Genomic DNA, 55885 nt, shown 5'->3' with positions numbered 1-55885 from the left:
CGCTGGCCCCGCCGCGTACCCCGGCCGCCGCGTCCCTGCCGCCGTCCCCGGCGCCTTCCATGGCCCCGGCCGGCGCGAGCGCCCCGTCCTACGGCGGCAACCAGACGATGGGCGGCTCGCCCGCGCAGTCGTCCGGCCCGTCCTACGGCGGTCAGCAGCAGATGACGCCCGCCATGACCCAGCCGATGGCTCCGGTCCGCCCGCAGGGCCCGTCCCCGATGGGCCAGGCGCCCTCGCCGATGCGCGGTTTCCTGATCGACGAGGACGACAACTGAGCGCCGGCAACGGTGAGTAGTACGCCATAGGCGTCGGCAGCGCTGAGGAAGCGGCCCCGGACATCCGTCCGGGGCCGCTTCCTTTCGGGTGTCCGGTGCGCGAGTTCACGCTCGCCCCCACATGGGGAAGGGCCCGCCCTCCGGTCGGAGGACGGGCCCTTCCTTACGGCCCGGGGGCGCTTACGCCTTCCGCAGCCGGAACGTCAGGCTCAGGCCCTCGTCGGTGAAGGCCTCGCCGTAGCCGTCGTCGCCCTCGCCCTGCCCGAAGTCGGTCGCCAGGACCTCCTCGGCGATGAGTTCGGCGTGCTCGCCGAGCGCCGCGATCACCGCCGGGTCCGTGGACGTCCAGCGCAGGGCGATCCTGTCGGCCACGTCCAGGCCGCTGTTCTTGCGTGCCTCCTGGATGAGCCGGATCGCGTCCCGGGCGAGCCCGGCCTGCCGCAGCTCCTCGGTGATCTCCAGGTCCAGCGCCACGGTCGCACCGGAGTCGGACGCCACCGACCAGCCCTCGCGCGGGGTCTCGGTGATGATCACCTCGTCCGGCGCCAGCGTGATCGTCTCGCCGTCCACCTCCACCGACGCCGTGCCCTGACGCAGCGCCAGCGACAGCGCGGCGGCGTCCGCGGCGGCGATGGCCTTGGCCACCTCCTGCACCCGCTTGCCGAACCGCTTGCCCAGCGCGCGGAAGTTGGCCTTCGCGGTGGTGTCTACCAGGGAGCCGCCCACCTCGGACAGCGACGCCAGCGAGGAGACGTTCAGCTCCTCGGTGATCTGCGCGTGCAGTTCGGGGTGGAGGGTGTCGAAGCCGCTCGCGGCGATCAGCGCGCGGGACAGCGGCTGACGCGTCTTGACGCCGGACTCCGCGCGCGTGGCCCGGCCCAGCTCCACCAGCCGGCGCACCAGGACCATCTGCCGCGACAGCTCCGGGTCGATGGTGTCGAGGTCCGCCTCGGGCCAGGACGCGAGGTGCACCGACTCCGGCGCGCCCGGGGTGACCGGCACGATCAGGTCCTGCCACACCCGCTCGGTGATGAACGGGGTGAGCGGCGCCATCAGCTTGGTGACGGTCTCCAGCACCTCGTGCAGCGTGCGCAGCGCGGCCTTGTCGCCCTGCCAGAAGCGGCGGCGCGAGCGGCGGACGTACCAGTTGGACAGGTCGTCCACGAACGCGGACAGCAGCTTGCCGGCGCGCTGGGTGTCGTACCCCTCCAGGGCCTGCGTCACCTGGTCGGTGAGCGCGTGCAGTTCGGACAGCAGCCAGCGGTCGATCAGCGGGCGCTCGGCCGGGGCCGGGTCGGCCGCGCTCGGCGCCCAGTTCGACGTACGGGCGTACAGCGCCTGGAAGGCGACGGTGTTCCAGTACGTCAGCAGGGTCTTGCGGACGACCTCCTGGATGGTGCCGTGGCCGACCCGGCGGGCCGCCCACGGGGAACCGCCGGCGGCCATGAACCAGCGCACCGCGTCCGCGCCGTGCTGGTCCATCAGCGGGATCGGCTGGAGGATGTTGCCCAGGTGCTTGGACATCTTGCGGCCGTCCTCGGCGAGGATGTGGCCCAGGCAGACGACGTTCTCGTACGACGACTTGTCGAACACCAGGGTGCCGACGGCCATCAGCGTGTAGAACCAGCCGCGGGTCTGGTCGATCGCCTCGGAGATGAACTGCGCCGGGTAGCGGCTCTCGAACAGCTCCTTGTTCTTGTACGGGTAGCCCCACTGCGCGAACGGCATGGAGCCCGAGTCGTACCAGGCGTCGATGACCTCGGGCACGCGCGTGGCCGTCTTGCCGCAGCCCTCCTGCGGGCAGGCGAAGGTGACCGCGTCGATGTACGGGCGGTGCGGGTCGAGCTCCGACTGGTCGGTGCCGGACAGCTCGGACAGCTCCGCGCGGGAGCCGACGCAGGTGAGGTGGTCGTCCTCGCAGCGCCAGATGGGCAGCGGGGTGCCCCAGTAGCGGTTGCGGGACAGCGCCCAGTCGATGTTGTTGTTCAGCCAGTCGCCGAACCGGCCGTGCTTGACCGTGTCGGGGAACCAGTTGGTCTTCTCGTTCTCCTGGATGAGACGGTCCTTGACGGCCGTCGTACGGATGTACCAGGAGGGCTGCGCGTAGTAGAGCAGCGCGGTGTGGCAGCGCCAGCAGTGCGGGTAGCTGTGCTCGTAGGGCAGGTGCCGGAAGAGCAGGCCGCGCTGCTTGAGGTCCTCGGTGAGCTTTTCGTCCGCCTTCTTGAAGAAGACACCGCCGACCAGCGGCACGTCCTCCTCGAAGGTGCCGTCGGGGCGCACCGGGTTGACCACGGGCAGACCGTAGGAGCGGCAGACCTTGAGGTCGTCCTCACCGAAGGCGGGGGACTGGTGGACCAGACCCGTGCCGTCCTCGGTGGTCACGTACTCGGCGTTCACCACGTAGTGCGCGGGCTCGGGGAACTCGACCAGTTCGAAGGGGCGGCGGTAGTTCCAGCGCTCCATCTCGGCACCGGTGAAGGTCTGCCCGGTGGGCTCCCAGCCCTCGCCGAGCGCCTTGGCGAGCAGCGGCTCGGCGACGACGACCTTCTCCTGGCCGTCGGTGGCGACGACGTAGGTGACCTCCGGGTGGGCGGCGACCGCCGTGTTGGAGACCAGGGTCCAGGGGGTCGTCGTCCACACCAGGAGCGCGGCCTCGCCGGCGAGCGGTCCGGAGGTGAGCGGGAAGCGGACGTAGACCGAGGGGTCCACGACCGTCTCGTAGCCCTGCGCCAGCTCGTGGTCGGACAGGCCGGTGCCGCAGCGCGGGCACCAGGGGGCGACGCGGTGGTCCTGGACCAGCAGGCCCTTGCCGAAGATCTCCTTCAGCGACCACCAGACCGACTCCACGTACTCCGGGTCCATGGTCCGGTAGGCGTCGTCCAGGTCGACCCAGTAGCCCATGCGGGTCGTCAGCTCGGCGAAGGCGTCGGTGTGCCGGGTCACGGACTCGCGGCACTTGGCGTTGAACTCGGCGATGCCGTACGCCTCGATGTCCTGCTTGCCGGAGAAGCCCAGCTCCTTCTCGACGGCCAGCTCCACGGGCAGGCCGTGGCAGTCCCAGCCGGCCTTGCGGGCCACGTGGTAGCCGCGCATGGTGCGGAAGCGGGGGAAGACGTCCTTGAAGACGCGCGCCTCGATGTGGTGGGCGCCGGGCATGCCGTTGGCGGTGGGCGGGCCCTCGTAGAACACCCACTCCGGGCGGCCCTCGGACTGCTCCAGGGTCTTGGCGAAGATCTTCTGCTCGCGCCAGAAGTCGAGCACGGCGTGCTCAAGCGCGGGCAGGTCGACCTGTGCGGGCACCTGGCGGTACGTCGGCGCTGTCATCTGCGAGCATCCTCCAACGGACTTGCTGCCTTCCGTCGGAGGGACGAGAGCTTCGTTCACGCCGTGTGCGGCGCGCTCCCGCGGTACCACCCTCCTTGGCCCGCCGCCGCGCCCTGTGCGCCGGTGAGCCCCCTCATTGGGTTCGCGAAACCGGTTCTACTGACCCGGCCCCTCGGGCCGCGGCGTTCTTCCGGTGGCTCCGGGGTGATCTTCACGTCGCGCTCGCCCCCGGGCTTCCACCGTCCCCGGGTCGCTCTGGGCTGCGTACGCCGCTACTCGTCCCCATCCACGCTTCTCGCTCCGCCCAGTGTACGGCGCCGCGCGGACAGCGGCCGACCGCTTTTCGGGGCGGCGGGGGCGGGCGGGCCGGTGAGGGGGCCGGATGCCCCGAATGGCGAGGGTGCGGGCGCGGGCTTGCGGGTACGCCCGGCCCGGCGGATTACCCGGCGGGGAGCTGGGCACAACGGATGCAGGCCCGCGGCGCGGGGGGTGCGGGCGGGCGAATCGGGCGGTGTGCCCCGTTGCCGCGGGACTCAAGTCGATTTATCGTCCCAGCACGATTCGCGCGCAAGATCACCATATGTGAAGGGGCCGCGGCCATGGTGGCGAAGCAGACCGCGAACAAGGCCGTGGCCGGGAAGACGGCGGCGAAGAAGGACACGGCCGAGAAGGCCACGCCGGCGAGGAAGAGCACGGCTGCGAAGACCACGGGGAAGGCCGTCGCGGAGAAGGGAGCCACCGTGAAGCCGTTCCTGGAGCAGTCGGGCGTGGCCGAGGAGGCCGCCGGGCATCCGGTGGCGAAGAAGGCCGCGGCGAAGAAGGCCGCGGCCAAGAAGACGGCAGCCAAGAAGGCCGTGGCGAAGAAGACGGTGGCCAAGAAGGCGGTGGCGAAGAAGACGGCAGCGAAGGAGGCGGTGGCCAAGAAGGCCGTGGCGAAGAAGACGGCAGCCAAGAAGGCGGTGAGTGGGAAAGCGGTGACCAAGAAGGCGGTGGCCGGGAAGGCGACCGCGCAGAAGGGCGCCGAGAGGAGACCGGGGAAGAAGACGGCCGCCGGAAAGAGCGTGGCAAAGGACGTTCCGGCCGAGGACGTCCTCACGAAGGTCTCCCCGGCGAAGGACGACGCCGCGGTCGGCGAGGCCGCCGCGGTGGACAGCATCCCGGTGGACAAGGCCGCCGCCGGGAGAACCGCGAAGGCCGTGGCCCACGAGGCGGCGCCGGACGAGCGGAGCACGGCCGACAAGGCGGGCGCGGCGCGGGCCGCGGAGCAGACGGGAGCCACGACGGTGGTTGCGAAGAAGACCCCTGGCACGGCCACGGCGGAGGACGGCGCCGTACCCAAGGCGCGTGCCGCCGCGGCGGAGCCGGGCGAACTGGCGGTGCGTCCCGGCGAGGACCCCTGGACCGGGGAGGAGGTCGCCGAGGCGCGCGCGGAGCTCCAGTCCGAGATGGAGCGGCTGCGGACGGAGATCAGCTCGTCCGAGGCGTCTCTCGTCGGCCTGATGCGCGACTCCGGGGACGGCGCGGGCGACGACCAGGCCGACACCGGCACCAAGAACATCACCCGCGAGCACGAGCTCGCGCTGGCCGCCAACGCGCGCGAGATGCTGGTGCAGACCGAACGGGCGCTGGAACGGCTGGACGCGGGCACCTACGGACTGTGCGAGAACTGCGGCAAGCCCATCGGCAAGGCCCGGATGCAGGCCTTCCCGCGGGCCACCCTGTGCGTGGAGTGCAAGCAGAAGCAGGAACGCCGCTCCTGAGCGTGTGGCGGCGCAGGGGCGTGCCGTAGTCTCGTCCTCACTCGGGCATCTAGGTTGAGGGACTCACGTGGCAGAGGCGGAGAGCGTCATCGGAACGCCGGACACTTCGGACGACAGCGAGCGGCGGACGCCGGAGCAGACGCGCAGCGGCCGTGGACGACGGATCGCCGTGCTGTTCTCCGTGGCGGCGTTCGCCTACGCGCTCGACCTGATCAGCAAGATGCTGGTGGTGGCCAAGCTGGAGGGCCGGGCGCCGGTCGAGGTCTTCGGGGACCTGCTGGAGCTGCACGCCACCCGCAACCCCGGCGCCGCCTTCGGTTTCGCCCCCGCCTTCACCGTGATCTTCACCGTGATCGCCGCCGCCGTGATCGTGGTGATCATCCGGCTGGCCCGCAAGCTCTACAGCTTCCCCTGGGCGGTCGCGCTCGGCCTGCTGCTCGGCGGTGCGCTCGGCAACCTCACCGACCGGATCTTCCGGGCGCCCGGCCTCTTCAAGGGCGAGGTGGTGGACTTCATCGCGCCCAAGGGCTTCGCGATCTTCAACCTGGCGGACTCGGCGATCGTGTGCGGCGGCATCCTGATCGTGCTGCTGTCCTTCCTCGGCCGGGACCCGGACGGCACCCTCCACACCAACTGACGGCCCGGCCCGGAACGGCGGGCCGGAACCGGTTTTCCACAGGCTCGTGCGGGGGTCGCCCGCCCGTCCGGCATACTCGACGGGTGAGCACGATTCCCGAGATCCGTACCCTGCCCGTGCCCGACGGCCTGGAGGGCGAGCGCGTCGACGCCGCCATCTCCCGCATGTTCGGCTTCTCCCGCACGAAGGCGGCCGAACTGGCCGCGGCCGGCAAGGTGCAGGTCGACGGCGCGGTGGTCGGCAAGTCCGAGCGGGTGCGCGGCGGTGCCTGGCTGGAGGTCGAGATGCCGCAGGCGCCCGCGCCGGTGCAGGTGGTCGCCGAGCCGGTCGAGGGCATGGAGATCGTGCACGACGACGACGACGTGGTGGTGATCGTCAAGCCGGTCGGCGTGGCCGCGCACCCCTCCCCGGGCTGGTCCGGCCCCACCGTCATCGGCGGTCTCGCCGCCGCCGGCTACCGGATCTCCACCTCCGGCGCCGCCGAGCGCCAGGGCATCGTGCACCGCCTCGACGTGGGCACCTCCGGCCTGATGGTGGTCGCCAAGTCGGAGTACGCGTACACCTCGCTCAAGCGCCAGTTCAAGGAGCGCACGGTCGACAAGCGCTACCACACCCTGGTCCAGGGCCACCCGGACCCGACGAGCGGCACCATCGACGCCCCCATCGGCCGCCACCCGAACCACGACTACAAGTGGGCGGTCACCGCCGACGGCAAGCCCTCGGTGACGCACTACGACCTCATCGAGGCGTTCCGTGCCGCCTCCCTGCTCGACGTGAAGCTGGAGACCGGCCGCACCCACCAGATCCGCGTCCACATGGCCGCGCACCGCCACCCGTGCGTCGGCGACCTGACCTACGGCGCCGACCCCACCCTGGCCAAGCGGCTGGGCCTGACCCGCCAGTGGCTGCACGCCGTACGGCTCGGTTTCGAGCACCCGGGGGACGGCCGCTGGGTGGAGTTCGGGTCCGACTACCCCGAGGACCTCCAGCGGGCCCTCGACCAGGTCCGTGAGGAGACGTACGGATGAGCGCGGACCACGGCGCGGAGCAGCACACCCTGCGGATCGCCGAGGACCCCGCCGACCTGGAGGCCTGCTTCGCGGTCCGCAAGGAGGTCTTCGTCCGCGAACAGGGCGTCGACGAAGCCATCGAGTACGACGAGTACGACGCCGTCGCCGTGCATGTGCTGGCCGTCCGCGCGGACGGCGTGCCGCTGGGCACCGGCCGGCTGCTGACCGGTGCGGCGGCCGTCGCCAAGACCGGTGCGGACGCGTCCGTCGGCTCGCTCGGGCGGCTCGCCGTCTCCCGGGAGGCCCGTGGGCTCGGCATCGGCGCCGCCCTGGTGCGGGCCATCGAGGACGCGGCCCGCGCGCGCGGCCTCGCCGCGGTGGACCTGCACGCGCAGACCCAGGCCCTCGGTTTCTACGAGCGGTTGGGCTACGAGGCGTACGGCCCGGAGTTCCCGGACGCGGGCATACCGCACCGCTCGATGCGCCGCGCCCTGTAGCCGTCCCCCGAAGCGGCCGGTGAAAGCGCCGGTGGGCGGGGGTGCGGCGGCCCCCTCGGGGAGAGGTGCCGGGACGGCCGGTGCCCGGGTCGCGTGGCAGGCTTGAAGCCTCTCGTGTGATCGTCGACCCAGGAGCGCCGGCCTTGAATCAGTTGGCTCTGTTGTTTGCCCTGCTGGTCGGGGCCCTGGTGAGCGTTCCGGTGGGGGACCGGCTCAAGCTGCCGGCCCCGGTGCTGATGACGCTGTTCGGCGGGGTCCTGGCGGTCGCCGACTTCGTGCCCAATGTGAACATCCCGCCCGAGCTGATCCTGCCCGGACTGCTGCCGCCGCTGCTGTACGCGGCCGTGCGCCGCACCTCCTGGCGGCAGTTCGCGGCCAACAAGCGCCCGATCCTGACGCTGGCCGTCGCCCTGGTGTTCGTGACCACGGTGTGCGTCGCCTTCGTCGCCAACGCGATCGTGCCCGGCCTGTCGGTCGCCGCCGCCGTGGCGCTCGGCGCGCTGATCGCCCCGCCCGACCCGGTCGCCGCGACCAGCGTCGCCGGGCAACTCGGGCTGCCGCGCCGCCTGGTGTCCATCCTGGAGGGCGAGGGACTGTTCAACGACGTCACGGCGATCGTGCTCTACCACGTGGCGATCGCCGCCGCGGTGAGCGGCACGTTCTCGCCGTGGCACGCCGGACTGGAGCTGGTGCTGTCCGCGGTGGTCGCGGTGGTCGTGGGGCTGCTGCTGGGCTGGGGCGCCAACCGGTTGATGGACCTGCTGGGCGACCCGACCCTGCAGATCGGCATGACCCTGCTGGTGCCGTACGCCTCCTACGTGCTCGCGGAGAAGTTGCAGGGCTCCGGCGTGCTGGCGGTGCTCACCACCGCCCTGTACCTCTCCGAGTACGCCACCGGCGCCGACGACGTGATGACCCGGCTGGCCGGGCACACCTTCTGGGACATCATCGACACCCTCGTCACGGGCGTCGCCTTCGGGCTGATCGGTCTGGAGCTGCACAACGCCATCCGCACGGCCAGCGGCCGCTGGGGCGAGCTGATCGGCTGGGCGGCCGCCGTCGCCGGTGTGGTGATCGTCGTCCGGCTGCTGTGGCTGCTGCCGGCGACCTGGCTGACCAAACGGCTGCACGCCCGCCGCGACCTGGACGAGGAGATCCCGACCAGCTGGCGGGAGACGGTGGTGATGTGGTGGTCCGGGATGCGCGGGGTGGCGTCGGTCGCGCTGGCGCTGGCCATTCCGCTGGAGACCGACGCGGGACGGCCCTTCCCGGACCGGGACGAGATCGTCTTCATCGCCTTCGGGGTGATCGTCGCCACCCTGGTGGTCCAGGGGCTGACCCTGCCGTGGCTGGTCGACCGGCTCGGGGTGCAGGCCGACTCCGAGCGGGAGAAGGAGTACGAGAAGGAGCTGGCGGTGCGCGCGGCGAAGGCGGCCAAGCGCCGGCTGCGGGAGATCGAGCAGGTGGAGGACCTGCCCGAGGAACTGTCCGAGCGGATGCTGCGGCAGGCCTTCGACATCGGCATCCGGATCAGCCCGGACATGGGCGAGGAGGAGCGGCGCGAGGCGCAGCACCAACGGGCCAAGCGGCTGAAGCGGATCCGGCGCATCCAGGGCGAGATGCTCAGCGCGGCCCGGCACGAGGTGCTGGCGGCGCGCAGCGAACCGGGCATGGACCCGGAGATCGTGGACCGCGTCCTGCGCCACCTCGATGTGCGCAGCCTGCGGTAGGGCCGGCTTCCGGGCCCGCGCCCGGGGCCGCTGCCGGGGACGGCGCACCGCGGATCCAGGGCGTCTGTCCACAGCCGGAGCCGCCAGGCGGTCATACGAACATACCGTGATTGTGGATAAACGGAAGCGCGGGCGGCGGCACGCTCCTACGCTCGGATCATGACTCGCAACATCGTGATCAGCGGAGGCGGTACGGGCATCGGGCTGGCGACGGCCCGGGCCTTCGCCGAGGACGGGGACCGGGTGCTGCTCCTCGGGCGGCGCGCCGAGGTACTGGAGAAGGCCGGGGTGCCGGGGGCGCTCACCCACGCGGCGGACCTCACCGAGCCGGCCGACGTGCGGGGCGTCGCCCGCCTCGTCGCCAAGGAGTTCGGCACCGTCGACGTGCTCGTGCACAGCGCGGGCGGCTCCGGGCAGCTGGAGCCCCCGGCCGCCGGCGACGACCCCCTCGACCGGGTGGCCCACGCCTGGACGGTCGCCTTCCAGCTCAACACCCTCACCGCGGCCCTCCTGACCGAGGCCCTGGAGGAGCGGCTGGCCGAACCCGGCGGGCGGGTGCTCTTCCTCAGCTCCATCGCCGCCTACCGGGGCTCGGGCAGTGGCGCCTACGGGGCGTCCAAGGCCGCGCTGCACCCCTACGCCCACGACCTGGCCCGCCGGCTGGGCCACCGGGGCATCACCGTGAACGTGGTGGCGCCCGGCTACATCGAGGACACCGACTTCTTCGGCGACGCCATGGCCGAGGAGCGGCGGGCGCAGCTCATCGCCGAGACCTCCAACGGCCGGGCGGGCCGGCCCGGCGATGTGGCGGCCACCCTGCACTGGCTGGCCTCGCCCGCCGCGGCGCACATCACCTCACAGGTGATCCAGGTGAACGGAGGTGCCGAGCGCGGACACTGAACCGGCCCCGGCTCAGCCCCGGCCGGTGCGCGGGTACTCGTAGGCCTTGCGCAGGGTGCCGCGGTCCGGGGAGGGGACGCGGTAGGGCGGGAGCACCGCGTCCGAGGTGTTGACCCGGGGCAGCGCGTAGGGGTGCTCGGCGGACAGCCAGCTGATCATCTGCTCGCGGACCGCGACCCGCACCGTCCATATGTCGTCGGCGTCCTTCGCGGTCACCAGCGCGCGCACCTGGATGGTGTTCGGCGTCGAGTCGGTCACCACCAGGCCGTAGGCGCGGCCGTCCCAGGCCGGGCACTCGCGCAGGATGTCGCGCAGCTTCTCGCGCATCGCGTCCATCGGGGCGCTGTGGTCGAGGTGCCAGTAGACGATCCCGGTCATCTGCGGGGTGCCCCGCGACCAGTTCTCGAAGGGTTTGGAGGTGAAGTACGACACCGGCATGGTGATCCGGCGCTCGTCCCAGGTCCGTACCGTCAGAAAGGTCAGGGTGATCTCCTCGACCGTGCCCCACTCGCCGTCCACGACGACGGTGTCGCCGAGCCGGACCATGTCGCCGAAGGCGATCTGCAGCCCGGCGAACATGTTCGCCAGCGTCGACTGGGCGGCGACCCCGGCCACGATGCCGAGGACACCGGCCGAGGCCAGCAGGGAGGCACCCGCCGCGCGCATCGCCGGGAAGGTCAGCAGCATCGCGGCCACCGCGACCACCCCGACGATCGCCGAGACCACCCGCATGATCAGCGTCACCTGGGTGCGCACCCGGCGGACCCGCGCGGCGTCGTGGTGGGCGCGCGCGTAGCGGCTGTACGTCGTCTCGACCACGGCCGCCGCGATCCGGATCACCAGCCAGGCCGCCGCCCCGATCAGCACCAGGGTCAGCGTCCGCCCCACGCCGACCTGGTGCTCCTGGAACAGCTTCGCCTGGTCGTAGGAGCCTCTGAGCAGGGCGGCGCAGAGCACCAGCTGGTAGGGCACGCGGGCGCGCCGCAGCCGCCCCCACAGCGGGGTCTCGGGGTGGCCTTCGTCGGCCTTGCGCAGCAGGACGTCCGTGGACCAGCCGATCAGTACGGTCAGGAACACGGACGCGCCGACCACGATCACCGGTCGCAGTACGGTCTCCATGCATTCGAACGTAACCGGCTGCGCGGATCGTGAACCTGTGACTTGAACCGCTGCCGGACCGGGGCGCCCGGCGGCCGGGGCCGCCTCGGGGCCGGGGCGGGCGCTGCCGGCACCCTGGCCGGACGCTGCTGGCACCATGGCCTCATGAACATCATGCTCTTTCACTCGACCTACGGGCTGCGGCCCGCGGTGCGCGACGCCGCGGACCGGCTGCGCACGGCCGGCCACCAGGTGTGGACGCCGGACCTCTTCGCGGGCCGGACGTTCGACACCGTCGAGGAGGGCATGGAGTACAGCGACGGGATCGGCAAGGAGGAGCTGCTGAAGCGGGCCGTGCTGGCGGCGGCGCCGTACTCGGAGCGGGGACTGGTGTACGCCGGGTTCTCGCTGGGCGCCTCGATCGCGCAGACCCTGGCCCTCGGCGACGCCAAGGCGCGCGGGCTGCTGCTTCTGCACGGCACGTCGGACATAGCGGCGAACGCGTACGTGGACGAGCTGCCGGTGCAGCTGCACGTCGCCGAGCCGGACCCGTTCGAGACGGACGACTGGCTCAGCGCCTGGTACCTCCAGATGGGCCGGGCGGGCGCCGACGTGGAGGTCTACCGGTACGCGGGGGCCGGGCACCTGTACACCGACCCCGGGCTGCCGGATTACGACGCGGAGGCCGCCGAGGCCACCTGGCGCGTGGCGCTCGGCTTCCTCGACGGCCTGACGTCCGCGTAGCGGCCCGCGCGGCGCGCTACACCGGGTCGTAGGTCCGCTCGACCCTCTGGGTGCCGCTGCGGGTGCGGTACGAGCGCTGCCAGCCGGCGGTGGCGTTCCGGTCGGTGCGGTCGGACAGGACGTAGTAGTCCATCTGGGCGCGGTCGGCGGTGATGTCGAGCACGCTGAAGCCGTGGCGGTCGGTGTCCACCCAGTGGACGTGCCGGTTGGCGGCCTCGATGAGCGGCGCGGCGACCGCGGTGACCGTGCCCTCGGGCACCTTGACGATGTCGTCGAGGTTGTCGGAGGTCATCGAGGTGATGACGAACTCGGTGGCGGCCGACCTCGACAGCGGGTAGGTGCCCGCGTCCACCGGCACGTCGTTGGCCCAGGACATGTGGATGTCGCCGGTCAGGAAGACGGTGTTGCCGATGTTGTTCGAGGTCAGGTGGTCGAGCAGCTCGCGGCGGTCGTGGGTGTAGCCGTCCCACTGGTCGGTGTTGACGCCGATGCCGCCCTGCGGCAGGTCGAGCAGCTGGGCGAGCGGCCCCAGCAGGTCGGCGGTGAGCGAGCCGACGACGAACGGAGCGATCATCACCGAGTTGCCGACCAGCCGCCATGTGGTGTCGGAGGACTTCAGGCCCGCCTTCAGCCAGTCCAGCTGGGCCCGGCCGGTGATGGTGCGGCCGGCGTCGTCGACCGAACCGCTGGTGCCGGACACCTGCTGGGAGCGGAACGAGCGCAGGTCCAGCAGGGACAGGTCGGCGAGCTTGCCGAAGCGGAGCCGCCGGTAGGTGGTGCCCTCGATCGCCGGGCGCACCGGCATCCACTCGAAGTACGCCTGCTTGGCGGCCGCCTTACGGGCGGTCCAGGTGCCCTCGGCGCCCTCGGTGTGGTTGACCGCGCCGCCCGACCAGGCGTTGTCGGCGAACTCGTGGTCGTCCCAGATGGCGATGACCGGTGCCGTCAGGTGCAGGGTCTGGAGGTCGGGGTCGGTCTTGTACCTGCCGTGCCGGGTGCGGTAGTCGGCGAGCGTGATGATCTCGTTGGCGGGGGCGTGCGGGCGTACGACCTTGCCGCGGGCCGCGTACTCGCCGGACTGGTACTCGTAGATGTAGTCGCCGAGGTGCAGCCAGGCGTCCAGGTCGCCACGGGCGGCGAGGTGGCGGTAGGCGGAGAAGTAGCCGGCCTCCCAGTTGGCGCAGGTGACCACGCCGAAGCGGAGCCCCGAGACGTCTGCGGTCGGGGCCGGGGCGGTGCGGGTGCGGGCCACCGGGGAGGCGGTGCCGCCGCTGGAGAAGCGGAACCAGTAGTCGGTGGCCGGCTCCAGGCCGCGGATGTCGGCCTTCACGGTGTGGTCCGAGGCGGCCGTCGCGGTGGTGGATCCCCTGGCGACGACCTGGGTGAGGGCCCTGTCCCTGGCGACGACCCAGCCGACTTCGGTGTCCGGGCCGACGCCCGAGCCGGGGGTCGCCTCCGGCACGGGGGTCACCCGGGTCCACAGCAGGACGCCGTCGGGCAGCGGGTCGCCGGAGGCGACGCCGTGCAGGAAGGCCGGGGCCTGGTCGGCGGCGCGGGCCGGCAGTGCGGCGGTGAGCGGCCCGGCCAGCACAGCGGTCGCCGCCGCGGCCTTGACGACCGTACGGCGGCTGGGGGAAAGGGTGTTGGGGCCCTGGGAGGCCGGCAGCGATCTGTTTCGACTGGTCACGGCCGAACAGGTTACTGGGCAGTAGAACAAGGGAGCGGGCGAACGTGGAAAGTTCGCCCGCTCTTCACCGCGCGGTCGGTCCCGGTCCGGCCGTCAGCCCTTCATGGCCGCGTCCACCGCCTTGTTGAAGTCGGCCACGGTGGAGATCATGTTGCCGCCGTTGAGCTGCTTGCCGTCCATGACGAAGCCCGGAGTGCCGGTCACCCCGTCCTTGTTGTCGTCGAAGGTCTTCGACATGGCCATCGCCCAGGCGTCGTAGGTGCCCTTCTTGACCGCGTCCTGGAACTTGGCGTTGTTCTTCAGCGCCGGGACGGTGTCGGCGACCTTGATCAGGTAGCTGTCGTCCTTGAACTTGTCGTCGTTCTCGTCCGGGTGCCACTTCGTGGAGTACAGCGCGGTCTTGTAGTCCAGGAACGCCTCGGGGCTGACGTTCAGCGCGGCACCGAGCGCGCTCAGCGCGTTCTTGGAGCCCACGCCGTTGTCGTGCGCGTCGAGGAACGTGGCGCCCACGTACTGGTACTTGAACTTGCCGTCGTCGATGTCCTTGCGCAGGGTCGAGCCGACGGTCTGCTCGAACTGGGCGCACACCGGGCAGCGCGGGTCCTCGTACATCTTGAGCGTCTTCTTGGCGCTCGCCTTGCCGATGACGACCGTCGTGCCCTTCGGGCCCGTGGTGTTGGCGGGCGCGACGACCTTCGCGCTCTTCATCTGCTCCCAGTAGCCGGGCTTGTTGGCCTGGACCACGGCGTAGCCGATGCCGCCGGCCGCGGCCAGCACGACCACGACCGCACCGGCCACGATCGCCTGCCGCCTGGCCTTGTCCCGCTTGGCCTGGCGCTCGCGTTCCTGGCGCAGCCGCTCCCGGGCCGCCGTCTTCGCCGCCTGGCTGTTCCGCTTGCTCATCTCGGTGATCTCCCTGAGGGGACGCGCGCAGCCGTCGTGCGCGCGGGTACGGGTGGAGGGTGCTCGGGGCCGCCGCCGCTCAGTGAGCGGCGAGCGGGGCGGAGCACGGTGGTCCACGCCGTCCCAGGGAGTGCGCGAGGAGCCGGTCGCGGGCGGCCGAGGGGCGCGGGGCCGGGCGCGGCAGCCGGCGGACCGGGGCCGGCCGGACGGCGACCGCGGCCACCGCCAGCAGCAGCGGCCGGAAGGAGACGGCGGCCACCGCGCGCAGCAGCTGCACCAGCGCCCGCTCGCCCCGGCGCAGCCAGGCGGCGGCCAGCAGGCCCACGCTAAGGTGCGCGGCCAGCAGCAGCCAGGCGGTGGCCGGACCGGCGTCGGCGAACAGGGTGCCCGCGTGGCCGCGGCCGACCTGGGCGAGCGGGGTGCCCACGGCGCCGCCCCGGCACAGCAGGTCGAAGCCGAAGGCGTGCAGCGGACCGGCGACCGGGCCGCCCGCCCGGCCGTAACAGGTCTGCTGGCCGGTGGTGAAGACGGTGTCGGCGGCCAGCTCCAGCGGGACCAGCAGGGCCGCGATCCGGCCGAAGCCGCGCTCGCGGCCCGCCAGCGCGTACGCGCCCGCGAAGATCCCGGCGGCGACCGCGGCCACGGTCGCCGCCGGCAGCGGGGCCCGGGACAGCAGCACGTGCGACGCGGTGCCGAGGGTCACGACGAACGCCGTGAACAGCGCCGCGCGCACGGCTCTGAGGTGGGTCCCGGATATGTCCATAGCGAGAGAAGAGTCTGTCACGAAGCGGAGTAAGAGACCCCTAAAGGGGGCCTGTGAGTGCCCGCAGGCTACCGCCTGTGCCCCCGGCCCTACAGCCCCGGGATCCGGCCGTCGCGCAGCAGCTCCACGAAGAGGTGGTGATCCGCGCGGACCCGGGCGCCGTAGGCGAGCGCGAAGTCCGCCAGGAGGGGCGCGAAGCCCTCCTCGTCGGCGGCGATCGCCGCGTCGACGGCCCGCTCGGTGGAGAACGGCACCAGGGACTCGCCCGAGGTGTCGTGCGCCGCCGCGTGCATCGCCGCGGTGGCCCGGCCCAGGTCGGCCACGACCGGTTCGAGCTCCTCCGGGTCGTCCAGGCCGGTCCAGTCCAGGGCGACCGTGTACGGCGAGACCTCGGTGACCAGCCGGCCCGTGCCGTCCAGCTCGGTCCAGCCCAGCCAGGGGTCGGGGTGCGGCTGCAGGGCGCACCGGGAGACCACCGTGCGGTGGCCCTCGTGCTGGAAGTACCCGGCGATGGCCGGATCCGTGACGTGCCGGGCGACGGCCGGGGTGCGGGCCGGTGCGATGCGGATCACGACGTCGTTCTCCAGGGCGTCGCTGTGGCCCTCCAGGAGGATGTCGTAGGACGGCAGCGCCGCGGGGCCGACACCGGTGCCGCGGCGGCCCATGACGTCCTTGACCCGGTAGGACTCCGGGCGGGCCAGGGAGGAGTCCGGCAGGCTCTCCAGATAGCCGTCGAAGGCCGCCAGCACCTTGTAGCGGTCGGCCGCGTCCAGCTCCACCGAGCCGGCGCCCGCCGTGAACCGGCGCTCGAAGTCGCGGACCTCGGTCATCGGCTCCAGCAGCCCGGAGCGGGTGCGCGCGCGGGCCGCCCGCAGCGTGTCGAGCAGCGGACCCCGCGCGGTGTCCAGGGTGAACGGCGGCACCTCGTCGCTCTTGGCGCCCGTGGCCAGCGCGTGGATCCGCTCGCGGTAGGCGCTCGCGTAGGCGGTCACCAGAGCGGCGATCTGCGCGTCGCCGAGCGCCTTGGCGTGGCCGAGGAGCGCGAGCGAGACCGTGAAGCGCTTCAGGTCCCACAGGAACGGGCCGACGTAGGCCTCCTCGAAGCCGTCCGCGCCGAAGACCAGGCGGCCCTCGGCGTCCAGGTGGGCGCCGAAGCGGTCCGTGTGCAGGTCGCCGTGGATCCACACCCGCGAGGTGCGGTCGTCCAGGTACGGGCCGCCCCGCTTCCCGGCGGCCAGGTCGTGGTAGAAGAGGCACGCCGCGCCCCGGTGGAACGCCAGGGCCGAGGCCGCCATCCGCCGGAACGCCGTCCGGGCCGCGGCCGGGTCGGCGGCCAGGAACCTGCCGAAGGCGGTGTCGAGAACGGCGAGGATCTCCTCGCCGCGCTGCTCGGCGCTGAGCTGGGGGACCGACATCGCGGGATGCCTCCTGGTGCGGGAGTGGTGCGTCACTGTGCGCTCGTCGTCACGACGGCGCCTCCGCCGTGTCCAACGGCCGACGCCACGCGGGAGTGCCCGGTTCCCGCACGGGGTCCGCCGGGACGGCCCACGGCGCCCGGCGGCGGGGCATAGACTTCGACGCTGTCCCCCCAGAACCGTCCGTCACTCGTCACCCAGCGTTCCCCGTGGAGGCCATACCGTGTCAAAGCCGCCGTTCACGCACCTGCACGTCCACACCCAGTACTCGCTGCTGGACGGTGCCGCGCGGCTGAAGGACATGTTCAACGCCTGCAACGAGATGGGCATGACGCACATCGCCATGTCCGACCACGGCAACCTGCACGGCGCGTACGACTTCTTCCATTCCGCGAAGAAGGCCGGGATCACCCCGATCATCGGGATCGAGGCGTATGTCGCCCCCGAGTCCCGGCGCAACAAGCGCAAGATCCAGTGGGGCCAGCCGCACCAGAAGCGCGACGACGTCTCCGGTTCCGGCGGTTACACCCACAAGACGATGTGGGCGGTGAACAAGACCGGTCTGCACAACCTCTTCCGGCTCTCCTCCGACGCCTACGCCGAGGGCTGGCTCCAGAAGTGGCCGCGGATGGACAAGGAGACCATCGCGCAGTGGTCCGAGGGGATCGTCGCCTCCACCGGCTGCCCCTCCGGCGAGGTGCAGACCCGGCTGCGTCTCGGCCAGTTCGACGAGGCCCTCAAGGCGGCCAGCGAGTACCAGGACATCTTCGGCAAGGACAAGTACTTCCTGGAGCTGATGGACCACGGCATCGACATCGAGCACCGGGTCCGCGACGGGCTGCTGGAGATCGGCCGGAAGCTCGGCATCCCCCCGCTGGTCACCAACGACTCGCACTACACCTACGCCCACGAGGCGGGCGCCCACGACGCGCTGCTGTGCATCCAGACCGGCAAGAACCTCTCCGACCCCGACCGCTTCAAGTTCGACGGCACCGGCTACTACCTGAAGTCCACGGACGAGATGTACGCCATCGACTCCTCGGACGCCTGGCAGCAGGGCTGCGCCAACACGCTCCTCGTGGCCGAGATGGTGGACACCACCGGCATGTTCGAGAAGCGCGACCTCATGCCCAAGTTCGACATCCCCGAGGGCTACACCGAGGTCACCTGGTTCAAGGAGGAGGTCCGCCGCGGCATGGAGCGCCGCTTCCCGGGCGGCATCCCCGAGGACCGCCAGAAGCAGGCGGACTACGAGATGGACGTCATCATCTCGATGGGCTTCCCCGGCTACTTCCTCGTGGTCGCCGACTTCATCATGTGGGCCAAGAACAACGGCATCGCGGTCGGCCCCGGCCGAGGCTCCGCGGCCGGTTCGATCGTCGCCTACGCCATGGGCATCACCGACCTCGACCCGATCCCGCACGGCCTGATCTTCGAGCGGTTCCTCAACCCCGAGCGCATCTCGATGCCCGACGTCGACATCGACTTCGACGAGCGCAGGCGCGCCGAGGTGATCCGGTACGTCACCGAGAAGTACGGCGCCGACAAGGTCGCGCAGATCGGCACCTACGGCACCATCAAGGCCAAGAACGCGATCAAGGACTCGGCGCGCGTGCTGGGCTACCCGTACGCGATGGGCGACCGCATCACCAAGGCCATGCCCGCCGACGTCCTCGGCAAGGGCATCCCGCTGTCCGGCATCACCGACCCGAGCCACCCCCGCTACTCGGAGGCGGGCGAGGTCCGGGCGATGTACGAGAACGAGCCGGACGTGAAGAAGGTCATCGACACCGCGCGCGGCGTGGAGGGCCTGGTCCGGCAGATGGGTGTGCACGCGGCCGGCGTGATCATGTCCAGCGAGACCATCACCGACCACGTCCCGGTCTGGGTCCGGCACACCGACGGTGTGACCATCACACAGTGGGACTACCCGAGCTGTGAGTCGCTCGGCCTGCTGAAGATGGACTTCCTGGGCCTGCGCAACCTCACGATCATGGACGACGCGGTCAAGATGGTGAAGGCCAACAAGGGCCTCGACATCGACCTGCTGTCGCTGCCGCTGGACGATCCCACGACCTTCGACCTGCTCCAGCGCGGCGACACCCTCGGCGTCTTCCAGTTCGACGGCGGTCCCATGCGCTCGCTGCTGCGGCTGATGAAGCCCGACAACTTCGAGGACATCTCCGCCGTGTCGGCCCTGTACCGGCCGGGCCCGATGGGCATGAACTCCCACACGAACTACGCCCTGCGCAAGAACGGGCAGCAGGAGATCACGCCGATCCACCCCGAGCTGGAGGAGCCGCTCAAGGAGGTCCTGGACGTCACCTACGGCCTGATCGTCTACCAGGAGCAGGTGCAGAAGGCCGCCCAGATCATCGCCGGCTACTCGCTCGGCGAGGCCGACATCCTCCGCCGTGTGATGGGCAAGAAGAAGCCCGAGGAACTGGCGAAGAACTTCACCATCTTCCAGTCCGGCGCCCGCAAGAACGGCTACAGCGACGAGGCCATCCAGGCGCTGTGGGATGTGCTGGTCCCGTTCGCCGGCTACGCGTTCAACAAGGCGCACTCGGCCGCGTACGGCCTGGTGTCGTACTGGACCGCCTACCTCAAGGCCAACCACCCGGCCGAGTACATGGCGGCGCTGCTGACCTCCGTCAAGGACGACAAGGACAAGTCGGCGGTCTACCTCAACGAGTGCCGCCGCATGGGCATCCGGGTGCTCCCGCCGAACGTCAACGAGTCCGAGGCCAACTTCGCCGCCCAGGGCGACGACGTGATCCTCTTCGGCCTCTCCGCGGTGCGCAACGTCGGCACCAACGTGGTCGAGTCGATCATCAAGTGCCGCAAGTCCAAGGGGAAGTACTCCTCCTTCCCCGACTACCTCGACAAGGTCGAGGCGGTGGTCTGCAACAAGCGCACCACCGAATCGCTGATCAAGGCCGGCGCCTTCGACACCATGGGCCACACCCGCAAGGGCCTCATGGCGCAGTACGAGCCGATGATCGACAACGTGGTCGCGGTCAAGCGCAAGGAGGCCGAGGGCCAGTTCGACCTCTTCGGCGGCATGGGCGACGACGCGGGCGACGAACCCGGCTTCGGGCTCGACGTGCAGTTCAGCGACGAGGAGTGGGACAAGACCTACCTCCTCGCCCAGGAGCGGGAGATGCTCGGTCTCTACGTCTCCGACCACCCGCTGTTCGGCCTCGAACACGTGCTGTCCGACAAGGCCGACGCGGGCATCTCCCAGCTCACCGGCGGCGAGCACGCCGACGGCGCGGTGGTCACCATCGGCGGCATCATCTCGGGCCTGCAACGGAAGATGACCAAGCAGGGCAACGCCTGGGCGATCGCCACCGTCGAGGACCTGGCGGGCTCCATCGAGTGCATGTTCTTCCCCGCCACCTACCAGCTGGTCTCGACCCAACTGGTCGAGGACGCCGTGGTGTTCGTCAAGGGCCGCCTCGACAAGCGCGAGGACGTGCCCCGGCTCGTCGCCATGGAGCTGATGGTCCCGGACCTGTCCAACGCGGGCGCCAACGCGCCGGTGGTCCTCACCATCCCGGCCACCCGGGTCACCCCGCCGATGGTCAGCCGGCTCGGCGAGATCCTCAGCCACCACAAGGGCGACAGCGAGGTCCGCATCAAGCTCCAGGGCCCGCGCAAGACCACCGTGCTGCGCCTGGACCGGCACCGGGTCAAGCCCGACCCGGCGCTCTTCGGCGACTTGAAGGTGCTGCTCGGCCCGTCCTGCCTGGCGGGCTGAGCGGACCCCCGTCCGCGCGAGAGGGGCGCACCCGCGGCGGGTGCGCCCCTCTTTCACACAACGGGCGTCAACAGCCCTTTAGTTGTGGCCGAAGCTCTTCTGCTTCCGGCCGCGCCCGGTATCACCGGAGCTGCCCTGGATGTGCGACACCGGGGACTCGTGGGACTCCGCGGTGTGCTGCGTCTGCTCCTGGGCGTGACCGGCCTGCTGCGCCGCGCGGTTCTGCGAGCCACCCTGCTTGCGGTTCTTGTTCTTGGCCATGGTGATCTGCCTCCTGTGGGGGATCTGGGGGCCAGGACCGCGTTCAGATTCACATACGCTGACATCAATCGCATGTCGGACAATTACCCTGTGTGACAAGGTAGGTTGGCGGGGGACAGCCGCAAACGCCACGCCGAAGATCGAGTTCGGGCCGTTAACCCCCGCGTGGTCGGGCAGACTCGAAGGAAGTCCGAAGCAAAACCTCCCGGGAAGAGGGTGAGTCGCGTGGACCGCTGCATCGTCCTGGTGGACGCCGGGTATCTGTTGGGCGCAGCCGCCAGCCTCCTCGCGGGCGAGCCCTCGCGGTCCCGGATCACCGTCGATCACACCGCACTGATCCAGGCGCTGCGCGAACGCGCGGAGTCCGACACCGAACGGCCCCTGCTGCGCATCTACTGGTTCGACGGCGCCCCCGACCGGGTCCCCCAGCCGGAGCACCGCCGGTTGCGCGTGATGCCCCGCGTCACCGTCCGGCTCGGCGCCCTCACCCGCAGCGACGGGCGCTGGGCGCAGAAGGGCGTGGACGCCGCCATGCACGCCGAGCTGACCGAGCTGGCCCGCAACCGGGCCTGCTCCGACGTCGTCCTCGTCACCGGCGACGGCGATCTGCTGCCCGGCATGATGGCCGCCAAGGAACACGGCGTCGCCGTCCACCTGTGGGCCGTCCAGGCCGCGGACGGCGACTACAACCAGTCCGAGGACCTGGTCGCCGAGGCCGACGAGCGCCGCGTCCTGGACCGGGCCTGGATCACCCAGGCCGTCCGGGCCAAGGAACTGACCGGCGTGTGCGCCCCGCCGCCCGTGCCGCGCCCCGAGATCGCCGCGATCCTCTCCGCCCCGCTGCCCGAGTCCGCGCTCGCCACGGCCGGCGAGCGCACCACCGCCCGGGAGCCGCAACAGCCCGCCGCGGCCACCGCGAACGGCACCCAGGAGCGGGTGCCCGCGCCCAAGGGCGTCCCCACCCCCAAGGACCTCGCCGCGCTGCGCGCCCCCGGCACCCCGCCCGCGGCCCAGCCCGCCACCGCGACCCTGCGCTGGTCCTCCGACAAGGGCTGGGTGGACCGGCCCGGCACCGTCTCCGAGCCCGCCGAGGCCGCCGCCATGCCCACCCTGGCCCAGCTCACCACCGCCGAACAGCGGTGGGCCGACCGCGAGGAGGACATCACCACCGTCGGGGGCGACCCCTACGAGGTCGGGCAGGTCTTCGCGCGCCGCTGGATGTCCCGGCTCGGCGACCAGAGCCACCTCCAGCGGCTGTCCCAGATGTACCCGCGCATCCCGCACCGCATCGACGGCGAGCTGCTGCGCTACGCCGCCCGCTTCGGCCTGCTCGCGCACAAGGACGACCAGATCGACGAGCACGACCGTTACGCCATCCGGGCGGGCTTCTGGCGCGAGTTCGACATCCCGGCCGCCGCGGAGCAGGCGGCCACCGGGGAGTGAGCCCGGCGCCCGGCACCGGTTCGCACGGCCCCAAAGACGAGTAAAGGGCCCCGACCCCGTACCCTCTCCCCTTGTGAGTACGCGCGTGGGGCAGGCACTTCGGCAGGACGAGGTCGTCCGTGTGCGCGGGCTCGGCAAGACCTACCCGGCCGTCAAGGGGCGGCGCGGCGCCCCCGGCACGCCCGAGGTGCGGGCCACCGACGGCCTGGACCTCACGGTACGGCGCGGCGAGATCTTCGGGCTGCTCGGGCCCAACGGCGCCGGCAAGTCCACCCTCGTGCGCCAGCTCACCGGGCTGCTGCGCCCGGACACCGGCAGCGTCGAGATCCTCGGCCACGACATCGTGCGCCACCCCGAACGTGCCGCGCGCCTGCTCGCCTACCTGGGCCAGGAGTCCACTGCCCTGGACGAGCTGACCGTCTCCCTCGCCGCCGAGACCACCGGACGGCTGCGCGGCCTGGACGTGACGCGGGCGCGGGCCGAGCGGGACGCCGTGCTGGAGGAGCTGGGGCTCACCCCGATCGCCGGGCGGGCGCTGAAGAAGCTGTCCGGCGGGCAGCGGCGGCTCGCCTGTTTCGCCGCCGCCCTCGTCGGCGAGCGCCCGCTGCTGGTCCTGGACGAGCCGACCACCGGCATGGACCCGGTGGCCCGGCGCGCGGTCTGGGCGGCCGTGGACCGGCGGCGCGCCGAGCACGGCACCACCGTGCTGCTGGTCACCCACAATGTCATCGAGGCCGAGACCGTCCTCGACCGGGTCGCCGTGCTCGACCGGGGCCGGGTCATCGCCTGCGACACCCCCGCCGGCCTCAAGGAACAGGTCGCCGGCGAGGTGCGGGTGGAACTGGTGTGGCGGGAGCGCGCACCGCTGGACGTGCCCGAGGTCGCCGTGCTGCGCGAGCGGGCGGTGGAGTCCGGCCGGCGCTGGACGCTGCGGCTCGCGCCCGAGGAGGCCCGGGCCGCGGTCGCCACGGTGACCGGCGGGGCCGCTTTCGCCGCCCTCGACGACTTCACCCTCGCCACGCCCAGCCTGGAGGACGTCTACCTCGCGCTGGGCGGCGCCGCGCGGCAGGGGCTGGTGAAGGCGTGAGCGCACGGGCCGCCGTATGCACCGGGGTCGGTACGACCACCGCAGGCGCCGCAGGGAAGAGGAGCAGTTCGTCGTGAGTGTCGTACCCGCGCAGGTTCTGCCGGACGGAGCCCGGACCGTGCCGGAGGCGGTGCCGGCCGCGGCGCCGCTCGCCCCGGCCGCGCGGCTGTGGCCGTCCCTGGTGGCCGTGTACCGGGCGCAGCTGTCCCGGGCCCGGGTGTCCAGGATTCCGCTGCTGTTCGTGGCCACCTTCCAGTCCGTCGGCATCACCGTGATGATGCGCGGGGTCGTCGACAACGGGTTCGAGGCACGGTCCGTGGTGGCCGGCTCGGCCGTGCTGGTCGTCGCGTACGTCGCGCTGAACCTGCTGGCCCAGTACTTCGGGCAGCTGCGGGCCGGCGGCGGGCTCGACCACTACGCCACCCTGCCGGTGCCGCCGGCCGCCGTGGTGCTCGGCGCGGCGGCGGCGTACGCCTCCTTCACCGTGCCGGGGACGCTGGTGACCGCCGTCTTCGGCTGTGCGCTGTTCGGGCTGCCGCTGTCCAACCTGTGGGTGCTGCTCGCGGTCGTCCCGCTCGCCGGGGCCGCGCTGTCCGGACTCGGCGCGGCGCTGGGGCTGCTCGCGCCCCGGCCCGAGCTGGCCACGCTGCTCGGGCAGCTGGGCATGTCGGCCGCGCTGCTGCTGGGCGTGCTGCCCGCCGACCGGATGCCGGAGATCATCCGGCTGGCGCGGGACCTGCTGCCCTCCACCTACGGCGTGGAGGCGTACGCCCGCACGTTCGGGGAACACCCGGACTGGGCGGTCGTCCTCGCTGACCTGGGGGTGTGCGCGGGCGTCGGGGTGGTCTCGCTGGCCGTCGCCGCCTGGGCGTACCGCAGGGCCGCCGTCCGATGACGCGACCCACAGGCCGACCTGGCACGATGTCAGGGTGACCGCACCGCTGAATCCGCCACCGCCGCCGCACGACGACTCCGCGCACCAGGTCTGGCAGACGCCGCCCGCCGGGGCGCCGGTCGCGGGCGCTTACCCAGAGGACGGCCCCGGAATGAAGACCGAAGCACGCGAGGCCGCGGTGATCACCCTGGTGGTGACGGTGGCCGGGGCGCTGCTCGGACTGCTGTGGTGGTGGCTGACGCCGCATGTGCCGCTGGTCGGCGAGGTGTCCGGCCGGACCTGGACGGTCTACCTCAAGGACAGCGAGGGCGAGCAGGCGATCGGGGTGGACGGCACGTTCACCCTGCTGGCGCTGGCGTTCGGCGCGGTCAGCGCGCTGGCGGTGTTCCTGTGGCGGCGCCGGGGCGGCGTACCGCTCGTCGTGGGCCTGGCGCTCGGCGGGCTGCTCGGCTCGGTGCTGGCGTGGCGGCTCGGCGTCTGGCTCGGCCCCACCTCCGATGTGATCGCGCATGCGCGGGCCGTCGGCAAGGGGGTCACGTTCCCGGCGCCGCTGCGGCTCGGCGCGAAGGCGGCGCTGCTGTCCTGGCCGTTCGCCGCCGTCCTGGTCCACCTGGGGCTGACGGCGCTGTTCGGCCCCCGCGACCCCGAACCGCACCAGCCGGGCGAGCGGCCGGAGCCCTTCACCCCCGCCCGATAGGCGCCAGCACCGCCCCCGTCAGCTCGGCCAGATCGCCCGGCGCCAGCTCGACCTCCAGGCCCCGCCGCCCCGCCGACACGCACACGGTGGCGTGGTCGCGGGCCGAGGAGTCCAGGACCGTGCGGAGCTTCTTGCGCTGGCCGAGGGGGGAGATGCCGCCCCGGACGTAGCCCGTGGTGCGTTCGGCCAGGGCGGGGTCGGCCATGGTCGCGCGCTTGCCGCCCACCGCCGAGGCCAGCGCCTTGAGGTCGAGGGTGCCGGCCACCGGGACCACGCCGACCACCAGCGTGCCGTCGACGTCGGCCACCAGGGTCTTGAAGACCCGGTCGGGGGAGACGCCCATCGCCTCGGCCGCCTCCTCGCCGTAGGACGGGTGGGAGGGATCGTGCTCGTAGGCGTGGACGGTGAACTCCACGCCCGCCGCGGTCAGCGCCACCGTCGCCGGAGTCCCCCCGGACTGCTGCTGCTTCTTCGACTTCTTCGCCATCGGTGTCTGCGGATCCCTCGGTTCGGCTCAGTTCAGACTGGTCGGCGCCCGCGTCAGCTCGAACGCGGGCAACGACGGCAGGGTACGGATGATGGCGGTCTCCCCGCGCAGCAGTTTCAGCTCGTCCCGCAGCCGGGACGCGGTGTCCGGCGCCTGGAGCAGCCGCTGCTTGGTCGGCGTGTCGTGCACCATCGCGGCGGCCACCAGGTACGACACCACGCTCGGGTCGTCCGGCAGCTCCGCGCTCGTCGCGAGCGAGCGCTCGCGCGCGCCCGCCAGCCGCTTCTGGTACTGCCGGAACGCTCGCAGCACGCCCTCGGCGAGCGCCCCCGCCTCGTCGCCCGGCTCCTCCGCCAGCTCCTCCAGCTCGGCCGTCAGGAAGGGACCCGAGGCGTCCACGGACAGCAGCCGCACCCGGGTCGTGCCGGTCGCCAGCACCTCGAAGCCGCCGCCGGCCCGCTCGCGGATGGTCGCCGCGTCGGCCACGCAGCCCAGGGCGTGGAAGGACTTGAGCGGGTCCGGGCCGAAGCCCGCGGCCGGGCCCCGCTCGGGCTGCGCCGTGGGGTCGGGCATGCCGGGGGCGCTCGGCGCCACCTCGTACCCGTCGCGGATGGCCACGACGGCGAACCGCCGCGGCTCGTCCTCCGGGGTCTTCAGCAGCTCGCGCATCATGGCGCGATAACGCTCCTCGAAGACGTTCAGCGGCAGCACGAGTCCGGGGAAGAGGACCGTGTTCAGCGGGAAGAGGGGCAGACGGACGGTGGTCACGACGCCCCAGCCTAGTGGTCGGCGGCGCGGCCGTGTCCGCGGTGGGCGGGCAGAAGGTCCTCGGGACCCGGCGGCAGGCCTGCCGCAAGGGGCGCCCCGGTCCCGGTCAGCAGGTGCTCGCGCAGCCCCAGGAAGTACCCGAGCGGATCGTCCGAGAACCGGTCCCAGGGGCAGGAGGTGACGTACGGGCCGATCAGCCGCAGCTGGCCGAGGGCGTCCTGCGGGCGGTCCAGGCGCAGCAGGACGTACAGCAGGGTGTTGCGCACGCCGGCGGGCCAGGGATCGGCCGGGGCGAAGCACGCCGACAGGGCGATCGCACGGTCGGCCGCCGCGTCGAGCCGGTCCCGGGCGACGTCGGGGCCGCCGCCGTCGAGCAGGCAGCCCAGGGCGGCCCGCACGGGCAGCGCCTGGACGAGCGAGCCGGCCGGGGCGTCCTGCGCGGCGAGTTCGGCGAAGTCGAAGCACTCGCGGTGCGCGGCGCTGGGCGCGTGCGGCCGGTCGCCGAAGCGGACGCAGCAGTAGGCGGCCAGATAGCGCAGGGCCGCCACATGGCAGCCGTAGTGGTGCGGGGCGCGGCGCAGCGCCGCCGCCCACAGCTCCTCGAAGTAGCGGTGCCCGGCCCGTGAGCCGCGCGCGTGGTCCAGCGCGATCCGCCAGGGCACCGGATCGCGGTCGTCGGCCCGCGCGGCGGCGGTGATCAGCGGGCTCACCTCGCGCAGCAGCTCGGCGCGGGCCGGTGACGACCACACCCGGTCCACCGCCAGCTGGGCCGCGACCAGCAGGCCGTTCGGGTCGTCCCGGTCGGCCGTGCGCCAGTTCTCGAACCACTCGGGGCGCAGCCGGGCGAAGGCGGCCAGTCGCCGGGCGTAGCGGTCGTGGCTCTCCCACTGGGCGGCGGCCCGGGTGGCGGCCAGCAGGTCGGCCGCGGCCCGGTACTCGCCCCGGCCGGCCGCGACCAGCGCGGGCGAGAGCCGGTCGTCGGGCGCGTCGAGCACCGCCCCGTCCCCGTCCGGGATCCGGCCGGCCGGGCGCGCGGGGCGCTGGGACATCCAGGTGCGGCGGAGGAACGAGGGCAACGGAACCATGGTGCGGACCATTGAAAGTCCGCAGGTCGGGGCAGCGCCAGAGGCTTGGGGGAAGTTGTCGAAGGTTGTGCGACCGAGGGTCAAGGAGCAGTAAAGGGTATGTGTTCCATTTTTGTACGACTGGTGGGGGTCTTACGGACACCCGCGGCATTCCGGCGGGGTGGCCCCCGCCGCGCCCCGGCGGGGTGGCTCAGCTGCGCCGCAGCAGCCGGGTCGCGCCCGCCGCCACCGTCGTCGCCAGGACCCAGCCCAGCATGATCATCGCAGCCGACAGCCACTGCCAGCCGCCGCGCAGCTGCCACTCGCCGGCCTGGCCCAGGTCGATCACCGGGAGCAGCAGGTCCAGCGTGAACAGGGCCGGGCTCCAGTAGGGGTGCTGGTCCTGGCTGGTCGGGGGATGGTCGGCGTGCGAGAAGGCGAGGGTGCCCGCCGCCCACAGCACCGCCATCCACACCGCGGCCCGGCCGGGCCGGTAGCCGTAGGCGACCGTCCAGTCCTGGGCGTACCCCCACAGCTTCCCGGCCGGCGGCAGCGTCTCGCGGCGGCGGCGCTGTTTGGCCAGCAGCACCTCGCGCGCGTCCTCGTCCTCGCCGGCCTGCCGCAGCACCGCGGCCAGCCGCTCGTACGGCTCCGGGGCGTACTCGGCGGTGGCCGCCGCCACCCAGTCCAGCCGCCGGGTCAGCGGGAAGGGGCCCTGCGGCACCAGGTTCTCGTAGGTGAAGCCGCCCATGTGCAGCCGCCCGGCGCCCGGCCAGGCGCCCGCGCGGTCCACCAGGTTGACGATCCGCGCCCCCGACAGCACCACCCTGCCGCGCTGCGGACCGTCCCCGAGGAAGCGCAGCTCGGGGGCGTGCACCCGGCGCAGCGACAGCTCCTGGTCGTCGGTGAGGGTGAACCTGGCCCGCTCCAGGTCGACCGCGTCCCCGAACCGTCCGTCGTCCAGGCGTAGCCCGCCCTGGCACTCGAACCGTTGGATCCGGGTGCCGTGGGCCGGTGTGGTGCCGCTGAGCAGCGGATTGCCCACCCCGGCCGGGGTCAGGTACAGGGTCCGCTCCACGCTGAGCTGGGGCGCGTTCAGGGCCAGCCGCGAGTACGGGTTGTACAGCCGCGCGCCGCGCAGGCTCAGCGAGACCCCGATCTGGGCGCCGCGCAGCCGCAGCTCGCCGTGCGACTCCAGCAGCTCCGCCTGGAGGTCCTGGCCGACGCCGAGGCCGTCCGCCGCGATCGACCGCCCGCCCCGGTCCCGGTACACGACCGCCTGGTTGAGCAGCAGGTCGGTGCCGATGTGCGCGTCGGTCAGCCGGACCCCGTTCTGGAACCGGCAGCGGGGCAGATGGAGATCGCCCTCGGTCTGCAACCGGGCCGCCTCCAGGCGCGGCACCGAGCAGTTCACCAGGCGCAGCGTGGTGAACCGGGCCTCCGGCAGCAGCACCTGTTCGTCGAAGCGGCAGTCGCGCAGCTCGACGTACGGCCGCACGGTGCCGCCCGCCAGGTCCAGGGTGCCGGTGACCCGCACCCCGGCGAGCTTCAGCGCGGACACCCGGCCGGCCAGCGCCGGCGGTCCGTCCAGCAGCAGCCAGGCGATGATGCGCGCCCGCACGGACCGCTCGGGCCCCCAGGGATGGCCGCCGTGCGGATCGTCCACGACGCCGTCGCCGCTGCTCAGGTCGTACACACTGCCGTTGCGGAAGGCCTGCCACATGCCCGCCTCGGCCGCGGTCAGGTCGTCCGGCAGGTCCCCGGCGCTCAGGCCGGTCACCTCGGTCACCGCTGTTCCTCTTTCGTCGCCGGCCAGGACCCCTGCGCGGTCCGGGCCTTCTTCGCCGTTCGGGAGGTTTCGTCCAGCCGTTGATGCCCGCTGAGTGACGCCCGGAACACCAGGGGTGAAGGGGATCTTCCGGGTTCCGGCCAGCGTATGTACCACCGATTGGTCCACGTTCTGTATCAGCCACTGATACGCGCGGACGACCACGGACGCCGGTCTGAGAGAATTGGAACCGTGATTTCCCGAATCGATCTGCGCGGCGACGCCCTCCCCGAGGGCCCCGCCCTGCGTGACCTGCTGCCCCGAGCCGACTTCGATGTTCAGGCCGCCCTGGAGAAGGTGCGTCCGATCTGCGAGGACGTGCATCATCGTGGCGACGCGGCGCTGATCGACTTCGCGGAGAAGTTCGACGGAGTACGGCTGGAATCCGTCCGTGTGCCGGCCCAGGCGCTCGCCGACGCGCTGGCCGCCCTCGACCCGGCCGTGCGCGCGGCCCTGGAGGAGTCCATCCGGCGCGCCCGTCTCGTCCACCGCGAGCAGCGCCGCGACACCCACACCACCCAGGTCGTCCCCGGTGGCTCCGTGACCGAGAAGTGGGTTCCGGTCGAGCGCGTCGGGCTGTACGCGCCCGGCGGCCGTTCGGTCTACCCCTCCTCCGTGATCATGAACGCGGTCCCGGCCCAGGAGGCCGGCGTCGAGTCGATCGCGCTGGCGTCCCCGCCGCAGGCCGAGTTCGGGGGCCTGCCGCACCCGACGATCCTCGCCGCCTGCGCGCTGCTCGGCGTGGACGAGGTGTACGCGGCCGGTGGCGCCACGGCCGTCGCGATGTTCGCGTACGGCACCGAGTCCTGCCCGCCCGCGAACATGGTCACCGGTCCCGGCAACATCTGGGTCGCCGCCGCCAAGCGCTACTTCACCGGCCGGATCGGCATCGACACCGAAGCCGGTCCCACCGAGATCGCGATCCTCGCGGACGAGACCGCCGACCCGGTGCACGTGGCCGCCGACCTGATCAGCCAGGCCGAGCACGACCCGCTCGCGGCGGCCGTGCTCGTCACCGACTCCGAGGACCTGGCCACGGCGGTGGAGAAGGAGCTGGAGCCGCAGGTCGCGGCCACCAGGCACACCGACGACCGGATCCGTCCGGCCCTCGCCGGCAGGCAGTCCGCGATCGTCCTGGTGGACGGCGTCGAGGAGGGCCTGAAGGTGGTCGACGCGTACGGCGCCGAGCACCTGGAGATCCAGACCGCCGACGCCGCCGCCGTGGCCGACCGGGTGCGCAACGCGGGCGCGATCTTCATCGGCCCCTGGGCTCCGGTCTCGCTCGGCGACTACGCGGCCGGTTCCAACCACGTCCTGCCCACCGGCGGCTGCGCCTGCCACTCCTCGGGCCTGTCCGTGCAGTCCTTCCTGCGCGGCATCCACATCGTCGACTACACCAAGGACGCGCTGGCCGAGGTCGCGCACCACGTGGTGACGCTGGCGGAGGCGGAGGACCTGCCGGCGCACGGCGCGGCGATCAAGGCGCGGTTCGCGTGGAAGGTACCGGAGAGCAAGTGAGCGACGTGCGCATCGACGACCTCCCCGTCCGGGACGAACTGCGGGGCAAGTCCCCGTACGGCGCGCCCCAGCTGGACGTGCCGGTACGGCTGAACACCAACGAGAACCCCTACCCGCTGCCCGAGGCGCTGGTGGAGCGGATCGCCGAGCGGGTCCGCGAGGCCGCCCGCGAGCTGAACCGCTACCCCGACCGGGACGCGGTCCAGCTGCGCACCGAGCTGGCCAAGTACCTCCAGCGCACCGGCAGGCACCCGCTCGGCATCGAGAACGTGTGGGCGGCCAACGGCTCCAACGAGGTCATCCAGCAGCTGCTGCAGACCTTCGGCGGGCCCGGCCGCACGGCCATCGGCTTCGAACCGTCGTACTCGATGCACGCGCTGATCGCCCGCGGCACCGGCACCGGCTGGATCTCCGGCCCGCGCAACGAGGACTTCACCATCGACCTCGCCGCCGCCGAGAAGGCCATCGCCGAGCACCGGCCCGACGTCGTCTTCATCACCACCCCCAACAACCCCACCGGCAACGCGGTGCCGCCCGAGACGGTCCTCGCGCTGTACGAGGCGGCACAGGCGGCCAAGCCGTCGATGGTGATCGTGGACGAGGCGTACATCGAGTTCAGCCACGGCGACTCGCTGCTGCCGCTGCTCGCCGGCCGCCCGCACCTGGTGATCTCGCGCACCATGTCCAAGGCGTTCGGCGCGGCCGGCCTGCGCCTCGGCTACCTCGCCGCCGACCCGGCCGTGGTGGACGCCGTCCAGCTGGTCCGGCTGCCCTACCACCTGTCGGCGATCACCCAGGCGACCGCGCTGGCCGCCCTGGAGCACACCGACACCCTGCTCGGCTACGTCGAGCAGCTGAAGTCCGAGCGGGACCGGCTGGTCGCCGAGCTGCGCGCGACCGGCTACGACGTCGTCGAGTCCGACGCCAACTTCGTGCAGTTCGGCCGGTTCGCCGACGCGCACGAGGCCTGGCGGAAGATCCTCGACCGGGGCGTCCTGGTCCGGGACAACGGCGTACCGGGATGGCTGCGCGTCTCCGCGGGCACGCCCGAGGAGAACGACGCGTTCCTCGACGCGGTACGTGAACTGAAGAAGGAGCTTGAGGCATGAGCCGCGTAGGGCGCGTCGAGCGCACCACCAAGGAGACCTCGGTCCTGGTCGAGATAGACCTCGACGGCACCGGGCGGACCGACATCGCCACCGGCGTCGGCTTCTACGACCACATGCTCGACCAGCTCGGCCGGCACGGTCTGTTCGACCTGACCGTGAAGACCGGCGGCGACCTGCACATCGACTCCCACCACACCATCGAGGACACCGCCCTCGCGCTCGGCGCCGCCTTCAAGCAGGCGCTCGGCGACAAGGTGGGCATCTACCGCTTCGGCAACTGCACGGTCCCGCTGGACGAGTCGCTCGCCCAGGTCACCGTCGACCTCTCCGGCCGGCCCTACCTGGTGCACACCGAGCCCGAGCCGATGGCGCCGATGATCGGCGCGTACGACACCACGATGACCCGGCACATCCTGGAGTCCTTCGTGGCCCAGGCGCAGATCGCGCTGCACGTGCACGTACCGTATGGACGCAACGCCCACCACATCGTGGAGTGCCAGTTCAAGGCGCTGGCCCGGGCGCTGCGCTACGCCTCCGAGCGCGATCCGCGCGCGGCCGGCATCCTCCCGTCGACGAAGGGCGCGCTGTAACCCATGACCGGTCTGTCGACCATCCTGATCGTCGTCGGCCTCTTCCTGGTCGGTGGCATCGTCTCCTTCGTCAAGCAGAAGATGCCCACCAGCCTGATCGTGCTGCTCTCCCTGGCGGCCGGGATGTGCCTGGTCGCGGGCGTCATGCGGCTGGAGGTGTGGAATTGAGCGCGGCCGCGAAGAAGGTCGTGGTCTTCGACTACGGCTTCGGCAACGTCCGCTCCGCCGAGCGCGCCCTCGCCCGGGTCGGCGCCGAGGTGGAGATCACCCGCGACTTCGACAAGGCGATGAACGCCGACGGCCTGCTGGTGCCGGGCGTCGGCGCCTTCGCCGCCTGCATGCGGGGCCTGCGCGCCGCCCGCGGTGACTGGATCGTGGACCGCCGGCTGTCCGGCGGACGCCCGGTGATGGGCATCTGCGTCGGCATGCAGATCCTGTTCACGCGCGGCATCGAGCACGGCGTGGAGGCCGAGGGCCTGGAGGAATGGCCCGGCACCGTCGCGCCCCTGGAGGCCGACGTCGTGCCCCACATGGGCTGGAACACCGTCGACGCCCCCGCCGGCTCCCAGCTGTTCGCGGGCCTCGACGCCGACGCCCGCTTCTACTTCGTGCACTCCTACGCCGTCCACGACTGGACGCAGGAGACGAACAACCCGGTGATCGCCGCGCCCAAGGTCACCTGGGCCACGCACGGCCGGCCGTTCGTCGCCGCGGTGGAGAACGGTGCCCTGTGGGCCACCCAGTTCCACCCGGAGAAGTCCGGCGACGCCGGTGCCCAGCTCCTCACCAACTGGATCGGAACCCTGTAGACCATGGCCAAGCTCGAACTCCTCCCCGCCGTCGACGTCCGCGACGGCCAGGCCGTACGCCTCGTCCACGGCGAGTCCGGGACCGAGACCTCCTACGGCTCCCCGCTGGAGGCCGCCCTCGCCTGGCAGCGGTCCGGCGCCGAGTGGCTGCACCTGGTCGACCTGGACGCGGCCTTCGGCACCGGTGACAACCGGGCCCTGATCGCCGAGGTCGCGGGGGCGATGGACATCAAGGTGGAGCTGTCCGGCGGCATCCGCGACGACGACACCCTGGCCGCGGCCCTCGCCACCGGCTGCACCCGCGTCAACCTCGGCACGGCCGCCCTGGAGAGCCCCGAGTGGGTCGCCAAGGTGATCGCCGAGCACGGCGACAAGATCGCCGTCGGCCTGGACGTGCGCGGCACCACCCTGCGCGGCCGCGGCTGGACCCGCGACGGCGGCGACCTCTACGAGACGCTGGAGCGCCTGAACAAGGAGGGCTGCGCCCGCTACGTCGTCACCGACATCGCCAAGGACGGCACCCTCCAGGGCCCCAACCTGGAGCTGCTGAGGAACGTGTGTGCGGCGACGGACCGGCCGGTCGTGGCCTCCGGCGGCGTGTCGTCCCTGGACGACCTGCGCGCCATCGCCGAACTGGTGCCCCTCGGTGTCGAGGGCTCCATCGTCGGGAAGGCCCTGTACGCGAAGGCGTTCACCCTGGAAGAGGCCCTGGAGGCTGTGTCGTCATGAGGTCCGAAGCCGTGCGGCGTGTGCAGAGCGGAAGTTCCTGGGAAGAGAGTTTCGGTTTTGCGCGCGCCGTCGCGGCGGGCGACCGGGTGTCCGTGGGCGGTACCACGCCCTTCAAGGGCACGGTCCTCTACGGTGAGGGCGATCCGTACGAGCAGACCCGGGTCGCCTTCGGCAACGCCCTCGACGCGCTGAAGGAGTTCGGACTCGGCGTCGAGTCCGTGGTCCGCACCCGTATGTACCTGAGCCATGTGCGCGACGTCGACGAGGCGGGGCGGGCCCACAAGGAGCTGTTCGACGCCGTGCGCCCCGCCTCCACCCTGCTGGTGGTCGCGGGCTTCGTGGACCCGCGCATCCTGGTCGAAGTAGAGCTTGAAGCATTCAGAGGAGCCTGAGCAGTCATGACCCTGGCGGTCCGAGTCATCCCCTGCCTGGACGTGGACAACGGCCGGGTCGTCAAGGGTGTGAACTTCCAGAACCTGCGCGACGCGGGCGACCCCGTCGAGATGGCCAAGGTGTACGACGCCGAGGGCGCCGACGAGCTGACGTTCCTGGACATCACCGCGTCCTCGGGCAACCGGGAGACGACGTACGACGTGGTGCGCCGCACCGCCGAGCAGGTCTTCATCCCGCTCACCGTCGGCGGCGGCGTGCGCACCGCCGAGGACGTGGACAAGCTGCTGCGGGCGGGCGCCGACAAGGTGGGCGTGAACACCGCGGCCATCGCCCGTCCCGAGCTGATCCGCGAGATCGCCGAGCGCTTCGGCCGTCAGGTGCTGGTGCTGTCGGTCGACGCCCGGCGTACCGGGTCCGGCTCCTTCGAGGTCACCACGCACGGCGGCCGCCGGGGGACCGGCATCGACGCCGTCGAGTGGGCGCACCGCGCGGCCGAGCTGGGCGCGGGCGAGATCCTGCTGAACTCGATGGACGCGGACGGCACCAAGGACGGCTACGACCTGGAGATGATCGCCGCCGTCCGCAAGCACGTCTCCGTGCCGGTGATCGCGTCCGGCGGCGCGGGCAAGCTGGCCGACTTCCCGCCGGCCGTCGCCGCGGGCGCGGACGCGGTCCTGGCCGCCTCCGTCTTCCACTTCGGCGATCTGCGCATCGGCGAGGTGAAGGAGACGCTGCGCGGGGCGGGGCACCCGGTGCGCTGATCCCGAGCGGTTCCGGGCCCCGGCGGCTGCTGCCACCGGGGCTCTTTCACCGACGGATACGAAAGAAAAGTTGCGCAACATGTATTGCGCAATATTTCTTTCCCGATCTAGGATCCGGGACATGCCAGAGAAGGAAAGAGACCGCCGGATCACCGACCTCGGCACCCTCAAGGCGCTCGCCCACCCCCTGCGGATGCGGCTGTACCGGGCCCTGACGCTGGCCCGGACGGCGACCGCCTCCCAGCTCGCCGACCAGGTCGACGAGGCCGTCTCGCTGGTCAGCTACCACCTGCGCAAGCTGGCCGAGCATGGGCTGATCGAGGAGGCCGCGCGGCAGAGCGGGGACGGCCGGGAACGCTGGTGGCAGCCCGCGTCCGACGGCGTGCGCATCCACGACGAGGACTTCCGCGACGCCCCCGAGAAGGCCGCCGCGCACACCGCCGCGAGCCGGCTGTTCTTCGCCCAGCGGACCGAGATGTACCAGCGCTACCTGGACGAACGCGCGCACTGGGGCGAGGAGTGGAAGGCCGCCGCCCAGTCCTCCGAGGCCGTGCTGCGGCTCACCGCCGCCGAACTCGCCGAGCTGACCCGGGAGATGCTCGCCCTGGTGCAGCGCTACGACGAACTCGGCCGGGCGGCGGAGGCCGCCGGGCGGACCGGGGCCCGCGAGAACGTCGCGGTCCACACCTACGCGTTCCCGTTCCATGGCTGAGCCCCGCCGCGCCCCGGCCGCCCCGCCCAGCCCCTCCGAGGAGCCCGACCCGGCCCCGTCCCCCGCCGCCACCGTGCAGGCCCACCGGGACCCCAACGTGCGGCGCTGGCTGACCGCCTACACCTGCTCCATGCTCGGGGACAGCGTCTACTACCTGGCGTTGTCCTGGGCGGCCGTGCGGGCCGGGACCGCGGCGCAGGCCGGCCTGGTGATGTCGGCGAGCGCGCTGCCCAGGGCCGTGCTGATGCTCGGCGGGGGAGTGATCGCCGACCGGCTCGGGCCCCGCCGGGTCGTCGTCGGCAGCGACGCCATGCGCTGCGCCGCCGTCCTCGCGGTGGCCGCCCTGCTGTACCTCACCAGCCCCGGACTGTGGCCGCTCGCCCTGCTGGCGCTGGTCTTCGGCACCGTGGACGCCGTGTTCGTGCCCGCCGTGGGCGCCCTGCCCGCCCGGGTCACCGGCAAGGACCAGCTGGCCCGGGTGCAGGGCATGCGCGGCCTGGCCATCCGTTTCGCGAGCGTCGTCGGCGCCCCGCTCGGCGGCCTCGGCGTGGCCGCCGGCGGCGCCCCGGCCGCCTTCGCCCTCGCCGGACTGCTGATCGCCGCCTCCGTGCCGCTGCTGCTGTCCGTGCGGATACGGGAGCTGCCGGGCGACGAGGCGGACGGCCCCCGCGGCACCGCCTGGGCCGACCTCGCCGCCGGACTGCGGCACATCCGCCGGCACCCCGTCCTCGCCCCGCTGATGCTCTCCATCGCCCTCGGCGACCTGGGCTTCGTCGGCCCGCTGAACGTCGGCCTCACCCTGCTCGCGGACCACCGCGGCTGGGGTGCCACCGGGATGGGCTGGGTGCTCGCCGGGTTCGGCGTGGGCGCCGGGGCCGCCTCGCTGCTGCTCACCGTCCGGGGGCGGCTGCCGCGCGCCGGACTGCTCTGCGGCGCCACCCTGCTCGCCGGTTCCCTCGCCGTCGGCGCCCTCGCCTTCGCGCCCGTCCTGTGGGCGGCTGTCGGCACCGCCCTGCTCGTCGGCCTGCTGACCGGGCTCAGCGGCGCCTTGTGCGGCGCCGTGCTGCAGACCCAGTCCGAGCCTGCCTACCTCGGCCGGGTCACCGCCGTCGCCAGCCTGATCAGCCTCGGCCTCACCCCGCTGAGCATGCCGGTGGCCGCTGCCGCGATCGGCCTGTGGGGAACCGGTCCGGTCTACCTGGTCAGCGCCTGCGTCTGCGGCCTCGGCGGGGTGGTCGCGCTGGTCGTACCGGCCCTGCGCCGCGCCGAACTCCCGCACTGACCCTCACGCGTCGGGCTGCACCAGCTGCACCAGATTGCCGCACGTGTCGTCGAGCACCGCCGCCAGCACCGGCCCCTGCCGACGCGGCCCGTGCGGGAAGCGGACGCCCAGCGCGGACAGCCGGCGGTGTTCGGCCGGGAGGTCGTCCACGGAGAAGACGATGCAGGGGATGCCCGCCTCGTACAGCGCCCGGCGGTAGGGCTCGGCGACGGGCCCCTGGCCCGGCTCCAGGAGGAGCTGGAGGTCCGGCTGGGCGCCCTCGGGCGCGCCGACCGTCACGAAGAGCGTGCCGTTCCCGAGATCCATGTGCGTACGGGTCTCGAAACCGAGGACATCCGTGTAGAAGGCGTGGGCCCGCGCCACGTCGTCCACGTACACCCCGGCCATCGCGACCTTGATCACCAGGCGGCCTCCCGGTCAGAAGCCCAGCTGCTTGGACGAGTGCAGGGTGTCGATCGCCTCCGCGTCGCCCTCCAGCTCCACCTGAGCCGCCCGGTCCCGGCCGAACGCGAACAGCAGCAGCTCCGACGGCTCCCCGGTGGCCGTGACCACCGGCGCGCCCTTGTGGGCCACCACGGTCTGCCCGTCCGGGCGGCGCAGCACCAGCCCTGTCGGCACCCCGCGGCCCAGCAGCCGGGCCGTCCGCTCCAGGCGGGACCACAGGGCGTCCTGGAACACCGGGTCCAGCTCCCGCCGGCTCCAGTCCGGCTGCGCCCGGCGCACGTCCTCGGTGTGGACGTAGAACTCGACCGTGTTCGCCGCCTCGTCCACCTGCTTGACCTGGAACGGCGAGAACCGCGGCGGACCGGTGCGGATGAGCTGGATCAGCTCCTCGTACGGCTTCGCGGTGTACTCGGCCATCACCTTCTCCAGACGGGACGCGAGCTGCTTGATCAGCGCGCCCCCGGCCGCGTCCGGACGGCGCTCGCGCACGATCACGTGCGCGGCCAGGTCCCGGGTCCGCCACCCCTCGCACAGGGTCGGCGCTTCCGGGCCCACGGTTTCCAAGAGGTCGGCGAACAGGAGCCGTTCACGCTTGGCGAAGGTCGACATGGGGCCAGCCTACGATGAGCCGCCGGTCCGTGCAGTGGACACCCGGCCGGGGCTGTCGGTGGCGCGCGGCACAATGGCACCCATGACGAGTACGCCCGGCACGCCCCGGCCCAGCAGCCTCGACCCGGAGATCGCCGCCCGCCTCAAGCGCAGCGCCGACGGCCTCCTGCCCGCGATCGCCCAGCAGTACGACACCGGGGAGGTGCTCATGCTCGGCTGGATGGACGACGAGGCACTGCATCGGACCCTGACCACCGGCCGTTGCACCTACTGGTCGCGCAGCCGCCAGGAGTACTGGGTCAAGGGCGACACCTCCGGCCACGTCCAGTGGGTGAAGTCGGTCGCGCTCGACTGCGACGCCGACACCGTGCTGGTCCGGGTGGACCAGGAGGGCGCCGCCTGCCACACCGGCGCGCGCACCTGCTTCGACGAGGACGTCCTCCTCACGGACGCCGCCGCGTCCGGCGCGGACCGGTGAGGGCCGCCGCCATGGACCTGGAGACCTTCCGCAAGCTCGCCGCCGACCGCCGCGTCATCCCGGTCACCCGCAAGCTCCTCGCCGACGGCGACACCCCCGTCGCCCTCTACCGCAAGCTGGCCGGCGAGCGTCCCGGCACCTTCCTGCTGGAGTCCGCCGAGAACGGCCGCTCCTGGTCCCGCTACTCCTTCGTCGGCGTCCGCAGCGCGGCCACCCTCACCGCCCGGGACGGCGAGGCCCACTGGCTGGGCACCCCGCCCGTCGGCGTCCCGGTGGCCGGCGACCCGCTCAAGGCCCTGCGCGCCACCCTCCAGACCCTGCACACGCCGCGCGAGGAGGGCCTGCCGCCGTTCACCGGCGGCATGGTCGGCTACCTCGGCTACGACATCGTCCGCCGCTTGGAGAAGATCGGCCCCGGCGAGCGCGACGACCTGCGGCTGCCCGAGCTGACCATGCTTCTGACCAGCGACCTCGCCGTCATGGACCACTGGGAGGGCTCGGTCCTGTTGATCGCCAACGCGATCAACCACAACGACCTCGACACCGGCGTGGACGAGGCGTACCACGACGCGGTGGCTCGGCTCGACGCCATGGAGGCCGACCTCAGCCGCGCGGTGGCCCAGCCCCCGGCCGTGCTGCCGCCCTCCGAACTGCCCGAGTACACCGCGCTGTGGGGCGGCCCCGACTTCCGGCGGGCCGTGGAGGACGTCAAGGAGCGCATCCGCGCGGGCGAGGCCTTCCAGGTCGTGCCCTCCCAGCGCTTCGAGACCCCGTGCACGGCGAGCGCCCTCGACGTCTACCGGGTGCTGCGGGCCACCAACCCCTCGCCGTACATGTACCTGTTCCGGTTCGAGGGCTTCGACGTCGTCGGATCCTCCCCGGAGGCCCTGGTCAAGGTCGAGGACGGGCAGGCGATGGTGCACCCCATCGCGGGCACCCGGCCGCGCGGTGCCACGCCGCAGGAGGACCAGGGGCTCGCCGAGGAACTGCTCGCCGACCCCAAGGAGCGCGCCGAGCACCTGATGCTGGTCGACCTCGGGCGCAACGACCTCGGGCGGGTCTGCGAGCCCGGCTCCGTCGAGGTCGTCGACTTCATGTCGATCGAGCGCTACTCGCACGTGATGCACATCGTCTCGACCGTGACCGGCCGGGTCGCCGGCGGCCGCACCGCCTTCGACGTGCTCACAGCCTGCTTCCCGGCCGGCACCCTCTCCGGCGCCCCCAAGCCCCGGGCGATGCAGATCATCGACGAACTGGAACCGTCCCGGCGCGGTCTGTACGGCGGCTGCGTCGGCTACCTGGACTTCGCGGGCGACTCCGACACGGCCATCGCCATCCGCACCGCCCTGCTGCGCGACGGCACGGCGTACGTCCAGGCCGGAGCCGGCGTGGTCGCCGACTCCGACCCGGTCGCGGAGGACCAGGAGTGCCGCAACAAGGCCGCCGCGGTGCTCAGGGCGGTGCACACGGCCAACCGGCTCTAGGAGCTTTCGTCTGGATCAGGCCGGATCAGGGCAGGGAACGGTGCCAGGGCCCGCGCCCCCGGCAGGATCCGGAAGACAGGCCCTGGCCCTCAGGGGTTTCAGCCGGTGAACGCGGCGGTGCCGTTCGGGACGCCGAGCCCGGACGGACCGTCGTAGCCGGTGCCCGCCGTGCACAGGTACGAGCCGCCGCAGCTGCCGTTGGAGCCGCTGGTCACGTCGTACAGCGCCGAGGTGTGCGCATAGGGGAAGGAGGCCGGGGTGGAACCGGCCGACGGGGCGCCGCCCAGCGCGTAGGTCGCCGCGATCAGCGGGGAGGAGGCGCTGGTGCCGCCGAAGACCATCCAGCCACTGGCCGAGCGGTAGCTGTCGTACACCGCGACGCCGGTGTTCGGGTCGGCGACCGCCGAGACGTCCGCGACCGTGCGCGCGGCACAACCGGTGTCCTTCTGCCAGCTCGGCTTGGCGCTGTACTTGGAGCAGCCGGAGCCCGCCCCGCTCCACACGCTGTCGCTCCAGCCGCGGGAGTTCGAGGCCGTGCTCAGCGAGGTGCCGCCCACCGCGGTCACGTACGGGGAGGCCGCCGGGTACTCGGTGCCGTAGCCGTTGTCGCCGGAGGAGACGGTGATGGCGACGCCCGGGTGGTTGAAGTACGCGGAGTCGTAACTCGCGTCACTGGAGGACTCGGAGCCGCCGTAGCTGTTGGAGACGAACTTCGCGCCCAGCCTCACCGCGGTGTTCACGGCCGTGCCCAGGTTGGTCATGCTGGCCGAACCGGCCTCCACCAGAAGGATCTTGCAGTTGGGGCAGGCCGCGCTGACCATGTCGAGGTCGAGGGAGATCTCCTCGGCCCAGCCCGAGTCGCCGCGGGGGTAGCTGGTGCCGCCGCTCTGGTCCACCTTCTTGAAGCAGCCGTTGGCCGTGGTGCAGGCCGACAAGCCGTACTGGGCGCGGTAGACGGCGAGGTCGGATTCGGCGTTCGGGTCGTCGTAGGCGTCGACGATCGCCACCGTCTGGCCCGAACCGCCGGTGGCGGACGGCAGGTTGTAGGCCGCCTGGAGCGACGCGGGCCCGTAGCCGGCGGGCGCGGCGGCCGCGGTCAGGTCGCTTTCGGCGTGCGCCGACCGGGGGGTGCCCGCGGTGACCTGGAGGGCGTTACAGGCCATCTGGCCCTTCGCCGGGGCGGCGCACGCGTGGGCGACGGTGACACCGTGCGCGGTGGCCGCCTGGCCGACGGGGGCGGCCAGGGCGAGAGCGGCCGTGGCGAGGGTGGCCACGGCGGTGAGGGAAACGGATCTGCGCAACGTACGTCCTTCGCGAGAGGGATGGGCGGGAAGGGCTGTGGGGGGTGCGCGATACCGCCGGTCGCACGGGGTGCGCCCGGTTGGCGCAGACCGTATGGAGGTCAGGGTCATGTCAACAAGATCGATGTGAAACAGAGGACGTTCCTTTGCCGTGTTCTGTAATGTCCATGCCGTATTCATGGTCGAAAGGCGGCTCGATCATGGGTTGACGGACCCGGGTGACGGTTCGGTCGGGGTTCAGGCGATAGTGGAGTACGTGACTGCTGCTCCTGACCCCCGTTCCGAAGCCGCCGCGCCCGCCCGGTCCGGGCGCCGCAGCCTCGCCGTGGCCCTGCTGTTCGGCGCGCTCGGCGCGGCCGTGGCGCTGCTCGCCAGCCGGCAGCGCTGGGCGGAGGGCACCGCGACGGTGGCCGGCGGCACCTTCCCGCTGACCGCCAAGGGCAGCGACGTCACGGGCGTGCCCGCGGCCCTCGCCATAGTGGGCCTCGCCGCGCTCGTCGCCGTCTTCGCCGTGCGCCGGGTGGGCCGTGTCGCCGTCGCCGCGCTGCTCGCGCTGTCCGGGGCCGGCATCGTCGCCGCCGCCCTGGTGTCCGCCTCCGACAGCACCGCGCTGGACGAGAAGGCGGCCCAGGCCAGCGGCGACACCTCCGCCACGGTGGCGGCGCTGAGCCACACCGGCTGGCCGTACGCGGCGGCCGCCGGCGGCCTGCTGATCCTGCTCGCCGGGCTGCTCGCGCTGCGCTTCGGCGGCCGCTGGCCCGCCATGTCCGGCCGCTACGAACGCGGCACGGACCGCCCGCGCCGCAGCGCCCGCCCGGTCGACCCGGAGCGCCCCGAGGAGATCTGGAAGGCCCTGGACCGGGGCGAGGACCCCACCGGCGCCTGACCCTTCGCGGGGTGTGGCGAACCAGACTCCACCCCCGCGTCCGGCGGCGACCGGCGTACGGGACAATGGACGGCGAGCGTCCGGCTCGGACAGTGTGACGGGCGGGCTCGGAGCCGTACGAACGTACGCTCCCCTGAGACACGTACACAGCAACGAGGAGCACAGACATGGCGGGCAGCAGCCACGGCCACGGTCACACCCCGGCCGCCTGGACCGGCGTCATCATTTCCTTCATCGGTTTCCTGGTCGCGGGCGCCCTCATGGTGATGGGCTCGGTCGTCGGCTTCTGGGTCGGCATCGCGCTGATCCTCCTCGGCGCCGTCGTGGGCGGGATCATGCGCGCCATGGGCCTCGGCCAGAACCAGAAGCCCCTCAAGATGGTCGGCGCCGCCGCCCCCCTCACCGCCCGCGAGCCGGTCGCGGCGGAGAGCTGATCCGCCGGACACCGCTTCCGCTTCCCGAGGGGTGGCCCGCGTCCACGACGGACGCCGGCCACCCCTCGCGGCGTACCGGGAACCGGGCACCCGGCGCCTTCTGCGCGCGCGCCACCGCCTCCTCGGCGAGAATGCTCCCGTGACCGCCGCCGATCCCACCGCCCCCACACCGCCGCCGAGCGCGGGCCCGGCCGCCCCGGCCGCCGCCCGCGTACCGGCCCTCCCGCCGCGGTGGGCGGGTGCTCCCGGCCCCGGTGGCGCCCCCGCCGTGCCCCGGTGGCGGCGACTGGCCGCGCCCGCCGGGGTGTTCGCCGCGGTGGCGGGCGCGTTCGCCTACGTCGGGGCCGTCGACCCCGGCCGGCCCGGCCACTACCCGGTCTGCCCGCTCTACCGGTTCACCGGCCTGTACTGCCCCGGCTGCGGCGGGCTGCGCAGCGCGCACGCGTTCGTGCACGGGGACCTACCGGCCGCGCTGCACGACAACGCGCCCGCCGTCGCCGCCTACGCCGTCTTCGCCGTGCTGTGGCTGGTCTGGGCGGCGCGCTCCTGGCGCGGCCGGCCCGCGCCCCGGATCGACCTGCGGCCGGTCCAGGCGTGGTCGATCGCCGCGCTGCTGCTGGTGTTCAGCGTCGTTCGCAACCTGCCGTTCGGGGCCTGGCTGCACCCCTGACCAGCGGCTCGAATGTCCACGACGTGAAACCGGCGACCACCGGATGCGAGGCCTCCGCCCTGCTCCGGATACCATCGAGTGACCGAGGGTTTTCACAACCTGAAGGAATTCCGACCCGCTGAAAGGGGGCCGCTCGCGTGAGTGTGCTCGACGAGATCATCGACGGCGTCCGTGCCGACCTCGCGGAGCGGCAGGCACGCGTCAGCCTCGACGAGCTCAAGGAGCGCGCGGCCAAGGCCCCCGCCGCCAAGGACGGGGTGGCCGCGCTCAAGGGCGACGGCGTCAAGGTCATCTGCGAGGTCAAGCGCTCCAGCCCCTCCAAGGGCGCGCTGGCCGCGATCGCCGACCCGGCCGGGCTCGCCGCGGACTACGAGGCGGGCGGCGCGTCCGTCATCTCCGTCCTCACCGAACAGCGCCGCTTCGGCGGCTCCCTCGCCGACCTGGAGGCCGTCCGCGCCCGCGTGGACATCCCGGTGCTGCGCAAGGACTTCATCGTCACGTCGTACCAGCTCTGGGAGGCCCGGGCCTACGGTGCCGACCTCGCGCTGCTGATCGTGGCCGCCCTGGAGCAGCCGGCCCTGGAGTCGCTGATCGAGCGCGCCGTGTCCATCGGCCTCACCCCGCTGGTCGAGGTGCACGACGAGGACGAGGTCGAGCGTGCCGTGGCCGCGGGCGCCCGGGTCATCGGCGTCAACGCGCGCAACCTCAAGACCCTCCAGGTGGACCGCGGCACCTTCGAGCGGGTCGCCCCGGAGATCCCGGACCACCTGGTCAAGGTCGCCGAGTCCGGCGTGCGCGGCCCGCACGACCTGATCGCCTACGCCAACGCCGGCGCCGACGCGGTCCTGGTCGGCGAGTCCCTGGTCACCGGCCGTGACCCGAAGACCGCCGTCTCCGACCTGGTCGCCGCGGGCGAACACCCCGCGCTCCGGCACGGCCGGGACTGATCACCCGCTAGGCTGACCCCGATGACTTCCACCACCGTGACGACCGTGGACCGGTACGCCCGCCTGGCGCGCGGCTGCCGCCCCAGGGGCTGCCGAGCCCCTGCCCGGCGTGTCCACGGCCGCCGGGTGCGGTACGTCATCGGCGACGAGCCGGGGCAGGTGAACGGACGCCGATGGCAGCGCGCCCCACGGGGGCGCGGGGCAGGATCGGCTCCTGCGGCTCCGCCGCGCGAGCGCGACCGGCCGTACCCGGCCTGAGGTCGTCCCATCGGCTCCGCCCCCACGGCGAACAGTGTCTTTTTCACACACACTCACCGTGAGGTACTGGCATGCCCAGCAACTACTTCTTCCCCGACCCGGAGGGTCAGGTGCCCAGCGCCGAGGGCTACTTCGGCGCGTTCGGCGGCAAGTTCATCCCGGAGGCCCTCGTCGCCGCCGTGGACGAGGTCGCCGTCGAGTACGACAAGGCCAAGGCCGACCCCGAGTTCGCGCGCGAGCTCGACGACCTGCTCGTCCACTACACCGGCCGGCCCAGCGCACTGACCGAGGTGCCCCGGTTCGCCGAACACGCCGGCGGAGCCCGGGTGTTCCTCAAGCGCGAGGACCTGAACCACACCGGCTCCCACAAGATCAACAACGTGCTCGGCCAGGCGCTGCTCACCAAGCGCATGGGCAAGACCCGCGTCATCGCCGAGACCGGCGCCGGCCAGCACGGCGTCGCCACCGCCACCGCCTGTGCCCTGTTCGGCCTCGACTGCACCATCTACATGGGCGAGATCGACACCCGGCGGCAGGCCCTGAACGTGGCCCGGATGCGGATGCTCGGCGCCGAGGTGGTCGCCGTGAAGTCCGGCAGCCGCACCCTCAAGGACGCCATCAACGAGGCGTTCCGCGACTGGGTTGCCAACGTCGACAGCACCCACTACCTGTTCGGCACGGTCGCCGGACCGCACCCCTTCCCGGCCATGGTCCGCGACTTCCACCGGGTGATCGGCGTCGAGGCCCGCCGCCAGCTCCTGGAGCGCGCCGGACGCCTCCCGGACGCGGCCGTCGCCTGCGTCGGCGGCGGCTCCAACGCCATCGGCCTCTTCCACGCCTTCATCCCCGACGCGGACGTCCGCCTGATCGGCTGCGAACCGGCGGGCCACGGCATCGAGACCGGCGAGCACGCGGCGACCCTGACCGCGGGCGAGCCCGGCATCCTGCACGGCTCCCGCTCCTACGTCCTCCAGGACGAGGAGGGCCAGATCACCGAGCCGTACTCGATCTCCGCCGGTCTGGACTACCCCGGCATCGGGCCCGAGCACTCCTACCTCAAGGACTCCGGGCGCGGCGAGTACCGCGCGATCACCGACGACGCGGCCATGCAGGCCCTGCGCCTGCTGTCGCGCACCGAGGGCATCATCCCGGCCATCGAGAGCGCCCACGCCCTCGCCGGCGCCCTCGACGTCGGCAGGGAGCTGGGCCCCGACGGGCTGATCGTCGTCAACCTCTCCGGCCGTGGCGACAAGGACATGGACACCGCGGCCCGTTACTTCGGGCTGTACGACGCCGACGCCGAGGTGGCCGCGGACGCCGCCGACACCGCCGAGATCGAGGGGGACGCCAAGTGAGCGGGAACATCCAGCTGTTGACCGACACCCTCGCCGGCGCCAAGGCCGAGGGCCGGGCCGCGCTGATCGCGTACCTGCCGGCCGGGTTCCCCACCGTGGACGGCGGCATCGAGGCGATCAAGGCCGTCTTCGACGGCGGCGCCGACGTGGTCGAGGTGGGCCTGCCGCACAGCGACCCGGTGCTGGACGGCCCGGTCATCCAGACCGCCGACGACATCGCCCTGCGCGGCGGCGTCAGGATCGCGGATGTCATGCGCACGGTCGGCGAGGCCCACGCGGCCACCGGCAAGCCCGTGCTGGTGATGACGTACTGGAACCCCATCGACCGCTACGGCGTCGAGCGGTTCACCGCCGAGCTTGCCGAGGCGGGCGGCGCGGGCTGCATCCTGCCCGACCTGCCGGTGCAGGAGTCGGCGCTGTGGCGCGAACACGCCGACAAGCACGGCCTGGCCACGGTCTTCGTGGTGGCGCCGAGCAGCAAGGACGCGCGGCTCGCCGAGATCACCGCGGCGGGCAGCGGGTTCGTCTACGCCGCCTCGCTGATGGGCGTCACCGGTACCCGCGAGTCCGTCGGCGCGCAGGCCCAGGAACTGGTGGAGCGCACCCGCGCCACCGGTACCGAGCTGGCCGTCTGCGTCGGTCTCGGCGTCTCCAACGCGCGGCAGGCCGCCGAGGTCGGCGCCTTCGCGGACGGCGTGATCGTGGGCTCGGCCTTCGTCAAGCGGATGCTGGACGCCCCCGACCACGCCTCGGGTATCGAGGCGGTCCGGGAGCTCGCCGGCGACCTGGCGAAGGGCGTGCGCGGCCAGGCGTAACCGCACACGGCCAGGCGTCACCGCACGGGACATCCCGTGACGCTCCCTTCCGGTCACTCGAACGGGTGGACCTCCGGCCGGGGAGGCGCGCTGCGCCTCCCCGGTTCGTTCTGGGGGTGTGAGCGAGAAGAACCGTGACGGAAAGCGCACCGCCCGGGAGCGGCTGGCGGTCGAGCGCGAGAAGCAGAAGGCCGCGGAGAAGCGGCGGCGCACGCTGATCGTGGGCGCGAGCGTCGTCTGCGTCCTGGGCCTCGCGGCGGTGATCGGCGTGGTCGCCGCGAACTCGGGCAAGAACAAGAGCAGCAGCAGCGCGGGGCCGGTCGTGGCGCCCTCCGGCGCACAGGGCAAGGACGGCCTCGCCATCCCGGTCGGCAAGGACGGCGCCAGATCCACGCTCACGGTCTGGGAGGACTTCCGCTGCCCCGCCTGCCAGGCCTTCGAGGCGGCGTACCGGCCCACGCTCCACGAGCTGACCGACGCGGGCAAGCTCAGGATCGAGTACCACCTGGTCCGGCTGATCGACGGCAACCTCGGCGGCACCGGCTCCCTGCGCGCGGCCAACGCCGCCGCCTGCGCCCAGGACGCCGGGAAGTTCCGCGACTACCACGACACGCTGTACGCGAACCAGCCCAAGGAGACCGACGACGCCTTCGCGAGCAACGCCAAGCTGATCACCCTGGCCGGCAAGGTGAGCGGCCTGGACACGCCCGCCTACCGCAGGTGCGTGGACGGCGGTACGCACGACAGCTGGGTGAACCGCTCCCAGAAGGCCTTCCAGAGCGGCGGCTTCACCGGTACGCCCACGGTGCTGCTGGGCGGCAAGAACATCTACCAGGACCAGTCGATGACGCCGGCCAAGCTCAAGCAGATGGTGGAGGCGGCCGACCGCGGGTAAGTGATTCTCACGCCGCCGTTACGCACCCGTGGCCAGGCGGCTTGGTGTCCCGGGGGCCCGGCACGGTAGCGTCGGACCTGCCATGGAACTTGCCTACATTCCCAGCCCGTCGCGCGGGGTGCTGTACCTCGGCCCCATCCCGCTGCGCGGCTACGCCTTCTGCATCATCATCGGCGTCTTCCTCGCCGTCTGGCTCGGCAACAAACGCTGGGTCGCCCGCGGCGGGCAGTCCGGCACGGTCGCCGACATCGCGGTGTGGGCCGTACCGTTCGGTCTGGTCGGTGGCCGGCTGTACCACGTGATCACGGACTACGAGCTGTACTTCAGCCCCGGCCGTGACTGGGTGGACGCCTTCAAGGTGTGGCAGGGCGGCCTGGGCATCTGGGGCGCGATCGCGCTGGGCGCGCTGGGCGCCTGGATCGGGGCGCGGCGCCGGGGCATCCCGATGCCCGCGTACGCCGACGCCGTCGCGCCCGGCATCGCCCTCGCGCAGGCCATGGGCCGCTGGGGCAACTGGTTCAACCAGGAGTTGTACGGCCGGGAGACCCATGTCCCCTGGGCGCTGCACATCACCTCCTCCGAGGGCGGCCGGGTGCCGGGGTACTACCACCCGACGTTCCTCTACGAGTCCCTGTGGTGCATCGGCGTCGCGTTCCTGGTGATGTGGGCCGACCGGCGCTTCAAGCTGGGTCACGGCCGGGCGTTCGCCCTGTACGTCGCCGCGTACTGCGTGGGCCGGGGCTGGATCGAGTACATGCGGGTGGACGACGCCCACCACATCCTCGGCCTGCGCCTCAACGACTGGACCGCCCTGATCGTCTTCCTGCTGGCCGTCACCTACATGATCGTCTCCGCGAAGCGCCGCCCCGGCCGCGAGGAGATCGTGGAGCCCCTCGCGGTCACGGCATCGACGGACGGCACGGACACGGACAAGGAGACGGACGCCGCCTCCGGGAAGCCCGCCTCCGAGAGGGCCGTTCCCGAGAAGGCGGTCTCCGGGAAGTCCGCGCCCGGGAAGTCCGCCCCGGAGAAGTCCGCCGAGCCGGCGGACGAGCCGGGTGCGGCCGCCGGGGAACCCGAGTCGGCGACCAAGCAGAGCTGACGCACGCGGTACGGCATCGAGGGCGCCCGGACTCTTCCGGGCGCCCTCGCTGCGTGTGGGACCGCCTCAGCGCCCTCTGCGGGCGAGGGACAGCGTGCGGCGGGCCTCGGCCACCACGGCCGCGTCGACGAAGCGGCCGTCGGGCAGCGCCAGGGCGCCCTGCTGGGCGGTGGCGGCCTTGAGAACGGTCTCGGCGTGCTCGCGTTCCGCCGGGGTGGGCAGGTAGGCGCGCTCGATCACCGGGAGCTGGCGGGGGTGGATCGCGGCGCGGCCGAGGAAGCCCAGGGCGCGGCCGTGGGCGCAGGAGGCGGCCAGCCCGTCCAGGTCGCGGATGTCGGGGTGGACCGTCTGGGGCGGGGGCGGCAGCCCCGCGGCGCGGGCCGCGACGATCACCCGGGAGCGCGGCCAGTCGAGCCCCGCGTCCGCCCGCACCCCGAGGTCGGCCCGAAGGTCCGTCTCGCCCAGGGAGATGCCCCGCAGGGCCGGGTGCGCACGGGCGATGGCGTACGCGTGCTCGATGGCGAGGGCCGACTCCAGCAGCGCGTGGAGGGGGAGCGGGGTGCTCGCGGCGACCCGGCGCACCTCCGCCGGGGTCGTCACCTTCGGCAGCCGGAGCGCGGACAGCCCCGGCAGCCCGGCCAGTGCCGCGAGGTCGGCGCTCGCCCACGGGGTGTCCAGGGCGTTGACGCGGACGTGCACCGGCACCGGCGGCGGCTCCGTGAGCAGGTCGGCCGCGGCGTGCCGCGCGTACTCCTTGCGGTCGGGGGCCACCGCGTCCTCCAGGTCGATCACCACCACGTCGGCGCCCGCCGACAGCGCCTTGGCGATCACCCGGGGCCGGTCGCCGGGAACGTACAGCCAGGTCAGCGGGGTCACAGCGCACCCTCCTCGCGCAGCGCGGCGATCTCGTCCGGGGTGAGGCCCAGCTCGGTGAGGACCGCGTCGGTGTCCGCGCCGTGCGGGCGGCCGGCCCAGCGGATCGCGCCGGGGGTCTCGGACAGCCGGAACAGCACGTTCTGCAACCGCAGCGGGCCCAGCTCCGGGTCCGGCACGGTGGTCACCGTCTCCAGGGCCCGGTACTGGGGGTCCGCCAGCACGTCCCGGACGTCCTGCACCGGGGCCACCGCGGCCTGTGCCGCCTCGAACGCGGCCAGGACCTCCGCGCGGGTGCGGGCGGCGATCCAGGTGCCGACGGCCTCGTCCAGCACGTCGGCGTGCGCGGCCCGGCCCGTGCCGGTGGCGAACCACGGCCGCTCGGTCAGCTCCGGGCGCCCCACCAGCCGCAGCACCCGTTCCGCCACCGACTGCGCGGAGGTGGAGACGGCGACCCAGGTGCCGTCGGCGGTGCGGTAGGTGTTGCGCGGGGCGTTGTTCGCGGACCGGTTGCCGGTGCGTTCCTGGACGTAGCCGAGCTGGTCGTACCAGGTGGGGTGCGGGCCGAGCACCGACAGGATCGGCTCGATGATCGCCATGTCCACGACCTGCCCGGCGCCGGTGCGCTCGCGCGCGGCCAGCGCGGTCAGCACGCCGTACGCGGTGGTCAGGCCCGCGATCGAGTCGGCGAGCCCGAAGGGCGGCAGCACCGGGGGTGCCTCGGGCTCCCCGGTGAGCGCGGCGAAGCCGCTCATCGCCTCGGCGAGGGTGCCGAAGCCGGGGCGGTGCGCGTACGGACCGAACTGGCCGAACGCGGTGACCCGGGCGAGCACCAGCCGGGGGTTGGCCGCGGACAGCGCGTCCCAGCCCAGGCCCCACCTCTCCAGGGTGCCGGGGCGGAAGTTCTCGATCACCACGTCGGCGGTGGCGGCGAGCCGCAGCAGGGTCGCCCGGCCGCCCGGCCGGGACAGGTCGAGGGTGATGGCGCGCTTGTTGCGGCCGAGCACCTTCCACCACAGGCCCACCCCGTCCTTGGCCGGCCCGTGTCCCCGGGACGGGTCCGGCCGCCGCGGATGCTCCACCTTGATCACCTCGGCGCCGAAGTCGCCGAGCAGTGACGCGGCCATGGGGCCGGCGAAGAGCGTCGCCAGGTCCAGCACCCGCAGCCCGCCCAGCGCCGGGACCGCGGCGGTCGCCGGGTCGCCGGCGGTCGTCGGGTCCCCGGGGGTGATCCGGTCCCCGTGGGGTGTCGGCTCCCCGGGGGCCGTCGGGTCCCCTGGGGTCGTCGGCTCCCCGCTCATGAGGTGAACCGCGCGTCGATCTCCGGGCGGTACGGCATCGAGGCGGACGCCCCCGGCCGCTCGACCGAGAGCGAGGCCGCGGCGGCGGCCCAGGACAGGGCCTCGCGCACGGGCTTCTCCTCGGCGAGGGCCACCGCGAGGGCCCCGGCGAAGGTGTCGCCCGCGCCGGTGGAGTCCACGGCCTCGACCCGCGGCGCCGGCACCACCAGCGGCTCCGCGTCGCGGGTCACGTACAGACAGCCGGTCGCGCCCAGGGTGACCACCGCGCACGGCACCACCTCCAGCAGTGCGGCGGCGGCCGCCCGCGGGTCGGGGTGCCCGGTGAGGGTGATCGCCTCGTACTCGTTGGGCACCAACAGGTCGGCGGCGGCGAGGAGTTCGGGCGGCAGCGGCCGGGCGGGGGACGGCGTGAGGACGGTCCGGACTCCGTGCCGGCGGGCGGCCTCGGCGCCCGCCACCACCGCGGCCAGGGGGATCTCCAGCTGGAGCAGCAGCGCGTCGGCGGAGGCGATCACCCCCTCGTCGCCGGGCGAGAGGTGGTCGACGGTGCCGTTCGCGCCCGGGATGACGACGATCGAGTTGCCGCCCTCGTCGTCCACCACGATGTGCGCGGTGCCGGACGGGCCCTCGACCGTGCGCAGGGAGTCGGTGTCCACACCGGAGTGTTCGAGGGTCTCCCGCAGCCGCGCCCCGAACGCGTCGTTGCCGACCGCGCCGATCATCGACACGGTGGCCCCGGCCCGCGCGGCGGCGATCGCCTGATTGGCGCCCTTGCCGCCGGGGATCGTGCGGAACTCCCGGCCGGTCACGGTCTCCCCGCGCTGCGGGGCCTTGGCGACATAGGTGACGAGGTCCATGTTGGTGCTGCCGAGGACGGCGATGTGGGTCATGGGCGGATCGCCTCCAGGTGCGTGAGGTGGGCCAGGGCGTCGAAGCCGCTGCCGTCGAAGTCGGCGACGCCGGTGGCGAGCCGGTTCTTCAGCGGAACCCGCCAGTGTTCGGGGAGCGCGGTGGGGGAACCCGCGAGGAGCCCGGCGACACTGCCCGCCGTCGCGCCGACCGAGTCGGTGTCCAGACCGCCCGCCACCGCGCGGCACACGGAGCCGGTGAAGTCGCCGTCGGCGTGGCTGAGGGCCGCGACCAGCAGGGCGGTGTTGGGGATGGCGTGCACCCAGTGGTGGGTGGGGGCGTAGCGGGCGTGGAGTTCGTCCACCACGTCGTCGAAGTCCTCGTGCGCGGCCGCGAGGCGCAGCGCGTGCCCGATGGCCTCGGCCAGTCGTGAGCGGGGCGGGACCACCGTCCGGCCCGCCCGCAGACAGGCGTGCACGTCGTGTTCGCCGGTGGCGGCCGCGGCGAGGGTGGCGGCGGTGAACATGGCCGCGTAGACACCGTTGGCGGTGTGCGTCAACACCGCGTCCCGGTACGCCTGTTCGGCGGCGCCGGCCGGATCGCCGGGGTTGGTCCAGCCGTGCACGTCGGCGCGGATCAGGGCACCGATCCACTCCCGGAACGGGTTGCGGTGCCGGGCGGTGTGCGGCGGTTCGACACCGGTGAGCAGGTTGCGGTAGGCGAGGCGTTCCGCGGTGAACGTCCGTCCGGGCGGCAGCTCTTCGAGCCACAGCCGGGCCACGTCGTCGGTGGTGAAGTCCTTGCCGTGGCGCTGGAGCAGCAGCAGGTTGAGCAGGGGGTAGTCGAGGTCGTCGTCCGGGGGCATGCCGTCGATGTTCTCGGCGAGGGAGGTGGCGGCCGAGCGGCGGTTCCAGGGGTGGGCGGCGAGCAGCTCACCGGGGACGCCCCGGGCGGTGAAGTAGCCGCTGAGCGGCCAGTTCCCGGCCGCCCTGGCCAGGGCGCGGATGCCGTCCAGGGGCAGCTTCTCCACCGGTTTGCCCAGCAGGCAGCCGATGGCCCGGCCCAGCCAGGACGCCTCCAGCGCGAGCGGTCCCGGCGACGGGGCGGGCCGCGGGGCGGGCCAGTCGGGGCACGCCGCCCGGATCGCGGACAGCTCGGTCGGTTCGTCGTCGGCCAGCCGGCTGGGCAGATCGGCCAGTTCGTCCAGCAGGTCCTCGGCCAGCAGCCGTAGATAGCGGGAGACGCGGTGCGCGGAGGCGCCCGCGCGCTCCGGGGCGTCCGGACCGCCCGCCGCCCGCCAGCGCTCCTCGATCCGCGACGGCTCCCGGCCGTCGAGTCGGGCCTGGCGCAGCTCGTGGCCGAGCAGGTCCTCGGGCTGGACCCAGGTCAGTCGGAGCACGGCGCACCTCCCAGGGCGGCGAAGGCCCGTTCGTGGGCGCGGCGCCGCTCGACGTCGCGGGCGAAGATCTCGCGGGTGACGCGGGCGAGGGTGCGGGCCGGCCGCCACAGGTCCAGGCGGCTCGCCCGCGCCACGGTCCGCGCCCAGTCCTCGGGCACCGGGGAGCCGAGGGCGCCCGCGAGGGCACCGGCCATCGTGGCGATCGAGTCGCAGTCGCGGCCGTAGTTGACCGAACCGAGCACCGCCTGCCGGTAGTCGCCGCCGGAGACCACCAACATGCCGAGTGCGACGGGCAGTTCCTCGATGGAGTGCAGCCGGGAGGGGCGGCGGGCGGCGAGGGAGGGGGCGCGGTAGTCCGGGCCGACCGTGTCGTAGGGGGCGACCGCCGCGCGCAGCGGCCCGAGCGCCGGCTCGAACTCGTCGTATCCGCTGGCCGTTTCGCAGACCTTCTCGATCGCCGTCCGGGTGCCGTCCTTGGCCGTGGCCAGGCAGGCGGCCACCACCGAGTCCGGGGTCGCGTCCGGCGTGGCGGCGGCGGCGACGGCCGCGGCGAAGACACCGGCCGCCTCCCTGCCGTACGACGACTGGTGGGCACCGGCGACGTCCAGCGCCTCGGCGTACGCGGCGCGCGGGTCGGCCGCGTTGACCAGGCCGACGGGGGCCATGTACATCGCCGCACCGCAGTTGACGATGTTGCCGACGCCCGCCTCCCGGGGGTCCGCGTGCCCGTAGGCGAGCCGGGCCACGAGCCACTTCTCGGCGAGGAACAGCCGGTGCAGCGGCAGTGCCTCCGCCTCCAGTTCGGGGATCCAGCGGGGCTCGGTCATCAGGTCCGGCACCAGGTGCTCGGCCAGCGCGTAGGCGTCGAGGTGGTCGCGGACCCGGTCGTAGACCCGGACCAGCGCGTGGGTCATCAGGGTGTCGTCGGTGACGTGGCCGTCGCCCTTGTGGTACGGCGCCAGGGGGCGGGCGGTGCGCCAGGCGTCGCCGTGCCAGGGGCCGACGATGCCGCGCACCCGGCCGCCGTGCCGTTCGGCGATCTGCTCGGGGGAGTACCCCTCGACGGGTCCGCCGAGGGCGTCACCGACGGCGGCGCCGACGAGGGCGCCGGTGATCCGGTCGTCCAGACCGGGCGAGCGGAGCCCGGCGCGCTCCTCTTCGGGGCCTTTGAGTTGCATGGGCGTCATGCCCGAATCATCCTCCTGGGTGGGCCGGTTGCGCGGCTTCCAGGAGTCCGGCGAGTTCCACCAGGTCGGTGCCGGTGAGCCGGGGCAGGGCGCAGCCGGGCAGGACGCGGCAGGCGTCGCGCCAGGTCTCCGGGATCGCCGCGCCGCCGCCGAGGGCGCCGGTGAGGGCGCCCGTGAGCGCGGGGGCCGAGTCGGCGACCCGGGACAGACAGGCGGCCGCGGGTACGGCCTCGGCGATCCGGCCGCGGGCGGCGGTGGCCAGCGCGAGGGCGACGGGTACGGTCTCGGCGGCGGCGACGCCGTAGCTGTAGACGTGGTCCACGATCTGGTGCTCCAGCACGGGGACGAGGGCGAAGGCGGGCGCGCCGTCCGCGGCGAGGGCGAGCGCGTGCCGTGCGTTGCGGCCGATCTCGGTGTCGGGCGGGAGTTCGGCGAGGGCGGCCGTGACGCAGGCGTCGGGGTCCGCGCCGGCCAGGGCGAGCGCCACGGCGGCCGCCATGGCCCGGGCGCCGTGCACGCCGTCGCCGTCCTGGGTGTAGCGGGCGTCGAACTCGGCGAGGGCGGCGGCGCGTTGGGGGTCGCCGGGGTGGGCCACCGCGAGCGCGCAGGCGCGGACGCAGGCCGCGTCGTCGAAGTAGTGCGGGTTGTCGTGGCCGGTGGCGGGCGGGCGCAGGCCGGTGGCGAGGTTGCCGAGGCCGGCCCGCACCGAGATCCGGGCGCGCAGCGGCAGCACGGCGGACTCGATCTCCGGCGCGCGGTCCGCGGCGGCGGCGACCTCGCAGGCGACGGCGGTCCAGGTGAGGTCGATGGCGGCGCGCATCCGGCGGTCCCGGCCGAGGTCGCCGAGGGCGTCGTCGGTGCCGGCCCGCAGGACCGCCTCCGCGGCGAAGGCCGCCCATTCGGCGTCGTCGGAGGGGCCGAGGCGGAGCGGGCCGGGCGGCTGGTTCAGGGCGATCGGCACCGGGAGGGTGGTGGTCGCGTTCTGCTCCGCGAAGGTGTCCAGCTCCCGGGTGAGACGGCGGGTCCACTCGGGCATGCGGGCGGCGCGGTGCCGGGCGGCGGGCCAGCCGGCGGCGTCGCCCGCGGCGAGGCCGAGCAGCAGTCCCTCGACCCGTCCCGGCCTCACGACCGGCCCTCGCGGTCCGCGCCGACGAGGGGGCTGAACACCCTGGGCCACCGGACCTTCCCCCGCCTGCCACCCGGCTCGGCGGACCGGGGGGCGGACGGAGGCGGGGCCGGGGGCAGCTCGGCGGGCTGCGGGGCGGGGGACAGGGCAGGGGCGGACGGCTCGGCGGGGTGGGCGGCCGGGGGGAGCGAGGGCGCGGATGGGGCGGTGGGTTGCTGGGCTGGAGGGAGCGAGGGCGCAGGTGGGTCGGTTGGTTGCAGGGCTGCGGGGATCGGTGATGCGGGTGGGTCGGTGGGCTGGAGGGCTGGAGGGAGCGGCGGCGCGGACGGTTCGGTGGGCTGGAGGGCCGGGGGGAATGAGGGCGCGGGCGTGCCGGTGGGCTTGGCCGGGGGGAACGGCGGCACGGGTGGGACGGCGGGCTGCTGGGTCGGGGGGAGCGACGGGACGGATGGCTCGGTGGGCCGGAGGGTGGTCGGCAGGGACGGCACGGTCGGTTCGGTCGGTGGCGGTACCAGCAGGTCCGCCACCTCCTC

General features: G+C 73.0%; 54 protein-coding genes and 2 pseudogenes (2 of these 56 only partly in view). 34 read left to right on the top strand and 22 right to left on the bottom strand.

Going from position 1 to position 55885, the window contains the following annotated elements:
* Positions 1-275, top strand: partial view of a DivIVA domain-containing protein gene (locus ACSP97_RS10350; protein ID WP_177330024.1) — the final stretch only. The gene continues 862 nt to the left of window position 1, outside the view; 275 of the gene's 1137 nt are visible here — the last part of the coding sequence; its start codon lies beyond the left edge, outside the window; the stop codon is at positions 273-275.
* 180 nt (positions 276-455) lie between these two features.
* Here ACSP97_RS10350 and ileS read toward each other — a convergent pair whose 3' ends face one another.
* A complete protein-coding gene (gene ileS / locus ACSP97_RS10345) occupies positions 456-3599 on the bottom strand; it encodes an isoleucine--tRNA ligase (protein ID WP_440557231.1) in 3144 nt (1047 codons plus the stop codon).
* Positions 3600-4198: 599 nt separating this feature from the next.
* On the opposite strand from ileS, the gene ACSP97_RS10340 reads away from it, so the two are divergent.
* From ACSP97_RS10340 to ACSP97_RS10315, 6 genes are all read left to right on the top strand, one after another.
* Positions 4199-5359 (top strand): histone H1-like repetitive region-containing protein, encoded by a 1161-nt coding sequence (locus tag ACSP97_RS10340; protein WP_440557229.1) that lies wholly within the window; start codon positions 4199-4201, stop codon positions 5357-5359.
* A 67-nt stretch (positions 5360-5426) separates the two neighbouring features.
* Complete coding sequence (lspA, locus tag ACSP97_RS10335; RefSeq protein WP_355143828.1) at positions 5427-5996, top strand: signal peptidase II; 570 nt, start codon at positions 5427-5429, stop codon at positions 5994-5996.
* Positions 5997-6079: 83 nt separating this feature from the next.
* Complete coding sequence (locus ACSP97_RS10330; protein ID WP_180331490.1) at positions 6080-7024, top strand: RluA family pseudouridine synthase; 945 nt, start codon at positions 6080-6082, stop codon at positions 7022-7024.
* Entirely contained in the window at positions 7021-7503 is a 483-nt protein-coding gene (locus ACSP97_RS10325) for a GNAT family N-acetyltransferase (RefSeq protein ID WP_358305070.1), read from the top strand. The genes ACSP97_RS10330 and ACSP97_RS10325 overlap by 4 nt, the downstream gene beginning before the upstream one ends.
* Before the next feature lie 143 nt (positions 7504-7646).
* Entirely contained in the window at positions 7647-9233 is a 1587-nt protein-coding gene (locus ACSP97_RS10320) for a Na+/H+ antiporter (protein WP_355143824.1), read from the top strand.
* A gap of 159 nt (positions 9234-9392) precedes the next feature.
* Entirely contained in the window at positions 9393-10133 is a 741-nt protein-coding gene (locus ACSP97_RS10315; RefSeq protein WP_355143822.1) for an SDR family NAD(P)-dependent oxidoreductase, read from the top strand.
* 12 nt (positions 10134-10145) lie between these two features.
* Here the strand turns inward: ACSP97_RS10315 and ACSP97_RS10310 are convergent, their stop codons facing one another.
* A complete protein-coding gene (locus ACSP97_RS10310) occupies positions 10146-11252 on the bottom strand; it encodes a mechanosensitive ion channel family protein (RefSeq protein ID WP_355323426.1) in 1107 nt (368 codons plus the stop codon).
* A gap of 144 nt (positions 11253-11396) precedes the next feature.
* Here ACSP97_RS10310 and ACSP97_RS10305 point away from each other — a divergent pair, with 144 nt between their 5' ends.
* Positions 11397-11975, top strand: a complete 579-nt coding sequence (locus ACSP97_RS10305) for a dienelactone hydrolase family protein (RefSeq protein WP_355143818.1) — start codon at positions 11397-11399, stop codon at positions 11973-11975.
* A gap of 16 nt (positions 11976-11991) precedes the next feature.
* Here the strand turns inward: ACSP97_RS10305 and ACSP97_RS10300 are convergent, their stop codons facing one another.
* The 4 genes from ACSP97_RS10300 to ACSP97_RS10285 all read right to left on the bottom strand — a co-directional run bounded on the left by ACSP97_RS10300 (position 11992) and on the right by ACSP97_RS10285 (position 16743).
* Positions 11992-13662 (bottom strand): alkaline phosphatase D family protein, encoded by a 1671-nt coding sequence (locus tag ACSP97_RS10300; RefSeq protein WP_440557224.1) that lies wholly within the window; start codon positions 13660-13662, stop codon positions 11992-11994.
* A 93-nt stretch (positions 13663-13755) separates the two neighbouring features.
* Complete coding sequence (locus tag ACSP97_RS10295; RefSeq protein WP_440557222.1) at positions 13756-14565, bottom strand: thioredoxin domain-containing protein; 810 nt, start codon at positions 14563-14565, stop codon at positions 13756-13758.
* Between the two features lie 79 nt (positions 14566-14644).
* Positions 14645-15328: a hypothetical protein gene (locus tag ACSP97_RS10290; protein ID WP_435643796.1), complete on the bottom strand. Its 684-nt coding sequence runs from the start codon at positions 15326-15328 to the stop codon at positions 14645-14647.
* Positions 15329-15417: 89 nt separating this feature from the next.
* Complete coding sequence (locus ACSP97_RS10285) at positions 15418-16743, bottom strand: DUF2252 domain-containing protein (protein ID WP_440557220.1); 1326 nt, start codon at positions 16741-16743, stop codon at positions 15418-15420.
* A gap of 223 nt (positions 16744-16966) precedes the next feature.
* Between ACSP97_RS10285 and dnaE the strand changes: the two genes are divergently transcribed.
* Positions 16967-20506 carry a DNA polymerase III subunit alpha gene (gene dnaE / locus ACSP97_RS10280; protein WP_355323418.1) on the top strand — a complete coding sequence of 1180 codons (3540 nt, stop codon included), beginning with the start codon at positions 16967-16969 and terminating at the stop codon, positions 20504-20506.
* 78 nt (positions 20507-20584) lie between these two features.
* On the opposite strand, the gene ACSP97_RS10275 is transcribed toward dnaE, so the two are convergent.
* On the bottom strand, positions 20585-20767 hold the full coding sequence (locus ACSP97_RS10275; RefSeq protein WP_070028566.1) for a hypothetical protein: 183 nt from the start codon (positions 20765-20767) through the stop codon (positions 20585-20587).
* A gap of 225 nt (positions 20768-20992) precedes the next feature.
* On the opposite strand from ACSP97_RS10275, the gene ACSP97_RS10270 reads away from it, so the two are divergent.
* The 4 genes from ACSP97_RS10270 to ACSP97_RS10255 all read left to right on the top strand — a co-directional run bounded on the left by ACSP97_RS10270 (position 20993) and on the right by ACSP97_RS10255 (position 24889).
* A complete protein-coding gene (locus tag ACSP97_RS10270) occupies positions 20993-22210 on the top strand; it encodes an NYN domain-containing protein (RefSeq protein WP_355143804.1) in 1218 nt (405 codons plus the stop codon).
* Between the two features lie 73 nt (positions 22211-22283).
* Positions 22284-23297, top strand: coding sequence for an ABC transporter ATP-binding protein (locus ACSP97_RS10265; protein ID WP_358273404.1), 1014 nt, complete (start codon positions 22284-22286; stop codon positions 23295-23297).
* 73 nt (positions 23298-23370) lie between these two features.
* The gene (locus ACSP97_RS10260; RefSeq protein WP_355143800.1) at positions 23371-24192 is read left to right on the top strand and encodes an ABC transporter permease; all 822 of its coding nucleotides are present in this window, start codon (positions 23371-23373) and stop codon (positions 24190-24192) included.
* A 34-nt stretch (positions 24193-24226) separates the two neighbouring features.
* Positions 24227-24889: an AAA family ATPase gene (locus ACSP97_RS10255; RefSeq protein ID WP_358273402.1), complete on the top strand. Its 663-nt coding sequence runs from the start codon at positions 24227-24229 to the stop codon at positions 24887-24889.
* Here ACSP97_RS10255 and ybaK read toward each other — a convergent pair.
* From ybaK to ACSP97_RS10235, 4 genes are all read right to left on the bottom strand, one after another.
* The gene (gene ybaK, locus ACSP97_RS10250) at positions 24873-25376 is read right to left on the bottom strand and encodes a Cys-tRNA(Pro) deacylase (protein WP_355323412.1); all 504 of its coding nucleotides are present in this window, start codon (positions 25374-25376) and stop codon (positions 24873-24875) included. The two genes, ACSP97_RS10255 and ybaK, sit on opposite strands and share 17 nt — an antisense overlap.
* A 27-nt stretch (positions 25377-25403) precedes the next feature.
* Entirely contained in the window at positions 25404-26144 is a 741-nt protein-coding gene (locus ACSP97_RS10245; protein WP_355143794.1) for an LON peptidase substrate-binding domain-containing protein, read from the bottom strand.
* 11 nt (positions 26145-26155) lie between these two features.
* On the bottom strand, positions 26156-27241 hold the full coding sequence (locus ACSP97_RS10240; RefSeq protein ID WP_440557216.1) for a hypothetical protein: 1086 nt from the start codon (positions 27239-27241) through the stop codon (positions 26156-26158).
* A 178-nt stretch (positions 27242-27419) separates the two neighbouring features.
* Positions 27420-28997 carry an oxidoreductase gene (locus ACSP97_RS10235; protein WP_440557214.1) on the bottom strand — a complete coding sequence of 526 codons (1578 nt, stop codon included), beginning with the start codon at positions 28995-28997 and terminating at the stop codon, positions 27420-27422.
* Positions 28998-29228: 231 nt separating this feature from the next.
* Here ACSP97_RS10235 and hisD point away from each other — a divergent pair, with 231 nt between their 5' ends.
* The 10 genes from hisD to ACSP97_RS10185 all read left to right on the top strand — a co-directional run bounded on the left by hisD (position 29229) and on the right by ACSP97_RS10185 (position 36939).
* A complete protein-coding gene (hisD, locus tag ACSP97_RS10230; RefSeq protein ID WP_355143788.1) occupies positions 29229-30554 on the top strand; it encodes a histidinol dehydrogenase in 1326 nt (441 codons plus the stop codon).
* Positions 30551-31663, top strand: coding sequence for a histidinol-phosphate transaminase (locus tag ACSP97_RS10225; protein WP_388310158.1), 1113 nt, complete (start codon positions 30551-30553; stop codon positions 31661-31663). The genes hisD and ACSP97_RS10225 overlap by 4 nt, the downstream gene beginning before the upstream one ends.
* Positions 31660-32253 carry an imidazoleglycerol-phosphate dehydratase HisB gene (gene hisB, locus ACSP97_RS10220; RefSeq protein ID WP_440557211.1) on the top strand — a complete coding sequence of 198 codons (594 nt, stop codon included), beginning with the start codon at positions 31660-31662 and terminating at the stop codon, positions 32251-32253. The genes ACSP97_RS10225 and hisB overlap by 4 nt, the downstream gene beginning before the upstream one ends.
* 3 nt (positions 32254-32256) lie before the next feature.
* Complete coding sequence (locus tag ACSP97_RS10215) at positions 32257-32421, top strand: hypothetical protein (protein ID WP_167381400.1); 165 nt, start codon at positions 32257-32259, stop codon at positions 32419-32421.
* Positions 32418-33062 (top strand): imidazole glycerol phosphate synthase subunit HisH, encoded by a 645-nt coding sequence (gene hisH, locus ACSP97_RS10210; RefSeq protein WP_355143782.1) that lies wholly within the window; start codon positions 32418-32420, stop codon positions 33060-33062. The genes ACSP97_RS10215 and hisH overlap by 4 nt, the downstream gene beginning before the upstream one ends.
* Before the next feature lie 3 nt (positions 33063-33065).
* Positions 33066-33791, top strand: a complete 726-nt coding sequence (gene priA / locus ACSP97_RS10205; RefSeq protein WP_070028554.1) for a bifunctional 1-(5-phosphoribosyl)-5-((5-phosphoribosylamino)methylideneamino)imidazole-4-carboxamide isomerase/phosphoribosylanthranilate isomerase PriA — start codon at positions 33066-33068, stop codon at positions 33789-33791.
* The gene (locus ACSP97_RS10200) at positions 33788-34183 is read left to right on the top strand and encodes a RidA family protein (protein WP_355143779.1); all 396 of its coding nucleotides are present in this window, start codon (positions 33788-33790) and stop codon (positions 34181-34183) included. Before priA ends, ACSP97_RS10200 begins: the two co-directional genes overlap by 4 nt.
* Positions 34184-34189: 6 nt before the next feature.
* A complete protein-coding gene (gene hisF, locus ACSP97_RS10195; protein WP_146468420.1) occupies positions 34190-34945 on the top strand; it encodes an imidazole glycerol phosphate synthase subunit HisF in 756 nt (251 codons plus the stop codon).
* Positions 34946-35066: 121 nt separating this feature from the next.
* On the top strand, positions 35067-35657 hold the full coding sequence (locus tag ACSP97_RS10190; protein WP_355323403.1) for an ArsR/SmtB family transcription factor: 591 nt from the start codon (positions 35067-35069) through the stop codon (positions 35655-35657).
* Complete coding sequence (locus tag ACSP97_RS10185; RefSeq protein WP_440557209.1) at positions 35650-36939, top strand: MFS transporter; 1290 nt, start codon at positions 35650-35652, stop codon at positions 36937-36939. The genes ACSP97_RS10190 and ACSP97_RS10185 overlap by 8 nt, the downstream gene beginning before the upstream one ends.
* A 3-nt stretch (positions 36940-36942) precedes the next feature.
* Here ACSP97_RS10185 and ACSP97_RS10180 read toward each other — a convergent pair whose 3' ends face one another.
* A complete protein-coding gene (locus tag ACSP97_RS10180; protein WP_355143773.1) occupies positions 36943-37341 on the bottom strand; it encodes a VOC family protein in 399 nt (132 codons plus the stop codon).
* A 15-nt stretch (positions 37342-37356) separates the two neighbouring features.
* Positions 37357-37992 (bottom strand): TIGR03085 family metal-binding protein, encoded by a 636-nt coding sequence (locus ACSP97_RS10175; protein ID WP_355143771.1) that lies wholly within the window; start codon positions 37990-37992, stop codon positions 37357-37359.
* Positions 37993-38074: 82 nt separating this feature from the next.
* Between ACSP97_RS10175 and hisI the strand changes: the two genes are divergently transcribed.
* Positions 38075-38470, top strand: a complete 396-nt coding sequence (hisI, locus tag ACSP97_RS10170) for a phosphoribosyl-AMP cyclohydrolase (RefSeq protein WP_355143769.1) — start codon at positions 38075-38077, stop codon at positions 38468-38470.
* 11 nt (positions 38471-38481) lie between these two features.
* Positions 38482-39954: an anthranilate synthase component I gene (locus ACSP97_RS10165; protein ID WP_355531277.1), complete on the top strand. Its 1473-nt coding sequence runs from the start codon at positions 38482-38484 to the stop codon at positions 39952-39954.
* 98 nt (positions 39955-40052) lie between these two features.
* Here the strand turns inward: ACSP97_RS10165 and ACSP97_RS10160 are convergent, their stop codons facing one another.
* Positions 40053-41255, bottom strand: a complete 1203-nt coding sequence (locus ACSP97_RS10160; protein WP_355323394.1) for a S53 family peptidase — start codon at positions 41253-41255, stop codon at positions 40053-40055.
* Positions 41256-41502: 247 nt separating this feature from the next.
* Here ACSP97_RS10160 and ACSP97_RS10155 point away from each other — a divergent pair, with 247 nt between their 5' ends.
* The 9 genes and pseudogenes from ACSP97_RS10155 to lgt all read left to right on the top strand — a co-directional run.
* Positions 41503-42141: a TIGR02234 family membrane protein gene (locus ACSP97_RS10155; RefSeq protein WP_440557206.1), complete on the top strand. Its 639-nt coding sequence runs from the start codon at positions 41503-41505 to the stop codon at positions 42139-42141.
* 167 nt (positions 42142-42308) lie between these two features.
* Positions 42309-42575: an HGxxPAAW family protein gene (locus tag ACSP97_RS10150; RefSeq protein ID WP_355143762.1), complete on the top strand. Its 267-nt coding sequence runs from the start codon at positions 42309-42311 to the stop codon at positions 42573-42575.
* A gap of 268 nt (positions 42576-42843) precedes the next feature.
* Positions 42844-43245 (top strand): DUF2752 domain-containing protein, encoded by a 402-nt coding sequence (locus ACSP97_RS10145; protein WP_355145055.1) that lies wholly within the window; start codon positions 42844-42846, stop codon positions 43243-43245.
* Between the two features lie 137 nt (positions 43246-43382).
* Complete coding sequence (gene trpC, locus ACSP97_RS10140) at positions 43383-44192, top strand: indole-3-glycerol phosphate synthase TrpC (RefSeq protein ID WP_355143760.1); 810 nt, start codon at positions 43383-43385, stop codon at positions 44190-44192.
* A gap of 21 nt (positions 44193-44213) precedes the next feature.
* The gene (gene trpM / locus ACSP97_RS10135) at positions 44214-44450 is read left to right on the top strand and encodes a tryptophan biosynthesis modulator TrpM (protein WP_382011957.1); all 237 of its coding nucleotides are present in this window, start codon (positions 44214-44216) and stop codon (positions 44448-44450) included.
* Between the two features lie 71 nt (positions 44451-44521).
* Entirely contained in the window at positions 44522-45805 is a 1284-nt protein-coding gene (trpB, locus tag ACSP97_RS10130; RefSeq protein WP_355323391.1) for a tryptophan synthase subunit beta, read from the top strand.
* Positions 45802-46620: a tryptophan synthase subunit alpha gene (gene trpA / locus ACSP97_RS10125; protein WP_355323388.1), complete on the top strand. Its 819-nt coding sequence runs from the start codon at positions 45802-45804 to the stop codon at positions 46618-46620. Before trpB ends, trpA begins: the two co-directional genes overlap by 4 nt.
* A gap of 118 nt (positions 46621-46738) precedes the next feature.
* Entirely contained in the window at positions 46739-47515 is a 777-nt protein-coding gene (locus ACSP97_RS10120) for a DsbA family protein (protein ID WP_355143754.1), read from the top strand.
* Positions 47516-47597: 82 nt separating this feature from the next.
* Positions 47598-48431 (top strand): annotated as a pseudogene (gene lgt / locus ACSP97_RS10115) (prolipoprotein diacylglyceryl transferase); the annotation flags it as partial.
* On the opposite strand, the gene ACSP97_RS10110 reads toward lgt, so the two are convergent.
* The 8 genes and pseudogenes from ACSP97_RS10110 to ACSP97_RS10075 all read right to left on the bottom strand — a co-directional run.
* The gene (locus ACSP97_RS10110) at positions 48353-48634 is read right to left on the bottom strand and encodes a pentapeptide repeat-containing protein (RefSeq protein WP_440558394.1); all 282 of its coding nucleotides are present in this window, start codon (positions 48632-48634) and stop codon (positions 48353-48355) included. The pseudogene lgt and the gene ACSP97_RS10110 overlap by 79 nt on opposite strands.
* Before the next feature lie 49 nt (positions 48635-48683).
* Entirely contained in the window at positions 48684-49493 is an 810-nt protein-coding gene (locus ACSP97_RS10105; RefSeq protein WP_355531273.1) for an HpcH/HpaI aldolase/citrate lyase family protein, read from the bottom strand.
* Positions 49490-50722 (bottom strand): CaiB/BaiF CoA transferase family protein, encoded by a 1233-nt coding sequence (locus ACSP97_RS10100; RefSeq protein ID WP_358273522.1) that lies wholly within the window; start codon positions 50720-50722, stop codon positions 49490-49492. Before ACSP97_RS10100 ends, ACSP97_RS10105 begins: the two co-directional genes overlap by 4 nt.
* Positions 50723-50787: 65 nt before the next feature.
* Positions 50788-51681, bottom strand: a complete 894-nt coding sequence (gene rbsK / locus ACSP97_RS10095; protein ID WP_440557203.1) for a ribokinase — start codon at positions 51679-51681, stop codon at positions 50788-50790.
* Positions 51678-53039, bottom strand: a complete 1362-nt coding sequence (locus ACSP97_RS10090; protein ID WP_364728486.1) for an ADP-ribosylglycohydrolase family protein — start codon at positions 53037-53039, stop codon at positions 51678-51680. The genes rbsK and ACSP97_RS10090 overlap by 4 nt, the downstream gene beginning before the upstream one ends.
* Positions 53027-54226: an ADP-ribosylglycohydrolase family protein gene (locus ACSP97_RS10085; RefSeq protein ID WP_355143742.1), complete on the bottom strand. Its 1200-nt coding sequence runs from the start codon at positions 54224-54226 to the stop codon at positions 53027-53029. The genes ACSP97_RS10090 and ACSP97_RS10085 overlap by 13 nt, the downstream gene beginning before the upstream one ends.
* Positions 54227-54233: 7 nt before the next feature.
* On the bottom strand, positions 54234-55352 hold the full coding sequence (locus tag ACSP97_RS10080) for an ADP-ribosylglycohydrolase family protein (RefSeq protein ID WP_358303202.1): 1119 nt from the start codon (positions 55350-55352) through the stop codon (positions 54234-54236).
* 506 nt (positions 55353-55858) lie between these two features.
* Positions 55859-55885: pseudogene (locus ACSP97_RS10075) on the bottom strand (ADP-ribosylglycohydrolase family protein) (its annotated part continues 969 nt past the right edge of the window); the annotation flags it as partial.

The sequence above is a fragment of the Streptomyces sp. SCPE 10 genome, assembly GCF_051980735.1.
Classification (GTDB): Bacteria; Actinomycetota; Actinomycetes; order Streptomycetales; family Streptomycetaceae; genus Streptomyces; species Streptomyces misionensis.
This window is presented reverse-complemented; position numbering and strand designations above follow the sequence as displayed.

What these genes read in the sequence shown, in the direction of transcription:
- ileS (WP_440557231.1), bottom strand. Translation starts at nt 3,599, where the DNA reads ATGACAGCGCCGACGTACCGCCAGGTGCCCGCACAGGTCGACCTGCCC.
- ACSP97_RS10340 (WP_440557229.1), top strand. Translation starts at nt 4,199, where the DNA reads ATGGTGGCGAAGCAGACCGCGAACAAGGCCGTGGCCGGGAAGACGGCG.
- ACSP97_RS10325 (WP_358305070.1), top strand. Translation starts at nt 7,021, where the DNA reads ATGAGCGCGGACCACGGCGCGGAGCAGCACACCCTGCGGATCGCCGAG.
- ACSP97_RS10315 (WP_355143822.1), top strand. Translation starts at nt 9,393, where the DNA reads ATGACTCGCAACATCGTGATCAGCGGAGGCGGTACGGGCATCGGGCTG.
- ACSP97_RS10310 (WP_355323426.1), bottom strand. Translation starts at nt 11,252, where the DNA reads ATGGAGACCGTACTGCGACCGGTGATCGTGGTCGGCGCGTCCGTGTTC.
- ACSP97_RS10305 (WP_355143818.1), top strand. Translation starts at nt 11,397, where the DNA reads ATGAACATCATGCTCTTTCACTCGACCTACGGGCTGCGGCCCGCGGTG.
- ACSP97_RS10295 (WP_440557222.1), bottom strand. Translation starts at nt 14,565, where the DNA reads ATGAGCAAGCGGAACAGCCAGGCGGCGAAGACGGCGGCCCGGGAGCGG.
- ACSP97_RS10290 (WP_435643796.1), bottom strand. Translation starts at nt 15,328, where the DNA reads ATGGACATATCCGGGACCCACCTCAGAGCCGTGCGCGCGGCGCTGTTC.
- ACSP97_RS10285 (WP_440557220.1), bottom strand. Translation starts at nt 16,743, where the DNA reads ATGTCGGTCCCCCAGCTCAGCGCCGAGCAGCGCGGCGAGGAGATCCTC.
- ACSP97_RS10275 (WP_070028566.1), bottom strand. Translation starts at nt 20,767, where the DNA reads ATGGCCAAGAACAAGAACCGCAAGCAGGGTGGCTCGCAGAACCGCGCG.
- ybaK (WP_355323412.1), bottom strand. Translation starts at nt 25,376, where the DNA reads ATGGCGAAGAAGTCGAAGAAGCAGCAGCAGTCCGGGGGGACTCCGGCG.
- ACSP97_RS10240 (WP_440557216.1), bottom strand. Translation starts at nt 27,241, where the DNA reads ATGGTCCGCACCATGGTTCCGTTGCCCTCGTTCCTCCGCCGCACCTGG.
- hisB (WP_440557211.1), top strand. Translation starts at nt 31,660, where the DNA reads ATGAGCCGCGTAGGGCGCGTCGAGCGCACCACCAAGGAGACCTCGGTC.
- ACSP97_RS10215 (WP_167381400.1), top strand. Translation starts at nt 32,257, where the DNA reads ATGACCGGTCTGTCGACCATCCTGATCGTCGTCGGCCTCTTCCTGGTC.
- priA (WP_070028554.1), top strand. Translation starts at nt 33,066, where the DNA reads ATGGCCAAGCTCGAACTCCTCCCCGCCGTCGACGTCCGCGACGGCCAG.
- ACSP97_RS10200 (WP_355143779.1), top strand. Translation starts at nt 33,788, where the DNA reads ATGAGGTCCGAAGCCGTGCGGCGTGTGCAGAGCGGAAGTTCCTGGGAA.
- hisF (WP_146468420.1), top strand. Translation starts at nt 34,190, where the DNA reads ATGACCCTGGCGGTCCGAGTCATCCCCTGCCTGGACGTGGACAACGGC.
- ACSP97_RS10190 (WP_355323403.1), top strand. Translation starts at nt 35,067, where the DNA reads ATGCCAGAGAAGGAAAGAGACCGCCGGATCACCGACCTCGGCACCCTC.
- ACSP97_RS10185 (WP_440557209.1), top strand. Translation starts at nt 35,650, where the DNA reads ATGGCTGAGCCCCGCCGCGCCCCGGCCGCCCCGCCCAGCCCCTCCGAG.
- ACSP97_RS10175 (WP_355143771.1), bottom strand. Translation starts at nt 37,992, where the DNA reads ATGTCGACCTTCGCCAAGCGTGAACGGCTCCTGTTCGCCGACCTCTTG.
- hisI (WP_355143769.1), top strand. Translation starts at nt 38,075, where the DNA reads ATGACGAGTACGCCCGGCACGCCCCGGCCCAGCAGCCTCGACCCGGAG.
- ACSP97_RS10165 (WP_355531277.1), top strand. Translation starts at nt 38,482, where the DNA reads ATGGACCTGGAGACCTTCCGCAAGCTCGCCGCCGACCGCCGCGTCATC.
- ACSP97_RS10150 (WP_355143762.1), top strand. Translation starts at nt 42,309, where the DNA reads ATGGCGGGCAGCAGCCACGGCCACGGTCACACCCCGGCCGCCTGGACC.
- trpM (WP_382011957.1), top strand. Translation starts at nt 44,214, where the DNA reads ATGACTTCCACCACCGTGACGACCGTGGACCGGTACGCCCGCCTGGCG.
- trpB (WP_355323391.1), top strand. Translation starts at nt 44,522, where the DNA reads ATGCCCAGCAACTACTTCTTCCCCGACCCGGAGGGTCAGGTGCCCAGC.
- ACSP97_RS10110 (WP_440558394.1), bottom strand. Translation starts at nt 48,634, where the DNA reads ATGCCGTACCGCGTGCGTCAGCTCTGCTTGGTCGCCGACTCGGGTTCC.
- rbsK (WP_440557203.1), bottom strand. Translation starts at nt 51,681, where the DNA reads ATGACCCACATCGCCGTCCTCGGCAGCACCAACATGGACCTCGTCACC.
- ACSP97_RS10085 (WP_355143742.1), bottom strand. Translation starts at nt 54,226, where the DNA reads ATGACGCCCATGCAACTCAAAGGCCCCGAAGAGGAGCGCGCCGGGCTC.